This is a genomic window from Bradyrhizobium erythrophlei (genome assembly GCF_900129505.1).
GTDB lineage: Bacteria > Pseudomonadota > Alphaproteobacteria > Rhizobiales > Xanthobacteraceae > Bradyrhizobium > Bradyrhizobium erythrophlei_D.
Genome location: NZ_LT670818.1, coordinates 7,540,181 through 7,595,301 on the forward strand (window position 1 = coordinate 7,540,181; position 55,121 = coordinate 7,595,301).

Below are 55,121 nucleotides of genomic sequence, written 5' to 3' on the forward strand. Positions count from 1 at the left end.
GAACTTGATCCCGTCAATCGAACTGCCAGGCGCGGTGACCGATCATTTGATCTCCGGCGGTGCGAATCCCGCCTGCTCGAAGAGGTGCGGACAAGTTTTGACGCGCGCAAAACTCTTGGAAGATGTGTGGCATTACAAATTCGTTCCTGAGGAATCGAACCTCGTCGATGTTCATATGGGCAAACTGCGCCGCAAGGTCGATGGACCAAATGACGCCCCGATGATTTGCAGCGTTCGCGGCGCCGGGTTCATTCTCAATGCGACCGACCTCGACCCGGCCGGATCGACGGTGCAGCCGTGAGCAGCATCATCGACTTTCCGCTTCCCAACCGCCCCATCACCGAACGCCGAAGCGTTTCGCGATCTTGAGGGCAGGATTTCCGATTGCGTGCACATGGCGAGTATTGCTGTGCAGATGGCCGAGAGCGCGATTGTCGGCAGGGACGATAAGCACGAAAGGGCAATGTTCGCGGTGTTTCAAGTCGCGATTATGTTGAAGAAGCTCAACGCGGACTATCAAGCCGCTAGGCACGGCGAGCGGGACATCGAACCATGAAGCGCCGGCGCCAATGGTACCGAAAGCGGAACCGCCGGCGGCTAGCGTCTCACAGTAGGCGGCTGAAGCGGTAACAAGAATGCGGCGCGGGCTCAGGTCCGCGCTCACGGGGCAAAGAATACCGGCTGTATTTTGGAACGAATGCCGTCGGGGTAACTTGGCTATGCACTGCCGGATGCCGGGGCCGCACCTTGGCATCCGATGAAAAGACGGCCCCAGCTCGCCCCCCCCCCCGCGCTGGGGCTGTTTCTTTGCCACTCGCGGAATACATTCTTCCTTACGTTGGCGATTGCAGCTGTCCCTGCAGCCAACCGCGCGTTTCGACTGATTTTATCGGATCGACTAGCACCCTTTGGACGTGCTCACACTTCGGACACTCGAAGATCCGCAGATCGGAATGGGCGGGGCCGGGTTCGATCCGGGCCAGCATCATGCGGCCCGGACACTTGGGACAGCGAGGCCGATCAATAGGAAGTAGCGATGGGTCGGAGCGATGGTACGCTAGAGGCATGTGATGCTGCCGCAGATCAGGCGGGGAGCGCAACACTCTCAGTCACCGGTAAACGCCTAGGTGGGGCGGTGACAGAAGAAATCGTGGAACCCGCGCTTGTCCCGCGCTGCGCAATTTTGCTCACTTTCGAGAAATTAATGAATTGGGATACCCCACACGGAAGTACCGGCTCGGTACGTCGTCCTCTAGTCGGGCCCGTTTAATCCGGCGCGCGATCAAACCGCGCTCGCCAGCCGAGCGTTGGCGCCGATCGGACTATTTGAAAGACTCCGTGGTCACCCGGAAAAGGTGGCAGGTTGTGCCAGACTCATCCACGACTTCTAGCCGCCATTCCGGGCTGTCTCTAAGCCTCGCGACGGTATCGCGGATCATGTCAGAGCACGCCGCCGCGGCCTCGTCCCAAGCCGCGTTATCGTCCGGCAAATCGACGCGGGGGGTACTTGAATGAGATCCTTGGCGGATTCGGAATGTATAACGTGCCATGGCGGTGAACTATATAATCTCCACGCGCATATGTCGGTCCGGCGCCCGACACTCGCTTCGGATCGCCCCTCCGAGCGCCCGGGCCGAGGGCCCCTACGCTGGCGCCGGTCGGTCGGTACAATGACAGCCCGCGAGCCGGACCGGCACCAGCGACTCTCTCCGGCCCAGCGATCGGGCCTTCTAGGATTCTGGTAGTGGGTCGGTTTGATTATGGCAGGATAGCTGGCTTGAACCGGCTCGCCATGGGCTCATATCAATTGAATGCGTAAGAACGAATTTCCGTTGGTCATGAGCTATCTAACCGCTGCCGTTGGGCTGGTTTGGATTTTGCACATCATCGGCACTTACTACGTGTGACCGACAAATACCCCAAACGCCCTGGGGACCCCAACCAGCTCGCCAAGTCTTGAGCCTGAGCAGCAGTCTACAGTGCCCTGATAACGAAAGGCGCGGGCTCAAGGTTCGAGCCTCTCAAACCGGTGCGGCGAAAAAGCCGATGGCGAGGGCGAACAGCATAAAGCCACCGAATGCATAGATCGCTACGTTCAAAGGACTGGTCATTGGAAAATAACTCTCCTGGCAATCTTGGGTTCCGGTGACACCGATGTCAGCCGGGCCGTCCGGCGTCAGGCCCAGCGGTGCCACCGCAGGGCGGTCAGATATTGCCTGCAAGCTTGGCGGTAAATCGCGTTGAGCAAGGTTACCATCATCGAACCGCGTTGTTTGATCACGGGAGATGCTAGGCCGCCTCTGTTTCCGGAATGCTTCGCGGTCGGCCCAAAATGGTTTCACGCAAGGTGGGGTCCGCCTGTGCGCTGGCGCCGATCGGCTGGACAACATGAGGCCAGCAGAAGCCGGACTCACCAGCGGGCTTCCTAGAGTCAGGGAGGGGCTATCTGCTGATTGTGGCAGGATAGCTGGCTTGAACCGTGTCGGCGCGGGCGCATATTCGCCGGATGCTCGAGCAGCGACCAACTTTCTTGGCGCGGAAAAATCCCGGATCTGGCTGGGAGGTCGATATTCTATGGCCCGATGGCGAAACGGGAGTAATCAAGGGCTTCATTGCGGAATATGACGCGGTTAAGTGGATTGCTGAGCATGAGCACTCTAAGGCGAGGTCGGGAAATGCGAATGATAAGTCGCCCCAAACGCACTAGGGACTCCAACCGGCCCGCAAAGATTTGCTGACGGGGCCCCGCCCGAAATCCCCTTACCTGCACCAGCGGCCTTCCTGGAGTCATAGCGAGGCTATCGCCGTTAGCCGCCAGGCAATTCATCGTCGAAGGGATCCGGTTGGCCGGGCGGCAGCCCGCGCGCTACCTCGTCCACGATCCCAACGATCTCCCGAACAATGTCACCACGGTCGCTGCCGGCTGCACCTTCGAGCAAATAGCGGACTGCCGCGCGGATCACTGCCTTGGCGTCGTCTGGACCGCTAAAATCCCAATCGAACTCATCTGGCATGACAGCACCTGCTAACGCACCGCCAAAAGGCGATCGGACCCGACTTAGAGCCTTCCTAGGCTCGTGCAAGGGCCATTTGGAAAACGTGACGTTTAGTGCCTTGCGAGGGTGCGAGCCACGCCGATAGTGCGATCATGAAAACCGCCACGCCCGACAAAATGCCCGACAAGCGCTGGCTTGCCACGCTCGACAATCCCCCATCGCCGGCCGATGTCGGCCCACCCAAGGCGCATCTCCAGGAAAATCCCCTCTCCGTGTGTGAATTACGACACATAGCCCCGCCACGATTCGACTTACCGTGCCGAACACTTCCTCCCTAGACTGGGACCCGTCGCCAACGACGGGTCCTTTTTTGAGAAGCGCCGTCGGCGGCCCGCGCTGGCAAACCCTGTGCTGGCGCCGATCGATGAGAGGAATCGGCGGCGGCTGGCGAGCCACGCCCGACGGTTGAGAGAACGGGCACGGGGTTGAGAGGCCCCGCGTCGTTGGGCTAGCTATGGTCATAATTGGCGCGCAATGCTGGCGGCATCGAATGATTGTCCCCTGAGTACATGTTGGGCGTTGATGTCGAAGGATGGAAAGGTCACAGCGCTTGCTGCGGTAGCGCTGCTACTGTCGAGTCTTTCGCTTGGCGGATGCGCGACTTCAACTGCCGGCTCATCACTGATGGACGCGCGGGCTGAGACACCGGCGCCTCCGAAAACAAGCGTTTATCTCCCGGTGGAAGATCTGCCGCCGAAGCGCGAGAAGCCTGCCATGACGGCCGACGAGCGGTCGAAGCTCCAGAAAGAACTGATCGCGGCGCGCGATCGCCAGGCGTCTGGTGGTAAAGCCAAAGGGGGCGCAGCGCCCCCTCAATCCATAAAGCCCTAGAAAGCGAAACCTCCTTGCCGGGCCGGCGCTTCAAAGACGGGCTGGCCAGGACCGCCCGCGCGCTGGCGCCGATCGGCCGGCACATGACAGTGCGCCAGAGCCGGACGGCAGTGAGTCTCCCAGGCCCGGGAACGGCATCGCGCGGTCGGCAACCGAACATATGCGGCACGTTCGCACTGCCCTTTTTTGCTCACTGGCAAGCCGCAACGGCTATTTAATACTTTTGGCTACAATGCCCCAGCGCTGTTCTCAGCCGCGCGCGCGACCCAAAGAGAGGAACCCCGCTGGCCTGCCTCCGGCGGGGTTTTTTTCATTGCTCGTCCCTCTAGGCTTTGCCAGCGCGCTTCGCCCGGGCCTCCTCATGGACCTTCTTCATTAACGTCTGCAGCGGACTCCAGCAGATTTCGCAAAGGTCTCGATCGTCGTCGGGCATCAATTGCTTGCCGCCGCTGGCGCCGTTTACATGGACGTGAGCCCATCCCAAATTGCTGTCGGCCTCGCGGAAACAGCAATCGCAAACAAAGGTCGTTTTCGTTCCCATGCGTGAGATTAGAGCGGTGAACATGCGCGGGGCAAGAGGCTAAGATCCCTAGTTGATTGAGCCCCGAACACGCCCCGGTCGTGGCGAGCTTTAGTAGTGTCCCTCATTGACGCTTGGTACACAAAATAACAGCTTCCGGCGCGTCCGCTTGGCCGGACTGTGCGTCGCAGGTTGCTCCGTTATCGCCAATCGTTTTGGCCGCTTCGTCCACAGAACCAACCTTTGACATGCAAGTGGCGCTGACCATCACCTCGTCGACCGCACACATGGCGGCTTTTGCCATCCCGTTATCGGAGGTAGATCGCACGACGCGAAATTGAGCTAGCGGCGACACGCCGTCCTTGCCTGCAGGTCCCTGCGGTCCCTGAGGACCGGGAGTGCCAGCCGATCCAGCCGGGCCACTTTCGCCCCGATCGCCCTAGTCGCCCTTATCGCCCTTCGGACCTGAGCAGCCCGCGACGACCAGCGCGAGGGCTAGGCTAAACACGACAATGATGGATTTCTGCATCTGGGAGCCCGAGGCTTGCGGGCGCTCAACGTTTGCGTACGCTGAGTTGTTCCCCTTCAGAAAACGGCTCCTGAAGCCAGTGAGCAACTGGGGCCGTCTGCGGGGTGTCGAAACTGGGGTCGCGACACGCCGATCTAACCGACGGCGATATGACTCGTTCCAGCAGACTACTAATCAGACCCGAATACTGGGCCGGCCGAATCCGCCCGTGCACTGGCGCCGATCGGCGGACAACATGGAGCCCGCGAATCCCGGACTCAGCAGCGGCCTTCCTAGAGTCATGCAGGGGCAAAACCAAGGGGCGGGAGCCGGAGAGGGTTGCCCGGATCGAGCCGGAACTAAGTGCCCGGGTTTGACATAGCGATTTAACTTCTCGCTATCGGCGCGCATTAGGCGCGTAGTCGGATTGGAGGCTGGAGACGGATTGGAGGCCGCAGATGGTTTCGACCGATCACTTCCGACAAGAGCTGCTCGCCCAGTTGGGCCGCGCAGCAACACGGGGGCGCATAGATATTCTCGTCAATTCGGGAGAACTCTGTCGCTCCACCACTAGGGACGGTTCCGGCCCCGGTTCTTGCTGTGACGCAATGCAAGAAGAGTTCAAGCTGGGAGATACGCTGCTTCTTGACCGGACCAATGGTGCAGGGATGACGATCCGGTACTTATTGCCACGCGCCAACTGAGGCGGCCTTACTTCACTTCCGTTTTTCTTCTTTCAATAAATCGAACCGAAAATCCGCCAGCGCTTGCTTGCCCGCAAATCTCGCGGCCCGGCCTCGCGCCGGGCTTTTTTTTGCTCGACGAGCTGCTGGCGGCTTGACGGGCTACTTATAGTGAGCACGAGTAACCTCTATGAAATCTCCGTTCCATCCCACACTCCATCTTTTCCCTTTAAGATAAAGTGTTGCGTCGACCGGTTGAGACCGCCCCCCGACAACGGACATTCGGTGCCTAAACCGCGATGACCGTTTCGGTAGAGTCGAGGATGGGCGCGGTAGCTTGGGCCATTCGGCAACGCTCCGTTTCCCATCCCCGCTCATCGAACCGGACGTGCCCGATTAAGGCATCCGGCTCTCCGACTGATTTCACCGTGAGGCACACAGCGGGGCCGTTAGGGGTAGGCGTTCGAGACGCAGCAGACCGTGTTGTCCATAGACAACGTCGAGAGAGAACCGGTGTGTGCCACGTCCTGCCACTTTGTGCCGTCTGGCGAGGAAGTCGCGTACGCGCTCATAAACGTATCGGTCAATGCCGCGGAATGCCGATCGGCGCGTTCCATGGCAGAAGTAGTTCGACCAGCCAAGCAGAGAGCTGTTCAGCGTGTCGCGCACTTCGGGCCATGGATCGTTGTTGCCAGGCACCAGCAGATTGCCAACCTTCGTTTTGAGCCGTTGCACGCTCTTCTTGGACGGGCTCGCGCTCAGATACCAATGACCGTTCGCTTTGTAACGGTGAGGTCCGAACGAGTAGCCGAGGAAGTCGAAGCGTTCTTGCCGAGCATTCTTCAACGAGGTCTTGGCCTCGTTGAGTGTCAGCCCGAGCCGCGTCATCACCGCCTTCGTCCACGCCAGGGCCTCGGCCGCACATCCGCGACTGAGGATAACGAAGTCGTCGGCATACGCGATGACGTGTGCCCGGAACGCCTCCCCGCGCCCGGTCAGCCGCCAATACTTCAGGAACCGATTCATGTAGATGTTGGCCAGCAGTGGGCTCACGACGCCGCCCTGTGGCGTGCCGCGCGCGTTGCTCTTGCCACCACCGATGCGCCGGGTCCCGTCGCCATCATCCCGTTCCTCGATCGGCGCTTTCAGCCACAGCTTGATCAGCCGGAGCACGTGCCGGTCCACGATGCGACGAGCTACTGATTTCAGAAGCTCGCCGTGCGGAATCGAATCGAAGTAGCGGGATAAGTCGGCGTCGACCACGTCGGTATGGCCCCGGCAGATCAGCCGGTGCACTTCCTTGACCGCGTCCACCGCTCCGCGAACGGGGCGGTAGCCGTAGGCATTGTCCTCGAAGTCCGCCTCGAAGATCGGTTCCAGCACGAGCTTGGCGGCGGTCTGCACCACCCGATCCCGGATCGTCGGAATGCCGAGCGGTCGCTCGCCTCCGTCCGGCTTCGGTATGGACACCCGCCGCACCGGATCGGGCCGGTACGCCTTCGAAACCAGTTCCTCGCGCAGGCCCGCCAGCCACCTCTCCAGGCCCGACGCCTCAACCGCCGCAAAGGTCATTCCGTCCGTACCCGGCGCACCCGCATTTGCTCGGGCCAGCGCATAGGCATGACGCAGGATGTCCGCTCGGTAAATCTTGTCGTAGAGCAGGTAGAAGCGGAAGGCAGGCTCCGCCTTCGCCTTGCGGTATAGCTTTCTCTGAAGGGTCCGGATCGTTGTCGGTGTTGCCAGGCTCATCGCCAATCACCTTCACCTCACCATCTTCGAAAGCGCACCAGAAGTCAGGGCCCTTTCCTCAGCCAGCATTACCCGGCTTCGACGGTCATACGACCCCGTCCGACTCCCGCCATGGCCGCCGCCTTCGCGACGTTGAGGCCGCTACCCTCGCCCTTGACGGGTCTCCCCCGATTACCCGAACCACCTTTCCGACGTGCCGTGCCCACTACCCCGGCGGATCAAGCGGGTGCGCGTGTCGATTGCTTCCCCGCTCATACAGCCTTCCCCAAATGGCAGGAGGGTCGGCATCCGCATTGTCACTTTCGAGGCCTGCTCAGGCTTCACTCACGTTACGGCCCGCCGGATTGCTCAACCGCCTAAAGCGGCCTTTGTCACGAGGCTCCAGCCCTGCCGGTTACCCGGCCGAACCGCTCGTCAGCTACCAGATCAATCGACAACTCTCTGGGTGGAATCTTCCTCCACTAGTGATCCGCGCCTTCGGGGCGCACTGCCAACAGGAGACTAATGTACCGCAGCAATGACCGGCGCTGTTCGATCACCTCGTCCGCAGCTACTTGCCGAGGCGGTGGGACCGTAAGTCCAAGTGCTTTGGCGGTCAGTGATTGCTGTCTTGGCAAGCACTCTATCGAGGTCTAGCATTTGAGCAGCGTGTGGAGACTTCGATGGCTTCAAGCTTCAATGTCCATGATGCGGCCGGCTATGAGCGGCTCATGGGCCGGTGGAGCCAAAAACTCGCGCCCCTGTTCATCGAGTTCGCGGGTCTTGCCAACGGCGAAAAGATTCTTGACGTCGGCTGCGGCACTGGCAGCCTGACATTCGCGCTAACCAAGGCCGCCGATCTCGGCGAGATCAGTGCCATCGACTATTCATCCGTCTTCGTAGAGGCGGCGAATCGACGCAATACCGATCCACGCATCAAGATCCGCCAGGCGGACGCCTGCGCCTTGCCCTTCAAGGACGCTATGTTCGACCGGGCATTTGCGCTGCTCGTGCTCCACTTTGTGCCGGAAGCCGGCAAGGCCGTGGCCGAAATGCGCCGCGTCGTACGGCCGGGCGGCGCCGTCGCAGCCGTCGTGTGGGACCACCTTGGCGGCATGGCCGGCATGCGCATGATGATCGACACGGTCGCGGCGCTGGGCGAAAGCGGGCGGCAGTTACGAAGCCGCTATTGCTTCCAGCCGATGATGCAGCCGGGCGAAATGAAGCGGACTTTTATCCACCAGGGGCTTGCGGATGTCACGGAAACCGATCTGATGATCCGCATGGACTATCAGAACTTCGACGACTATTGGGCACCGATTGCCGCGGGCGAAGGTCCGCTTGGGAAATATATGACCACGCTCGACGCAGCGGAGCGGCGGCGCACCGATGCCGCCGTGCGCGATGCCTACGAGGCCGGCCAGCCCGATGGCCCGAGGTCATTCGCGAATGTCGCTCGGGCCTGCCGCGGCATCGTTCCCTGACCCAATTACAGCCCTCAGCATGAAATGCTGGTCGATGTCTCATACCAACGGCCCTAATTATTGACTGTTGCCCATGTTCGTGTGGTGATTGAGGCGATGCGCTTTGGATCGTGTTCAAAGAAGTTCCATGCGTCGCAGGTTTTATCAACGATGTCGTCGTAGTCGTCGAAGACGGTGATCGCGAGTTTGTTGCCGCGCAGATATTCCCAGACGTTTTCGATCGGATTGAGTTCAGGCGCGTAGGGTGGCAGACGCACCAGGGTGACGTTTTCGGGGATCGTGAGCGCGGCAGCAATGTGATAGCCGGCGCCATCGAGGACAAGAGCGGCGTGGCTACCTGCCGCCACCTTGCGGCAGATCGCTGTGAGATGCAGCGACATGGCCTCGGCGTTCGCCGCCGGCATGACCAGACCTGCTGCGACGCGACGCTGCGGACAGGCCGCGCCGAACAGGTAGGCCCAGTCGTAGCGCTGGTCGTGCGGTGCGCGGGGCCTCGTTCCACGCTTGGCCCAGACGCGGGTCAGCGTGCCCTGCTGGCCGATCCGGGCCTCATCTTGGAACCAGATTTCGATCGGCTTGTCTTTGGCGTGCTCGGGAATTTGCGCCCTGACGGTCGCGGCGAAGTTTTTTTAAACGTCTGCTGGGCTTCTTCGTCAGCCTGCGGGTGGCGGGGCCTTACCGACAGTTTGCGGTAGCCGAGCTTGGCTAGAACCTTCCCGACCGAACGCTCGTGGAGCGTGACACCGAAGCGCCGCTGCAATTCGTCGCGCAGATCGACCCGCCGCCAACGCACTACCCCGTGCACCGCGGGGTCGGGGCCGGCCTCGACAAGCTCGGCCAATTCGGCCTGCTGCCGCACCGTGAGTTTTGATCCGGGACCTGGCGATTTGAGATTGCGAAGCCCGGCCAGTCCCGCGGCGTTGTAACGGTGCACCCAGTCCCGCAAGGTCTGACGGTCCATGCCGCAGGTTTCGGCCGCCGTTTTGCGGTCCGAGCCATCGAGCACCAGCGCAAGCGCGAGTATCCGACGCGCCGCGGCGCTATCCTTCTCTCCGCTCGCCGCCTTGCGAAGCGCCGAAGCCGTCAGATCAAGTCGGGTGATCGATACCGCCGCTCCCATCGATGCCGCTCCTCTCAAAGGCTAGCATCGAGTCAGAGTTTCCCTGATTTGGGAATCCCTAATGAGTCACAGTTTCGGGCCGTTGGTATCAGATGGGTCAAAGGCCGACCTCAAGCCGAGAATGCTCAAGGTCCGCTCTTCCATCAACAGCGGACATTCGCCGAAGCAGCCAAGTGGGCTTTTCCTTTTAAAAGAACTGAAGATCTTGCCTGTGAACCAGGCCCACCGGTCCGCATCCTCATCGCGCCAGAGAATTGACCACCCCCCACCCCGAAGGTCGGATGACGCGCCTAGTTCCGGTTGAAGTAGACCTCAAGCAGCAAATCTTTGATGTCTGCTCTACCTCAACAACGGACATTCACCAAAGAGGGCGGTTACGTCAGCTTTGGTAGAGTCGAGGATATCCGCCTGATGTCCGGTTTGAGTGCCATAAACGGCAGTGGCGAGATTTATTCAGTCACCTCATCGGCGCGGGCGAGCAATGTTGGTGGGATCGCAAGGCCGAGGCTCTTGGCTGTCTTGAGGTTGACGGCCAGTTCGAACTTGGTCGGAAGCTGTGCGTGGCGACGAGGTTTATTAGTTCAGTAGAGTTGGCGACGCCGGTGCCGTGGGCCCACCGGCTCTTCCGCGTTCGCGAAATATGGATTGGGTACACACTGTGCCGCCCGGCTCGACGCGGTGCCGGCGCACGCGACCATCCTCAGGTAGCTGCATTCGTAATAGGTGGGGTCGCCAAAGACTTACATGCAAACCGGAAAATGCGGATCGTAGGTCTGAGCCCGCCCCGGCCCGGTCGCCCAGACCGCCCGGATCGCAAAATTCGCCAGAGCCAAAATGCGCATCAGAACCTCCTTCGGGACATGATCCGATGAGGTAGCAGTTCGGCTTTGGCGTTGAAATAGGGATTGGCCGCGCACGAGGCGTCCCGGCCCGAAGCGGCCGCCAGGCACTGCTGATAGCTCGTAAAGCTGCAGTCGCCCAAGCCACCGCCGAAGTCGCAACCCTTGATGCAATATGGCAAATTCTGCGCCGCGGCTGGCATCGCGCCTGACGCCGAAGCGGCATAGCATACCATCATCGCCCAAAATGCTTTTCGCATGGTGTCCTCCGTGTTGACATCAAGCGGCATTGCCGGTTCGCAACCAGACAGCTCTCAACGATCCCGGTCAATTCACGTTCGCGCGTTGGGCGGCGTGCGAGAAATCGCAGCGCGTTCAGTAAGCAGGATAGGCGAGACGTACCCGATGGTGGTCGCGATAGCCGCGCGGATCGCCGCCGGCGGGACGGGGTAGACCGAAATAGGGTCCGGTGCAGTCGGAGAGGCTCATTTTCTTACAGGACCACGCGACGTGACCCGCGCGCCAATTCAAAGCAGAGCCGAACGATAACTAGCTATTACAAGCTGGATTATCTGGAGAGTTGGGCTTTCGGGGCGCGTGTGCTGGCTTGCGGGCACGCTCCGATGAAGATTGAAGACCGCGTTCGGGGCGGCTTTGTTTGGGCGCATCGGAGGACCGGAACTTAGCCGAAGAACGGTCGCACCCTTTTAGAGGGGGTAGGATGCGGCTTGTCATTTCGCCTTTTCAAAAGTGATGCAGGGCGTAGGACCACAGCGGCAATGTCAGAAAAGAAAGGGATATGCCGAGGCCCACCATCAACGATACCAGAGGCGGGTTGAGACCATGCTGAACGGCGACGATCGCTCCGCCGATTTGCGGACCCATCGCAGCCTCGAACAGGGTCACCCGTGTGGTTTCTTCCGTGGTGCCCAGAATGCCAAAGTACAACAATGCGAGCACGGCGGGCGCGAGAAACAACTTGAACCCGAGGCCTGTCGCCAGCGCGGTCTTAAGCCCACTGGTTTGATCAAACCTAAGTTGCAGGCCGACCGAAACCAGGGCCAGCGGAGCGAGCGTGTCGCCCAGCCGCTTTAATGCGTCGGCAACCCAAGTGGGAAACTCAAAGGGCATCAGAGCGAAAGCGGCTACCAGCGCAATCAACGGCGGGAAAACGATAATTCGTTTGAAGATGGCGGCTTTCGATTCCGTGCCCGCAGAATAGATGGTTGCAACGGTGATGCCCAACGTGCTGAGGACAAGATAGGTACCAAGCTGATCTATCAGAATACCGGTTGCCATGCTGGGGGCGCCAAAAAACGCTTCAATCATGGGCAGGCCCACGAAAGATGTGTTGGCCAGTCCGCCAGCCAGCATCAGCGCGCCGGTGGTTTCCCGCGAAAATTTCAAACGTGCAGAAAGCGCCCAAAAAAACCAAACCCCGAGGGCGAACATCAGCCACGGCATCGCGATGCTGAACAGCAATGAAGTGTGCAGTTTGACATTGTGAATCTGCAGGATAATCAGCGCCGGGAGCGATATGTGAATGATAAAGGCATTAAGCGCGAGATGCGCGTTCTCAGGAGCTTTTTTCGCGGCGCGGAGACCCATCCCAAGGAGAAGGCAAACAAAGAGCAGCACGATATTGTTCATTGCATCATCTCCGAACGTCTGCCGGTGTCTGAAGTCGCAGTCGGAAATGAATCGCTTGAGCTCAACGGCACCGGCTGCGCGCCTGAGAACTTTTTAAACGCTGAAGCTTTGAGAAGATCGAGGTCGCGTTCTCCCTGCTGGACCAGAGCCAGAATATAGCCGGCGACCTGACAGGCGGACATTGATTGACGAACAAAGAACCGATGGTCGGTGGACACGTCGTCCAGTGCGAGCCGCAAGATGGAGATCGCCGAGGTGTCGTTTGAAGGGCTAACCATTCTCATGAATCAGCCTGACCGCAACTGCGAAATCCCGCGAGATCGATCCAGATCATTCGGCGTTCCGCTGGATAACAATTAACGCATCGACCGCGCGTGAACCGCTTCACATCCGCTTGCACTTATGAGTTCATCCACGGCTCAACACAAAAGTAGTTCGAAAGACGACAACCGTCTCTCAATCAGCTTCAAATACCATGTGGTGTCGCTATCTTCATTCGAAGGTAGCTCGAAGGTCATTCGCCCTACGGAAAAACAGCCATCGATGCCAAATCGCCAGGCGCTATTCCAGACGACATCGAACCGAAATAGATCGCGATCAGAAGCACAAGCGCGAAAATTGAGTAGCCAAGTAAGATCGTCGCATCGCGATGTCGGACTTCGCCTTTGACGGTTTTAAACCTGCGCTGTTCCGCAATTGCCATTGTCTCATCTCCAATGTATACGCGCTAGCTCGTGTCAGATTGACAATACATTTCGACGCTGCCAGCGATGTGATTTCGTTCACATTGCCCAATTAAAAAGCGATTGAGTTACAACGGAACAATTACTCGGAACACATGACCGCAGATTTTCAATTTTCCGACGCAGGCGTGATCGATCTCTATAGTTTGCGCAATAAACAATGCCCGTGTCTGAGCGGCGCCTTCCTCCGAGGGAGGCGGCTAGATTATGGTGACCCACGACCCAGCGCCCGACCACGTAAATCCTTGATAGCTTGAGATTGTTACAAACGGATTTGGATCGGCAGCGAAGCCAAACACGCTTGCGCGCCCCTCGCATGGAAGCAAAAGCAAAGAGAGAGGCGCGATAACCGCTGACCAAAAACCAAGCTTTTTCAAAATAGTGTCCTCAAAATTAGGTTGAGCTCGGATGGCTCAGGTTGACAGTAGATGGGAGGACGACAGGCGTCATTGCCTATCAGCGTCAATAATGGTCGTGAGGGTTTTGACGGTGACTTGCACACTGACCCCGTGAGTCGGCGAGTTTGGCAGATTTGCACTCTGCGCTCATCCTGACTCATGACCGAAGCGATCCAGACCCAATGTCTGAGTTGGGTCAAAAACGGTTGTGACGCGCTTAAAATGCGATGTCTGCTTTTCTCCCGAAAACAGACGTGTATCGGACGTTGTCCCAAGGTGGGCTTTTCGGATTGGCAGCCGGAAATTTTGCGTATGAAGCAGGCCCACCGGTCCGCACCCGCATCACGCCAGAGATTTGACCACCCCCATCCCATCCGCAAAAGACGACGCTCACGATAAGACTATGACGGCAAGCATCCGAGCAGAAGCCAGCGTCCCGTCTGGCGTTCTGAAGCCAAACTTGCAAACCACACAAGAAAATGACTTTGTCCGCTGTTTCGAACGAAGGTATCGCGAATAACAGGCCCTCCATCGACCCTTCACGTTGTCGATCAAGCTTGTCTTTCGGCAATCTGTGCAAATTATCGCGGCCATGCGTTACGGATACATGGAGTGCTCGATTCGCACCGCGGGTATCTTTAACAAAGGCTGAGGCACATAGACGAGTCCGAAAAGCGCCACTTTCGGACTGACTGCAGCAAAAGGCGCCCACTCGATCACCTCGTCGCACGTGGGGAAATGCTGCGCATTGGTCGTCTCGACGACGTTGGAACTCGTGCAACCGCGGCACGCCATACGGTGTTACCCATACGCATTTTGCAATGGCTTCCCGTAGCGCACTTGGTCTACGTTTCAACGACGCGCTGATTGTTGAGAGCGAAAGGCGTTTTTAAGTGAATTGGATATCGGTGCGGGTAGAGAAAGAAAGCAGATTTAAACAAATGTTAAGGTCGCGCGCGCCGCTCGGAATGGAGAAGGCGGCGGATGCGTCATAGCGGGTCCGGCGGAATTGGTAACCGCCTTTTGGCAGCACTGCCGCCAGCGGACTTCGAACTGCTGGTGCCCGAGCTAGAGACGGTCGCGCTCGATCAGGACGCGGTCCTCTCGCGAGAGGGTGACCAGATCGAGCATGTCTTCTTCCCTCATAGCGGCGCCATTTCGCTAATGATCGACATGGCGGACGGGCAGACGGTAGCCACCGCCGCAGTTGGGCGCGACGGGGCAGTAGGCATTCTTTCCGTGCTAGGCCCGTCACCTTCGGCCAGCACCGCCATCATTCGCGCGGCCGGGAGAGCCTCGCGGATCCCCGCCTCGCGATTTCACGCCGCTTTCAACCGAAGCCCCGCGATCCGCCACGCGGTCCAGATTCACATCAGGGCGATGCTGATACAGTTTCAGCTCGGCGCGGCCTGCAATGCCCTGCATCCGGCCGAAGCCCGCATGGCACGCTGGCTGCTCCATCTTCGCGACTGCGTTGACCACGACGTCCTCCCGCTCACCCAGGACGCGCTGTCGCAAATACTCGGTGTACAACGAACGACAGTGACGGTCCTGATGCGCAATCTGCGCGCGTCCGGAGCGATCAGATCTGATCGACGAGGCCAGATCGAGATCGACCGATCGCGGCTCGCGGCGGCGGCCTGCGAATGCCACCGCAACTTGCGTCTCGAAGTCGAGGAGATCTTCTCGATGAATACGGCCCGATCTCGCGTTTTGGTTGTGGCGAATGATGCCGCAAATGAATCGGGCGATGCTATGTGAGCCGATTTCGCGCGGCCGCCTATCTGGAAAAAGCATCGGACGCCGCGCGTTCCGTTAAGTCAAAACAATATTCATCCCGGCTGCCACAAATGCTTTGGTGCACTGGTTGCCCGTTCACGGAAGGACTCCGTGACGGGGCGCCCGACCAGCGGCGCCATCGCCTTCATGGTCGATATGCCCGAAGACGGTGCTGAAATCAAAGCCGCTTCGCCGGAGAGGAAATAGCGGATCCTTTCGCCCCGATCAGGTTCTCTCCGGCGGAGAGGCCCTCGACCTTCGCAATCTCGCGCAGGATCTTCGCCACCTGGCGCAGGTCGTTGCGCGCTGCGCCCGGCTTCAGCCGTCGTGCTTCGACAAGAAAGTCCTTGGCTTGCAGTAGCCAGGTAGAGGACGTTTCAGGGGAGATTTGCATGTGCGCCATCGTGTCCCTCCATCGCTATCATCGATGACCTGTGTGAACGATCAGGCCAGAGAGCCCGCGCTGCGACGACGCGCCCAGGCGTTCGGTTCGTCGACCCAGGCTTCCTGTGCGAACCAAGCATGATCGACGTGGCAGATCGGGCAATGGGTGCGGCCGAAAAACACGGGGCGGCGCCGAAAACTCTCGCGATCGGACTTGATGCCGGTGGGGATCGCACGTCCAGTTTGCGGGCATTTGACCATGACCATACTCATGTGAGCCTCTCTCGGATTTGGTTTTGTTGCTTTTTGAAGCAAGAAGCCGGCCGGTTGGATTGAGCCTTTTGTCGGTGCGGTTACTTGGGGGCATCGCGCACCTGCCCTTTGTTCGATCGAGCATGGGGTCGCATGCTCATGGCTGGCTTGTTCCAACCGGCCGGGTCGCCCTCTTGAACGAACCCTGGACGTGAATTAATGCCACTTTCTATTTGGCTTGGCGGAGAACCTTGGCGACGTGCTTTCTGATCGGCTCGCCCGTTTCCGTCGCAAGCTTCTGAGCAAGCTCCCACAATTCCTTGTTCTGGGCGGATGCGGTGTCGAAAGCCTTGTGCGCTTGCGCCACGGACAAAGTGAAGACATCCGTCACCGACTTGCCGCCCAAGAGATGGGCGAAGAAATCGATCGCGGAGGCGGTATTGGCGTTTGAGGTCTCGATGACCTTGAGCCCGTAGTCGGTCGCGCTCCTGGCATTGCTCGAATAGCTCTCACGCAGCGCTTCCGCCATCTCCTCCGACGCGACCTTTACCTTTTCGCATCCTTCCTGTGCGCGGGCGACCCCCTGCTTGGCAAGCTCGTCGAACACGCCGGGCAACGCGATCCTCGGGAATTCAAACAACGGCATCCTGAAACCATTCGCTCCGTTCAGTCCGGCATTCACTTCACTCTCACTCACGGCACATCACCTTTCTCAAGCGAAATCATTCCCCGAGACGCCGGCTTGCGTCACGAGATCTCGTGGAGGCGGAGAGTTGTCCCCGCTTCCGTGTTCGACCAGCTTTCGGATGAGCTTCAACCCAGCCCCGATGCCACCATGTCCGAGGAAAGGGGTGCCGTCCGTGCGATTCCCGACTCTCGCTTGGAATTTTTTCGGGGATGTCAATACACGCAATCGTCATATACAGGAATGGTGCTGTGCATAACGGGGACATCGCGAGAGGCGGTAAGGGGCTGCCGCTTTTTTCAGCGTCATCGGAAGCTCAGCGCTCCCGCCAGAGAGCGCCATGATCAAGGGATCCTGCCTCAGAAAACGTCGCTTGCGAACGAGATGTCCAGACGTCTCCGCTAGATGTCCTGCCACTTTGGGCCCTTTTACAAGGTGGGCTTTTCTTTTTAAAAAAATCGAAGATTTTGGGTATGAACCAGTCCCACCGGTCCGCGGGCGATTTAACCGAGGGATTCGAACACCCCCACCCCCTCACAGGTATTTGCCGCCGATGTACCCGTCGTACACTTCGAGAAATTCCTCCAGCGTCACGACCTGCAAGCTCGGCGGCAGCACCACGGCCAACTCCGCCCGCTTCCGCAGGATGCGGGCAACCGAGATACCCAAGCGAACTGTCCAACGATCGCCATGAACGCCGGCGAGTTTGGGCGGGCGAACCAATCGGACCACCATGTCCTCTAGCTCCAACACCAGTATCGCCAAGAAAGCTCGCACGAAGGCCGAGGCGGATTTTGCCACTTGGCTCATGATGGCCAAGCTCGGTGGTTTCGATGACCTTCCGTCAAACGCACAGAGCTTTCTGACTAACTATCGAACCCGACTCGAGACGATGAGCGAGGCCGAGTCCACGGCCCTGGCCGTTCGCGAGGTCTACAGCGCTTATTACAGCGAGCTGGGAGGCGTGGGCGCGGCGCCGGAACCAAAGGCTCGCACACCAACGACAGAGGGCAAAGCCGTGCGGTTCCAGAGACGACCTAAACCTCAGCCCGGTCTATCGGCTGCGCGCCATTCGACGAGGCCAATGATCCGAAAATCCCTCCCGGCACTGCTGATTTTCGCGAGCATGGTGGCTCTGATTGTCGCATATAGATTTCTGACGCAGTAACACCGCCCGCGGATTGTGTGCGGGGACGAAGTGCTGCTCACAACAACCGCGCGGAACCTGGGGCGGCTCGCCAAGCTTCTCTGCCGTGCCCCGCCACCTCTGGCAGCGGCCCGCCTCGTATGACCTCCGTATCTACAAAAACGCGATGTCCGCGACGTCCGCTTTTCCCCTGATAGCGACCAAATAGCGGACATCGCTGCCCTTCGCATTTGTGCCAGAAGCGGCCATTGAACCGGATTTGAGGCTCGCGCTCGCCAAGCCGCGCTTTCGCTGGTTACGATCCACGTAATCCAGCACGCCGCTGCAGTTCTGAGCGTTACCTCAACGCGCGTTGAAGGTGAGGCCGGCGCGCTCCTTCAGACGCTTGCGCAACGCCGGCCCCATCAGCGCGCCCGGCGTCCAGGTGCCGCCCTCGCCCTGCACGTCGCGCACGAGGCAGAGAGCGCTTTCGGCGATCATCTTGCTGGTCGAGCCGTAGCCCGGATCGCGGTCGCCCGTGACTACCGCCTCGACCCGTCCGCCATCCGGCAGCTCGCCCAGGAAGAGGATGTCGTAGAAGCCCTTTTCGCGCTCTTCCCGAGTCGGGCCTGCACCGGGTTTGAGACCCCCGGTCCCGAACAAGGAAACCATCGTGGCGAACGTCTCCGTCGTCACGCGAGCGATTTCCCCAAATCCCGGCGCGACCATCATCTCGTCGTAGACGAAGCCCGTGCCGTAGGGATGACCCAACAGGAAATTCGTGCGGTGCACGTTCTTGGTGTTGATCGGCGCCATTGGGAACGGCACGAGCCACACGTTCATGCTCGGGTCGTATTCGGGGATGAGGCCCGACGGCTGAGACGGCCCGGTGAACCCCGGCGTCAACGCGAAGGGATCGGTCAGCAGCCGGATCAGGGCCGGGTCGCGCGCGGCGGCGGCCAACGTCGCCCGAGCGCTCGCCGCGGTGCCGCCAGACATGCCGCCTTTCACCTTGCGCAGGCGGGCTTTGACCCGCCGCGCCGGGCGTCCGAATTTCTCGCGCGCCTTCTCCTGCAATGTGAGCACGCCGAGATCGAACGGGATGGAATCGAAGCCGCAGGAGAAGACGATGCGCGCGCCGGTCCGTTTCGCCTCTTCGTGATGGGCGTCGATCATGCGCCGCATCCAAGCCGGTTCGCCGCACAGATCAACATAGGCCGTGCCCGTGGCCGCGCAGGCCGCCACGAGCTCGGGACCGTGGAGCTGATAAGGCCCGACCGTCGTGATAATCACGGCCGCACGCTCGCACATCGAACGTAGGCTGGCCGACTCGGCGGCGTCCGCCTTCACCAAAGGCAGATCGTCCGGCGCGCCGATCTCGGCACGCACCTTCTGGAGCTTGTCGGTCGAGCGTCCCGCGATCGCCCAGGACGGAGCATCGTCGCCGCGATAGGACGTCGCCAGATATTCGGCGATGAGACGGCCGGTGTAACCCGTCGCGCCATAGACGATGAGGTCGAAGTCCCGCTTCACGACGTTGGTCCTCCTCGAGACCCGGGAGAGCTATCTTCAGATCCGTGTGCAATCGCTCTGAGGCGCCGATCGACGATGTGCATAGCCACCCTTGCATTTGCCTCAGCCGGCTTGCTTCACCCGCATGTACCATTCGACGAGGCGGCGAACCTGACGCTCGGTATAGCCGCGTCCCACCATGCGCGCGACAAACTCGCCGTGCTTCTTTTCGGTATCGCTGTCCTTTTTCGAGCCAAACGAGATAACCGGAAGAAGGTCTTCGACCTGCGAAAATATCCGTTTCTCGATTACTTCTCGAATCTTTTCATAGCTGGTCCAGGACGGGTTTTTGCCGCTGTTCTGTGCCCTCGACCGCAGCGAGAACTTGACGACCTCGTTGCGGAAGTCCTTCGGGCTGGCGATGCCCGCAGGCTTCTCGATCTTGGTCAGTTCCTGGTTGAGAAGGTTGCGATTGAGCATCTGGCCGGTATCAGGGTCCTTGAAGTCCTGATCTTCGATCCACGCATCGGCGTAATCCACGTAGCGGTCGAACAGGTTTTGTCCGTAATCCCCGTAGGATTCGAGATAGGCCTTCTGGATCTCGTGGCCGATGAATTCCGCGTAGCGTGGAACGAGTTCGGCCTTGATGAATTCGAGGTAGCGCTTTTCGACTTCATCGGGCAGCTGCTCGCGGCGGATCGCATGCTCGAGCGTATACATCAGATGGACGGGATCGGCACCGAGTTCCGTTGTGTCGTGATTGTAGGTTGCGGCGAGAATCTTGAACGCGAAGCGCGTCGAGACGCCGTCCATGCCTTCGTCGACGCCGGCGGCGTCCTTGTATTCCTGAACGCTGCGGGCTTTCGGGTCGGATTCCTTGAGGCTTTCGCCGTCATAGACCCGCATTTTTGCAAACACGGTCGAGTTCTCGTGCTTGCGCAAGCGTGACATCACCGAGAAGCGCGCAAGCGTCTCCAGGGTTGCCGGTGCACATGGCGCGGAGGCGAGTTCGGATCCTTGAATAAGCTTCTCGTAGATCTTCTGCTCTTCGGTCACGCGCAGGCAGTAGGGCACCTTGATGACGCAGATGCGATCGATGAAGGCTTCGTTGTTCTTGTTGGCCTTGAAGTTTTGCCATTCGGATTCGTTCGAATGCGCAAGGACGACGCCGGTAAAGGGAACCGCGCCGATATTCTCGGTGCCGATATAGTTGCCCTCCTGCGTCGCCGTCAGCAGCGGATGCAGCATCTTTATGGGTGCTTTGAACATCTCGACGAATTCGAGGATGCCCTGGTTGGCCCGGTTCAAGCCGCCCGAATAGCTGTAGGCATCGGGGTCGTTCTGGGCAAAAGTCTCCAGTTTGCGAATGTCGACCTTGCCAACGAGTGACGAGATGTCCTGATTGTTCTCGTCGCCAGGCTCCGTCTTGGCAATCGCGATCTGCCGCAGGCGCGAGGGCTGGATCCTGGCGACGCGGAATTGCGAAATATCCCCGCCGAAAGCTTCGAGCCGCTTGTAGCACCAGGGACTCATCAGTCCACTCAAGCGGCGGCGCGGAATGCCGTACTTTTCCTCAATCATCGGCCCCAGCGTTTCCGGATTGAACAGGCTGAGAGGGCTCTCGAAGACCGGACTGAGCTGGTCGCCGGCCTTCAACACATAGATCGGATGGACCTCCATCAACGACTTCAGCCGTTCGGCAAGCGATGACTTTCCGCCGCCTACCGGTCCGAGCAGATAGAGAATCTGCTTGCGCTCCTCCAGGCCTTGCGCTGCGTGCCGGAAGAACCCGACGATGCGCTCGATGGTTTCTTCCATGCCGTAGAACCCGGTGAAAGCCGGATAGGCTCGCATCGTCCTGTTCAAAAAAATACGGCCAAGGCGGGGGTCCTTGGCCGTGTCGATCATTTGAGGTTCGCCGATCGCGGCCAAAAGCCGCTCAGCGGCATTGGCATATCGCATCGGATCGCCTCGACACGATTCCAGATATTCCGCCATCGACATTTCAGCTTCGCTTCGAACCTCAAAGGACCGAGCGAAAGCATTGAACAGAGAATCGTTGTACATGATCCCTCTCCTCATGAGGTAAACTGCTGGAACGCGCGGCAAAGTCCGACGGCCGACCGAACAGATCGTCCGACTGCCGGAACAGTTAGGATCGCGCGGCATCAACTAGTCAGCGACTTGCTGCTTGGCCGTGGACGCACGAAAATCCCGCGGTGGTTATCTTATGGCCCGAGCAAATCTAATCGACGTAGGCCGCCCTAGCCGCGATCATTTTTGGCCTTCGGGCGCTTCGACCCGTTCCCCGCGCTGGGCTGCGTGTTGCGGACGGCCTCGGTCAGCATCTGGCGCAGCTCAACCTTCGTCTTCGGCGGCTCCCGCGTAAAGCTAGATTTTTGCCATTGGGTCACGGTCACTATGTGGGGATGCCCGAGGGAGAAGTAAATGCCACTGGGGCCGCAAAATCAGGGGCAGCCGACATCAACTATTTTGAGGATAATCCACGTCCGCTCCGGAGCGCTTAACGGACTCAACTGAGACATCGCGCTAGGTCCGAAATTGCCAATACGCGACATCGACTATGCAGTGAATTTACTATCGGCTGACCGATGAGGCGCACGTAGGGAACTTCAGCGGCGGCGGCTCACTCAGCTCGCTCCCTTCATCCGAAGTTGTTTCATCGGAAGAATTTCATACGTCGCACCGACATCATCTAGAATTATCGGATCGGCGGCTGTCAGACGCTCTACCTCCGTTTGGTCCTTTGCAGAAAAGATCGACAGCCCCCACCCCCCTTTGGGATCATCTACAGGGCCGTGACACACGATCGAACCAACTTCGGCCAGGCTCTGAAGGTAGTCGCCGTGAGCCTTCATGATATTTCTTTCGCTGTCGGTCATCGTTTGGATGAAGTCCGAGCGCGGCAGGATCATTTTGCACAAGAAGTAGGTCATTTGTTGCCTCTCTAGAGCTGAGGTTCAACAGAGCACGTCTGCGGCTTGGGCGGTAGAACATTGTGGCCAAGGGCCGGCCGATGTCTGGTCCGGGTCAAAAAGCTGAATAGCTCAAGTCGAAGCGCGTCTTGTAGCTTTCGACCACAGAAGTGGGTCTTTTGTTTTTTAAAAACCGGAATTCTGGCGTGTGAATGAGGCCCACCGGTCCGCATCCTCTTCGCGCCAGAGAATTGACCACCCCCCACCCCGAAGGTCTGACGACGCGCCTAGTTCCGGTTGAAGTTCACCTCAAGCAGCAAATCTTTGATGTCTGCTCTTCCCTCAACAACGGACGTTCACCAAAGGGGCGGTTACGTCAGCTTTGTGCCAATAACGGAAGTCGCGACCTGGCTTCATATTCCGGAGCTGTTCCTTTCCGCACGCGCGACTGCCGTCAGCCGCAGACTTGAACCGGCCTAATGCGCCATCCGTACCGAGTATGCACACGGCGTTGCACGACATAGCAGCCGCCATTGTCATAGTAGGAATCGTCGTAGGCATAGTCCGGGTAATCCCAATAATCATCGTAGTAGCCGGGTCCCCAGCCGCCGGCGAAGAAGCCTCGATGGAAGCCTCGGCCATGGTGGAAGCCGCCGCGGCCGAAGCCGTGACCGAAATTGCCACCGGCAAAACGACCGAAATTGCCACCGGCAAAACGGTTGCCTTGAACCGCCCCGACACCGCCTCGCGGCGCTGTGTGCGCGAAGCTGTTGCCGAAGCCTCCAGCGCCAACGCCTCGCGCGCCGAAGCCTCGCCCGCCAAAGCCGCCACCACCGAAGCCGCCGGCATGTCCACCGAAACCACCGCCGCCGAAGCCGCCGGCATGTCCACCGAAACCACCGCCGCCGAAGCCACCGGCGTGTCCACCACCGCCACCGCCGCCGAAGCCACCGTGTCCACCACCGCCACCGCCGCCGAAGCCACCGTGTCCACCACCGCCACCGCCGAAACCGCCACCGCCGCCGTGGCCACCGCCGCCGCCACCACCGCCGCCACCACCGCCGCGCGCCAACGCCATGTCAGGCGCCAGCATGCCGATGGATGCTATCGCGCAAAGCGTGATCATGGTTTTACGCAACATCTCCTGTTCTCCTTCCGCAGAGGCGCACCCCACCCGTAAGCGACTACGCTTTCCAAAATGGCGTTGCGGTTATACTCAATAAACGAGACCTGTGCCGGGCGGCTTTTCGAGCGCGTCCGCCAAAGACCGATACTCCGCGCAGTCGGTTCCGCAGATCGCAGCGATCCGGCTCAGATGATACTCCGCCTGCTCGCGGTTGCCCTGCTCGATCTGCCACAGACCGTAATAATTCCAGGTCAGCACATGGTTCCGATCCGCTTTCAGTGCCCGCTCGTACCAGACTTGCGAGAGCTTGTAGTCGCCGAGTTTACGATAGGAGTAGCCGATCAGGTTGGCCACGTTCGGGTGATCGTCGTGGCCGAGCGCCTGAAGCTGCTCGATCGCGGCAGCGTAAACGTGGTCATCATAGATCGTCGAATAGGCCGCGCGATACCCCTGAGCAAAAGCGGGATCGTCGAAAAGAGACTGGTTGCTGGGCTTCTTTTTGACTTTGTGGGTGGTGTGTGTGGCCTTGGCAGCTGGCGACGGTGTCGTCGAAGTGTAAGGAGAAGCATAAGGATCATAACCACCACCACCACCGCCACCGCCGCCACCACCTCCAGCCGCACCGGCCGGTGTTAGCGAGTACGCAGTAATCAGCGCCATCAGAAATGTTGCTACCGTCCCAAGCTTGATCACTAGTTTGATCATTCGAGCCTCCTGCTCAAGCAGGCGGGTGACACCTCTAGCTGCGCATGTTAACTCCGCTTTGCTTGAAATATTCCCCTCGAAAAGATTTTTTTCCGAGTGAGATTTGGAAATAAACGCTAGCTTGGGTGTGACAGTCACGCTGTCCTTTTCGACAGCTCGGGTCACTGCAACGTCGATTTTGGCGTCGCGACCGAAACGAATGTCTCAATTGGGTCAAAGGCTGACCTCGAGCCGCTAATGCTCAAGGTCTGCTCTTCCATCCACAGCGGACATTCACCGAAGCCGCAAGTGGGCTTTTCCTTGTAAAAAAATCGAAGATTTTGGATATGAACCAGGCCGGTCCGCATCCTCTTCGCGCCAGAGAATTGACCACCCCCCACCCGAGGGTCTGACGACGCGCCTAGTTCCGGTTGAAGTAGACCTCAATCAGCAAATCTTTGATGTCTGCTCTTCCCTCAGAAAGGGACATTCACCAAAAGGGCGGTTACGTCATCCGAACAATAAATAGTCCAGAAGCGCATAGTACAAGCCGCCAAAAGCGGGCAGCGCAATGGCGGCTAAAACAACGATCCGCACCCAGTTGACCGGTTGCTCGTGACTGTTCGTCACGGCCTCGTTTACCGAGGTGTTCGACATGGGAAGCTCTCCTAAGCTAGAACGTCGAGAGTGAACCCAGTGTAAAATCGCAATCCGTCGAAACACCATTAAATTGAGTTTTAGAAAGCATCCATGCATCAGGCGGGGGCCGCCCGCCCTTTTCTCGCCGCCATTAGGGAGCCAACAGGGCGCGCCCTACGGCGGGCAGTGTTCCTGAAGGTTCCGTGTGATCGTCCGACGTTTGCTGCAACACAAGACTATTGCATCCCGCCGCGCGGTCCTGGGCGGGCTTGCGTCCGCAACCAGCGTGCTCGCGCTCGGGGGATGCGCCCGCTTAGGCGCGACGGGCGCGTCCTTCGACGCTTCGCCGCTCTCAGTTGACCCTACATTGCTCGTCACAACCACACGCAAGCGGGTGAACGGCGGGCGCGCGAAGCCATGGTTCGGGCCGGAGCGCGCTTCTACGATGACCGTCGCACGGGCGAAGCTGGTGCCGCCAGACGACGGCCGTCTCTCTCTCGCCGCAGTCGGACTTGGCGATTGGCGTATTGAAGAGGTCGAGCCGGTGTCGGGGGAGGTCGGCGATCTTCTTGCGCAGGCCGGCGGCGGACCAGACGTCCTGATCTACGTGCACGGCTTCAAACAGACGTTCGAGACAGCGGCGCTCGATGCCGCGCACCTCTCCGATGCAATCAAGTTCCGCGGCCGGACAATGGTATTCTCCTGGCCCTCCAAGGCGGGATTTTTCGACTACGCCTATGACCGTGAAAGCGCGATGTGGTCCCGCGACGACTTCGAACGCGTGCTCTCTTCCATCGTGTCGGCTCCGGGCGGCGGCCGCGTCCACATCGTCGCGCACAGCATGGGAACCATGCTGACGCTCGAAAGCTTGCGTCAGCTCTATGCGCGATACGGTGACACCGTTGCGGGAAGGATCGGCGCGGTAGTGTTTGCCGCACCGGACATCGATATGGACGTGTTCTCGTCGGCAATCAACCGCATCGGTCCGCTCGCCGGCAAGATCACCGTCATCGCCGCGACGAACGATCGCGCGTTGGCGCTGTCGGGACGAATCGCTGGCGGGATGACACGAGTCGGCGCCGCCGAGAAGGCCGCCATCGAGCAGCTCGGGGTGCGTGTGATCGATGCTTCCCAGGCAGGCTGGGGTATCATCAACCACGATTTGTTCCTGTCGAATGCGGAGGTGCAGCAGGTGATACGCCGCTCGATTGATACCGCGGCTGCGTGAACTCGGCTTGGCAAAAACGACCACGCAGGAGTGCTTGCCGGGCGCTTGTAGCGCTCTCGCGTAGAGTGGCGCGCCACGGGCGATGATGATGGGCACTATTTGTTTCGCCGTGGCGCAATGATGCCGGCGTCCGCCACACACCCAAATCGGCAAAGCGGCGACGGGCTGCGATATTGCGCTACGCCTCACCGACAGCTCTCTTCCGGATGTCGCGGGGCGGTCCGGTTATTCGTCCTTCCATTTGATAGAGCAGCCAATAGACGCCTTTTGGTCAGCCGGCGCCAGACCGGTGTTCGCAATCGCGCGCATGGCCTCGACGAGCTCTCGAGGCGCCCTCGCGCGAGGCGGAGTTGCGCGGCCTTCGTCGAGCCGGCCGCGATACTTGAGCTTGCGGTCGGCATTGTAACCGAAGAAGTCCGGCGTACAGACCGCCCCATACGCGCGGGCGACTGTCTGGGTCTCGTCGTGGAGATATGGAAACGGGAAATCATGAGCCTTCGCGAAACGCTTCATATTCTCAAATGAGTCTTCGGGATAGCTCGCCGCATCGTTCGAACAAATCGCCGCAAAGCCTATGCTCTCCGACATCAGCACGCGGGCGTCCGAAACCATGCGGTCGATCACCGCTTTGACATAGGGACAATGGTTGCAGATGAAGACGACGACCGTGCCTTTTTCGCCCGCAACGTCGTCCAGTGCGTAAGTCTTGCCGTCGGTGGCCGGAAGCCGGAACTCCGCGGCCGGCGCATCAAGAACGACTTGGGTAGCTGTTGTCGCCATATCGCACCTCCTTGTGCCCAAATATCCGCTGACGACGGCCTGCCGGGGCACAGTTTCAAAAGCCTGCTCGCCAGTCGCGTCGTTTCCGGTCGTACCTTAACAGCCGACATTTGGACGAGCGCGGGATTTCGTCGGTGTGGGCCAGGAGCCAACCAAATGCGGGACCTACAGATAAGGGCTGCATCGGCAGCCGCTGCATCATCGAGCGGGTTCCCCCCGGGGCCCTAGTGAGATCAAGATTTCTCCGCTTTTGGACCTCGATATCAGTGCATGGTCGGCAAGAACTGCAAGCGGAGGTTCAGCCAATGCCGATAAGAGACGGCTTTGATCCGAACCACCCTTTGCCTTTCTTTCTCTCCGGTCATGCTGATGAGCACGAGGAACGCGGCTCGTTGCTGCTCCTCAATGCGAGTATTTTGGTTCTAGTGGCGTCACTGGTCGGTATGGCGATTCTCCTATCGTTCGGAAATCCGGCGAAGGTCTTTGCGGACATCAAAACTTCGCTGACCGACATTTCGGCTCTTCAGCCTGCCACCGTTCAAACGACGCCGACTGCATGGGGCGCGCCAGCCCGCGATGAAATTGCTACCACTTTTGATACCGCCCATCAGAGCCAGGCAGAAATCAGGGCGGCACCACCTGGAGCCCCGTTGAAACAATTTCAAGATTGGGCGGCCAAGGAAGATGCACGCGCACAAATCGAGACTGTGCGGCCCGCGCAAGATGCACGAGCACAGATTTTGCAAAATGCTCAAGCACGCGTCCTTCCCATCCAAAGGCACTGAAGGGTCCGCCCGTCCAAGATGCACGAGCAGAGATCCAGAATCTGCAGAATCCTCGAGCGAGGGTCCGGCGGGATCAAGATGCGCGGGTGGCGGAGCAGCATAGCAAACTATCGAATTCCCGCCGACCACCGGCGGGTACCAAGGTCCCTGCCGGGACGCTGGCGTTGGTGCGATCGCCCCTGGCTTTGCGATGCTCAAAAAAGCAAGCGCGCTTCACACATTGATCCACCAGCGTCATCCTACGCCATCATGCGGAGGGCATGCCCCTACCGCGGAGAGAACCATGAACCCGGCAAGGATGTTTTTGGAGAGTCTTGACCGCAGGCCCGGAATTAGAGAACAGCCAGGGTCATCTGCGGACCTCAGGAAGCAAATGCTCAAGGTCTGCTATTTCCTCAACAGCGGACATTCGCAACACTACGGTCTACCGACCAGGTCGCCTCGAGAGGGTGGGTTTTTCCTTTTAAAAAAACTGAAAATTCTGCATACGAACCAGGCCCACCGGTCCGCATCCTCTTTGCGCCAGAGAATTGACCACCCCCCACCCCGAAGGTCTGACGACGCGCCTAGTTCCGGTTGAAGTAGACCTCAAGCAGCAAATCTTTGATGTCTGCTCACCTCAACAACGGACATTCACCAAAGGGGCGGTTACGTCAGCTTTGTGCCAGGAGGAGACTCTCGCGCTGCAGCAAACGCAACACTATCTTCATTCGGCCCGGTTTCGACGCGGCGCGCCATGCAATCCTGATTGGAGAGGAACCTCGAATGCAAACGATCCTGCAAGACAGAATGGATATCGCTGACCTGATGACGGGCTGGATTCACCGCGATCTCGCTCAGTGGGACGACCTGCGCACACTGTTCCATCCGGACGGCGAGATCGAGATCACGTGGTTTGAAGGTAAGGCGAGCGACTTTGTCGATGCCTCGATGCGCATGGGCGCATCGGATCTGCGGACGAAACACCTCATCACGTCGCCGGTGGTGGCGTTCAATGGCTACAAGGCAGTGGCCGAAACCAACGTGGTGATAATTGGCGAGAACCTGAAGCTTGGTCTCGGCTGCGCGGGACACAGCCGCTTCTACGATCTCGTCGAAAAGCGCGGCGGCGTCTGGAAAATAGTCAAGCGTCAATGCATTTACGACATGGGATCGTTCACATTTCCGATCGGGATTGTCGACATCGACAAGGCAATCGTTGCCCGTTATCCCAGCGCTTATGCACCGCTTGCCTATCTGCTGGAAAAAAGCGGATTTCCGGTGCGCCGCGTCTTTGCGACGAAGGGTAGCGACCTCGAAGTACAGATGAAGAAGGGCGGGCAGGCCTGGCTCGCGCAATGATCGCGTACGACGCGATCAGAGAGCGACAGTGTGGGCACGTTTGAGCATTGGCGTGCAGTTTCATGGCTAGTTCCTTTTGCAGCGCCCCCGACTGGCAGCGGGACCACCAAACTAGCATGTCTCAGTTGGGTCATAAGCCGTCGATGACGGCCAAGCGGGGCGACTTCCGCTTCACCCTCGGAAGCTGACGTTTATGAGTACGCGCCCGAGTATGTGGTGGTTGGTACAGGTTGGTACAGGCGGACACTATGGTCGACCTTTAGCACTTGGCTTTTGTGTGCATAGGCGGACCCCAAGTTGGGGTGTACCAAGCTGTACCAATCTTGGTTTGGGCACCTAATCATCGGTTTGGTTCAGGTTTAGCCTGCGCAGGATACGGCCTTTGAGAAGGAAACAAAAATTGTTCTTGATAAGAGGGGCAAAGAGTTCTTGATTGGACGTTGACGTTCTAGTGAGCCCAAACAATACTAGGTCGACCGGAATAATCCTCGTCAAGGAGCGTCCCGATGCCTGACGTAAGGGAAAAGCAACGCGAAGCCCGCCGGAAGATCATTCGCCAATGGGCGAAGCTTCCGAAGGATAAACGGCAGTCTATGGAGGGGATTTCTGAATTCGCCAGGACCGCCGCTCAGCAGAACGAGAACGCATTCGTCCGCAGTCGTCGCGATCCGTATCAGAAGATCATGGGATGGCTATTGCCGCGTGCTCATCTCTGAACGACTGAGCCCTCTGCACATCCTTCGAAGGCGACACCGGGTTCTTCAGCTTGACCCCATGTGGCGAACGGCCCGCGCGATTTAGGGAGCAAATCACGCACCTTGTCGCAAGAAAAATTTGTTACCCTACCGGTCACTTCATGTCCGCTTCGCCCCAAAAGCGACCCGATGAATACGCACACGCGAGATGACGCGAAGGGTCAAAAACGGAAGTTGGGTCACGTCTGAGCTTGGTCCGTTCATCCCTCAACAGCGGACATGCGGCGACTGCATTGGCATGTCATTTCGGTAGAGTCGAGGATGAGCGCGGTAGCTTGGGCCATTCGGCAACGCTCCGTTTCCCATCCCACCGGGTCGCCGGAGGCGGTCGCCCGCCCCCGGCTCCCACAGAACGTGGCGTGCGGATTTCCCGCACCACGCTCTTCGGCAGTTGGTTCACAGCTTTCACTGCTATCTGTTCAAGTTTCGTTTCCATGGTCAGCTGATCTTCTCACTGAGTAGAAGGCCGTAACTCCCGTTGAATGGAGCCCATGTCGCCCAAGAACAATTCAACTACCGCTGACCGCTTCCCCATGTGGCCGGCTCTCCCGTCCTCGGAGTACTACCAGTCAGTCTGACTTCCACTCGGTCATCAGGCCTCCCTCACCTTGTCGGCTTGTCGGGCCCTACAAACTTGCGTTTGAACCGAATGGATCTCCCTTGTTCACGTTGCTTCCTTTGGTTGCATGCTGGCGGTACCGAACCCCGGGAGCACCTCAGACCGCTCGCGTTGACGCGGTCTGCGATTCCGCCTTCCCCTTTGAGCGACGGGGTCGGCTACTCCGATCACGTTCGATTTCGGGGCTATATTCCCGTTCACTTCATTCCGGCCTACAACCTCCCTGTCTACGCTTCGCAACGGCCGTTACCGGACGTCACGCAAGACTCGGTTCGCGGCTGCTCGCTAGGCTTTGCCGCGGCCGTCATTGCAGACTGCAGACTTCAACGCGCTTGCAAGGCGCAACGCTCATCGAACCGGACGTGCCCGATTAAGGCATCCGGCTCTCCGACTGGCTTCACCGTGAGGCACACGGAGAGCAAACTAACCGCACGCGGCTTCCGCGCAGTGAGTAACTCTCCTTCGCCCCTCGACACAGCAATCTCCGGCGGCGCCTGTCGATAATGGTGTTTGCAGGCTCATCGCCAATCACCACGACCTCGCCATCTTCGAAAGCGCACCAGAAGTCGGGGCCCTTTCCTCAGCCAGCATTACCCGGCTTCAACGGTCATACGACCCCGTCCGACTCCCGCCATGGCCGCCGCCTTTCGCGACGTTGAGGCCGCTACCCTCACCCTTGACGGGTCTCCCCCGATTACCCGAACCACCTTTCCGACGTGCCGTGCCCACTACCCCGGCGGATCGAGCGGGTGCGCGTGTCGATTGCTTCCCCGCTCATACAGCCTTCCCCAAATGGCAGGAGGGTCGGCATCCGCATTGTCACTTTCGAGGCCTGCTCAGGCTTCACACACGTTACGGCCCGCCGGATTGCTCAACCGCCTAAAGCGGCCTTTGTCACGAGGCTCCAGCCCTGCCAGTTACCCGGCCGAACCGCTCGTCAGCTACCAGATCAATCGACAACTCTCTGGGTGGAATCTTCCTCCACTAGTGATTCGCGCCTTCGGGGCGCACTGCCAACTGCGGACGTGCCGTCTCACACAACCGAGGCAGCTGTGGGCCTAGGCCGTGTGAAAAGCCGAAGACGCTCGACTGCGTTAGAATAAGTAGTTCATTCAAGACCGCGGGGATTTTGATCCCCGCTATTGTCTCAGACATAGTGCAACCCTCGACGTCGTTGAAGGCTCCGATCACCGTCCGGATCACGCTGCCGGCGCGCCTGAACTCACAGGCTGCGAATACCACACGACCTACAACTGCTGCATGAACTCAACCAGATTGTGCTTTTCCTCGGGAGTGAGTTTGAGTTCCAGGACCAGGTTGAAGAACTCCACCGTGTCTTCCAGTGTCAAAGCCCGGCCGTCATGGAGATACGGTGGGCTGTCCTTGATACCCCGCAGCGTGAACGCCTTAATCGGTCCATCGCCGGCTTCGTTCTTCAGGAATCGCTCGACGTGGAGGTCGTGCATCTGGTTATCGAGATAGACCGGCGCCGGATGGCAGGTGGAGCATTGCGCTTTGCCAAAGAACAATGTCTGCCCCGCGAGTTCACCGGCCGTGGCCTTCGCCGGGTCGAGCATGCCGGTGACCGTCAGTTTCGGTGCCGGCGGGAAGTCGAACATATTCTGCATCTGGGCCATGTTCGTCACCTGGATTCGGTCCAGAATGTTCATGCCTTTCTTGAGCGCGTGAATCATATCGCCATTGAAGTAAGCGGTGCGCTGCTCAAATTCGGTGAAGTCCTCGACCGAACGTAGGCTCCGCTTCGAGCCGTGAATCTGTTGATTGAACAAGCCGCGGAGACTGACGGTGTCCAGTCGAATGCGCCGCTGCTCGGGCCTGATGTCTGGAGTGATGTGGAACTGACCGCTGGTGTGACCATTCGTGTGACAATCCAGGCACGTCACTCCCAGGCTGGGCTGAGCAGTCCTTCGATCGCCGGTTGGGTTGAACTCTTCTTGAGGGAATGGCGTCACCAGCAAACGCAGGCCATCGAGCTGCACGGCTGTCAATACGTCTGCGAACAAGCGGTAATAGTTGTTGATCGAGACCACTTCGCCGCGGGAGACATCGCCCAGCTCGGGCCGGTTTTGCAGAAACATCCCCGGCGGAAACTCGGGCAAGAATGCCTCTGGAAGGTCGAACTCGACGTCGTACCGCTCCAGCCGCGGAAACATTTTGATCTGCATCTGGGGGAAGACCTGACCGCCTAGCCCGCCGCCTTGGGCGGCGTGAGGCAGTGCCTTGTAGGGGAAGATGTCTCGCTCACGAATCTCGGCCGGGCTCAACGCGGCCAGTGCTTCCCAGGTCATCCCCGCCGGCAATCTTGCTGTCGGCCCCATCGCAAGGGGTTTGCCGCGCGACATGGTGACGACCGGGGCAAGCCTCGGTTCAAGGTTGTACCGGCCTTCGAGGAGCCTGCGCTGGGTCGCCGTGACCGCCGCCTTATTGGCGACGCCAGCCCTGTAAAAGTCGTCAAACGTCATCCCAGGTCGCGTCGCGCCAAGCGGGTCGCGGTAGAAATCGAAACCGTTCATCTGTCCGCGATCTGTTTGATTAGTCAAAGCCCCCGACGATGGCACCGCATTGCTCGGGCTGAAGACGTCGGAGAGGTCGTGGGCGGTTTTCTTCTGTTCCGGCCGCTCCACTGGAGCTTCCTTGGGGGTCTGCGCCTGTGCGATAGCGTCTGGAGGCGCCTCGTTAGTGGGCGGTTGCGATCTCGCGCCCTCGGGCACGGTAAGGCTGAAAATACCCAGGATCAGACCAGCAACAGGAAGGGCTATTTTTAGGTAACGTGGCATAGCAAACCTCCTTCTCGGATGGCTTGTTGCGGTATGCCAGGTAGCATGTAAGGAATTGACAGAGCCGGAACGCTTTAAACTCGATTCTGTTCCAGTGTGCTGAAAAACATTATGGCCAGGTGAACTTCAAGACCTGCTGAGCGGCTTCATCCGTGTTGGGCAGAGCTTAGGCCAGGTCCGGTTGGGGTCAAACTCGGAAGTCGCGGGGCTCGCGGGGCACGTCCGTTCTACCCTCAACAGCAGACATCGTCCGGCCGGCCCGGCATGTCCGAAAAGTGCCATGCGCGGACATCAGCGAGTGCGATGCGTTCGCTCATTTCACGAGTTCGAAATCCGCCAGTTGCCACGTCTTGTTGAAGAACGGCTCAAGCGGACCATTCGTGAATTTGGGCATCCCAACAGCGGCGACATGCTCTAACGTACCAGCGAGTCTGCCTCGCGCTTTTGCGCGCCTATTGTCTCTCCCAGTTTCAGCAGGTCTTATTTGCAGGATCGCGCTTGTTAGGAGACTTAACAGCGCAAACGGGCGAGCGGCGACGTCCGCCGTTTCAGTTCGCGCGTTGGCTGCGCAGCGGGTTCGATTAACGACTTCGCGGAGCCAGTGGAATTACTTAGCTGCGCCGGTAGTTGTACCTGGGGCGGTATTTGTACCTGTGCGCCGCACCTCACGTCGCTCGTGCCGTCCTGCGCGTCGCTCCTGACGCCGCTCCATGCCAACGGTCTGAGCCTCAGCATCAGATACTGTCAGTACCGTAGGGGCCGCCGCGAGGCCGAACGCTGCCGCCAATCCCATCAGTGAAAGGGCCTTTCGGCGAGAGATCATTTCCGACTTGATGATTGCACTCATGTCGAACCTCCCTTGGCTAGATGAACCCTCTGCCAATGCACCCAATGCCAGAGTGCCTACATTGTTCCACATTAACAGGGGCGGTCCGGCTACCATAAGCTGCGCTGAAGGCGTTAGACATTCCAGCCCTGCCTGGCAGCGTGGAGCACCCCCGTCCTTCCATGCGTCCATGGTCGCATTTGGGTCCAAAGCTGACCTGGGCGTGTAGCGATGGATCGTCTGTTTTCTCCCCAACAACGGACATTGAAACCGCATCGGATAGCAGGGCCGAGACGGATGATGAAAGACAAGTGGCCTCGCGCGAAAGCTCTTAGGCGACTTAAAACCGTAGGGGTGACGTAACTCACAAGTGGGCTTTTCGGATTGATACCGAATTTTTTGCGTACGAAGGAGGACCACCGGTCCGCACCCTCATCGCGCTAGAGATTTGACCACCCCCCACTCGCGAAAGACGACGCTTACGGTAGGACGATTGGCGACAAGCGTCCGAACAGAAGCGAGCGTCATGCCTGGCGGGGGCCCGAACATCCAAGCGCGGGCACCCGTTTCGCCGGAGTGCCCGGCCGTGCGCCAGCGGCGATGGCACCGCCATCACCCCAGCGCGCACCGCGCGTGTCAACCATATCAACCTTGCTTTTCTGCAGCTTCGGCTACCGGGATCCCGCGGTGCGGCCCCTCCCGGACGATCCTCATCCGACGTAATCACCAGATGGCGGCAGCGGCGATATCCCGGCGGTTGGCGGGCTCACCTTTTGCCGTGCGATAATTCTAATCCGAGCGGTTCCGGGGACCTTTGGGCAAAAGCACTCCTCCATCTTGGAGCCGTATTCGCTTTCGACCCTGCTGCGAACGAACTTGTTGGGTGCTGAAAATACCAGGCAGCCATCGATGCTCTCCTCGAACTCAATGTCCCGGAACCAAGCAACATACTCGCCTGGTTTGACGCGATATTGCAATTGGACGGCGCCGGCCTTGATTGCAGCGCGCGTCAAACGGTCCGAGGCACAGACAGAAGAGGGCCGAAATGCTCGTTGAGCAGCATCGCCGCTCGCCGTCAGATCATTAGGCGTGCGACCGTCGCAGCCAGCCTCCCTTGAATGCCCCTTAGTGGATACATCACCAACATCGTGACTTTTCAGGATGGGCTGGCTCGTGGAGGTTACAGGAAACTTGTTTAAGGGAAAGGTTTGGGTGCCGTTACCGTCACCTTCAGTGTGACACGGCCGTCCCTCCGAAAGTGTCACATCTGGCACGGACTTTTGATAGCGCGATTGCTTGCGGTGCGTGACCCAGTTTTCTTCGTCCAATTGGAATCGCGACCAAATCGGCTCGTAGCTATTCCGATGAAAATACCCTCCATGCGTCTTCTTCCTAAGATACCCTTTCAAGACCAGCGCATTGATCGCACGAATTACAGTGCGGCGGCTAAGCCGCAGCAGCTTGGCGACCGTGTTTAGCGCAGGATCGCATTGGTGAGTTTTGAAATTGAAACAGTCAACGAGCACCGCAGCGACACGCTTCTCCGAGGCAGTAAGATCCCCAGCGAGATTTATGGCTTTGTGGGCAATTAATGAAGCAGACGGCTTCTTGGACATTGATCTCTCTCCTGTAGCACTCGCACGTCGAGGCAATTACAGAAAGCGGCCGATTAGAAATCTGACGCAACGGCAATTGATGTCGTCGCGGAGCCAGGCGTACACAAAGCGGCATGCTGCGGCGTTGAGATATCGAACGAGCAGTTCTGACGTCCGACAGATTGCGATCCGGGACGCGAATCATCGATGGCAGCGCTTGGAGTTCATCCAGTTCACTAGGTCGCTCTGACAATAGCGTATAACTCGGCCCATTTTTATAAACAGCGGCCCTGTTCCAGATACGCGCCAGGCTTGGAGTGTTCTTTGCGATACCGACAGGAAGCGGGCCGCGAGTTTTTCAGACAGCAGTGGAGTGAGATCGATCTGTGTCAACGTATTCATTGGAGCTCCGTGCGCTCGAGCAGTGTGACGGACAGCATGTCGGTCGAGCGCACTGAGAAGTAACAGGGCTGGAAATTCCGCTAAATAGAATCAATTTCTCGATTGGCCAGTCTGGAATTAGGTATCCCTCCGGATTGGCCAGTTTGGAAAAACTTTCGCATCCCGGCCCGCCCGAATATCATCGCCGATGGTCTTAATGCTTCGATCCGCTTTGGAGGCTAACCCGGCTATCACCAAATCCGCATTCACGAGCCTTGCTATTTCTGAGGCCGTGCCCTCGACGAGGCCAATGTATCTCGGGGATGATTGCCAGCATTCTTCGGCTCGGCGCCAAACGATCCGTCTAATCGACTCGCGCTTTTTGCTTTTCGCCAATGGACCCGCTGCTCTGCCGGAAACTGCGGCGGCGCCTGCGGTTGCGAGTGAGTTGATCTGGCTCACTCGAAACTCGCCATAGCGAAACATCGCGGTTCCAAAGTGTAGAATGTAATCGTCTATGCCTTCAAGCTTTCCGAGCTCGATGAGCGCCATCAGCAGGTCGCCTGCCAGCCGAGCTTCGGACAATCGTTCAGTAGAATGAACCACGTCGTAATACCAAAGCACCTCGTCGTCGCAGAGCCGCTTTTCAAAGACGTCCAATTCCTCCGGCATAAGGCGGGTTTTGTCCGTTGGAAGATCGTTCTGCTCCAAGATCTCCCTGAGCTCTTGGCAAACATCATTATAAATTCCCCAAGGGTCTGGGAAGTGAGGTTGGCGGTTGGCGTCGTCTGCCATCGATATGAAAGTCATTCGAGATAGAACGCCTCGCGTTTCCGTGACCAGATATTCGCGCGTGCCGGGCGTTACCTTATTGAGGGGCTCATATGAGCGAACGAGCTTCACCTCAGAAGAAGGCTTGCTCTTTTTGGGAGGTTTCATGGCGTCGTCCGGTTTGCCCGCGTGCGTCCAATTGATGCGGGTGATTCGCGCCATTGTGGGCCCGAAGCCCTAGAGTGCATGGCCGCAACGACGATTTGCCACAGAAATCGACTCCGTTCGTCTCCTACTGAGTTCGCTCATCGCTGTTTGAGAGCGGTCAAACTTTATGGAGGCTAGATCGGTGGTGAATGACACGTCACCTTCCGACCGATGGACGACTTTTTGAACAGAAATTCGGACGGGCTCGGTGAAATCGCCGGCATCCTTGCGCTCGGCCTTCTGCGTCTTAACGTCCGGAAGTCCAGTCTCATTTCGCCGGAAAATCGAGATAATCCGCTCGACTTAGAGCCCGGGTCGCACGGTCATGTCAGCGGGAACACGAGGATGTCCGGCACGTGAATGACACCGTTTTAAGCCAATTGGCCGCCCTAAAAGGCGCATCTGCCTTGGTTCTGAAGGCAAAGTGGCGGGAGCTGTTTGAGAGCGAGCCGCCGCAATATAACCGGCGGTTTCTGGAAAGCCGGCTGGCCTACCGGATCCAGGAGCTGGCCTATGGCGGGCTCGGCCGCGAGACCCTCGACCGGCTCCGCGCCATGGCCAAGCAATACGACGCCAAGAGCGCCGCGGAACGGAAGGCCCGGCCGGTTCACCGACCGATCGCCGGCACACAACTGATCAGGGATTGGCAGGGCGTCTCGCACTGTGTGACCGTCCGGATCGACGACTTCGAATATCTGGGTCGACCATACAAGTCGCTGTCGTCCGTCGCCCAGGAGATCACCGGCACCAAATGGAACGGCTGGGTGTTCTTTGGCCTAAAAAGCAATCAGGGCAAATCATGAGAACCGAGCGAGGGCGATCGCACGACCGCCATTCCGACCTCGACGGCTTTAGCCAGGAGTCGATGCAATCGTCATCATCACGCGGCTCTTCTGCTCAGCCCGTCCCAAAACTCCGGTGTGCGGTATACACCCGCAAATCGAGCGAAGAAGGCCTCGAGATGCAGTTCAACTCCCTCGATGCCCAGCGCGATGCCGGCGAGGCCTATATCGTCAGCCAGAGGGCGAAGGGCTGGACGCTTGTGCCGGACCGCTACGACGATGGCGGCATCTCCGGAGGAACAAATGACCGCCCGGCATTAAAGCGGCTGATGGCCGATATTGAGGCAGGTAAGCTGGACATTGTGGTGGTCTACAAGATGGACCGGCTGTCGCGCTCGATGCTGGGCTTCCTGCAGATGGTCGAAACGTTCGGCCAGCGCAACGCCACGGTCGTCTCCATCACAGAATCGTTCGACACCCGGACTTCAATGGGCCGCATGACCCTGAACATGCTGCTGACCTTCGCCCAATATGAGCGAGAGCAGACGGGGGACCGCATCCGCGACAAGGTAGCCGCCTCCCGCAAGAAAGGTATGTGGATGGGCGGGTGGACACCGCTCGGGTACGAGGTCCAGGATCGCAAGCTCATTATTCGCAAGGCGGATGCCGATCAGGTTCGGGCGATCTTCAAGCGTTTCCTGGTGTTGAAATCAGCAACATTCGCGGGAACTAGTCGCCAAACGGGCCACCAACCGATATGGCCACCTCCTGGACAAAGGCGTGCTGTACAAGCTCCTGAAAAACCGGGTGTACATCGGCGAAGCCGTCCACAAAGGCACGTCCTATCCGGGCGAACACCAGCCCATTATCGACCGGAAACTTTGGGACCAGGTCCATGCCATCATCAAGGCCAGCCCTCGCAAGCGGGCGGCCAGCGCCAGGGCGCAAACCCCGGCAATCCTGAAGGGGCTGCTGTTCGGTCCCGACGGTGCTGCAATGTCGCCGACCCACACCCGGAAAAGCGGCCGGCTCTATCGCTATTACATCAGCCAGAGCGTCATCAAACGGGGGACAGACGCCTGCCCGGTTCGACAGGTCCCGGCGGCCGAGATCGAGCGGATCGTCATTGAGCAGATTCGATCGTTGCTGCAGACGCCCGAGATCATCATCCAGATGTGGCGCGCGGCTCAGAAGACCAACAAGGGCGTCAGCGAGAATGACGTCCGCAGCGCCCTTGTCGAATTCGAGCCGCTCTGGGCGGAGCTATTCCCCGCCGAGCAGGCCCGCATTATTGAGCTGCTGGTCGACCGGGTCGATCTCAGCCCCACCGGAATTGACCTTCGCTTGCGGATCGAGGGACTGACCTCCCTTTGCAACGATCTTCGGAGCGCCACCACCTCGCAGAATGAGGCCGCATGACCACCCAACCGAGCCTCATCGTCGGCCGATTGGGCCGCCCCACCCTCAGCAGGGACGGGCGGACGATTTCGGTCCACATCCCCATCTCGATACGCCACCAGGGTGGCCGGAAGCAGGTCGTGACGCCGGCCGACGCAACACCTTGGACCTCGCGGGCCTCCCGTATTGACAGCACTCTGGTCAAGGCAGTCGTCCGTGCCCATCGCTGGCGGGACATGCTGGAGTCCGGCCACTACGCCACCGTTCGAGAACTGGCCAAAGCGGAAAGCATCAATGAGTCCTACCTCAGCCGCGTGCTGCGCCTGACATTGCTCGCGCCCGACATCATCCAAGGCATTCTCGAAGGGCAGCAATCAGTTGATCTCGAACTCGATGACCTACTTGAGCCTATACCCCCTGATTGGGCTCAGCAGCGCGCTCAGCTAGTCAGGAATCAGCCCTAGGCTGCAGTCGACTGCCCGTCGATAGAACCGAGCAAATGACCGTCAAACTCGGCGCTTTCGCGCGTGCGGGAGCCTACGATATTTTGAACAGGCCTTGCCGACCTTGAGAGCGATCATTGGTGAAGGTCTCGATGTGTGCCAACGAACCTGCGTTGGCAGGGGGGTCCGCGTTGTCGAACACGATAAACTGACCGTCGCTGCCCAAAGATGAGAGATGCTGGAAGAAACGCTCCTTTAAGTCCGATCGGCTAATCGTTTGCTCGTCGGGCGAGAGAGCGCCCAAGGGAGACCTGATTGGATCCCGGTATGTGATCAATGGCGTGTCGAGGATGACAAACCCTGGGTGGGGCGATTGACGCGCCTGACAATAAGTTAACAAAGCCACCTTGAACGCGGCATGGGTGATCGCGCGCACACCTTTGCCGTTATGTGTCATCGACATGATCACATTCGCCCCGCAGTGCGGTGCTTTGCCGGCAGATAAGGCGCTAACGACCAGTGTATACCATTCCTAAATGTCGCAAATGTCCGCGCCAATATTTGCAAGCCGTTTACTAAAGGTTTTGACTCAATCGGGTTGTTGCCCTTCCTTGTCCGATGGGGATTCGAACCGTTTCTAGGGCTGCGGCTGCAGATACCTTAAGTGCCGGCCTTTCAGAACCGTACCAAATTGCCGAAGTACGAAGCTTTGGAGAAAAACGGCGTCTCCAAACGTCAATCTAAGAAACCGATGCATCTCTAGTACGGCGCCACCTTAGAAGAAGGCCCGTTTTATTGGGTTTTATGGGGCTTTGGTTGCCGACGAGACAGGCACTCGAACCGACAGTGGCGGACCGAGAGGGATTCGAACGCTCAATACGGCTTGGACCTCCCTTAAGGGTGGGCTTCCTGAGATTCTCGGCTCGCGGCGACTCGGTGGCGATTCCCGAAAACCAAAAGGCCGCCCTTGCGGACGGCCTCTTAGTTTTAAGCCAATATATCAGTCACTTATTTGGTTGCGGGGATAGGATTTGAACCTATGACCTTCAGGTTATGAGCCTGACGAGCTTGACCGGGGTTTGCAAATGCTGGCTGTGCCGGCGGCCCGTTCGCAGGATTTCGGCAAAACTCGCAAGCTTCTGCGGGTTTGTTTATCGTCTGGTGATTATTCTGTTTTGCCGACTAGGTTCGCGGAATGAATGCATCTTCCCCAGAAGCAATTGCACACAGCCTGACGCCGGAGCAGCGCACTATTGTCCTGGTCGGGCCACAAAACTTCGAAGAAGCAGACGCCATACCAGAGGGCTTGTTTGATTTCGATGTTTGTTGGGACGTTGAAAACGCTAGTGAGACCTCCTTTTGGACACCCACCGAACTCGGCCGTTTGGTTCGGGACAAGCTTGAGCAACTACCGTGAGATGCGAGCGCGTAAAGCGATGAACTCGCAAGGGCGGACTGCACCAGTTTCGCATCGGAAACGACATCGCTAAGGCGCGACAAAGGCGATCGCACTCGAATGAAACCCTAAGAATCTCAACGAAGCCGACTTGTAGCCTCCCGCTCATAACGGTCTGGTTGCAGGTTCGAGTCCTGCCGGGCTCACCAGCGAAATCAATGGCTGGTCAGATTGCGGTCGCGGTGGACTCTCGCCCTAAGTATCGGGAAGTGCGTTCATCGTCAGAGCGGGCTGCGTGCATCACCCCTAACGCCGAAAATTTCGACAATCAGCTTCTTTCCTTTTTTGTTCGCCGTGGCACCCAATCGTACGATGAGTTTATAGCCGCCGTTCCATTTCGGCCTCGCCTGAGCATGATACTCGGGATGATCAACACGACATTTTCTCGATTGGCGAAAACGCAAGTGCGTGTACCTCATCGGGTCGCAGGGTGACCTGAGCGCGAGCGCTGGGGACAACTCGGACTATGATCGACGAAGACGAAGGTGAACAACACGCGGCTGCTGGAGAGATTCGGCCAATGCTGAGCATAAAGCAGGTGCTCGCCTTGATCCCATTCTCGCGGGCGACGCTTTACCGCGAAATGGAAGCCGGCCGTTTTCCCGCCGCTCACGAGATCGCACCTCGCAGAATTGCGTGGTTCAAGGATGACGTTGCCGCGTGGCAACTCGGCACCAAAAAGGGCGCTTGAGATTTCCTTCCCCCAGCCTTCCCCCAGACGATTTCAAATATAGGGCCTCTCCGCTAAGCTATTGTTTTTATTGGTCGGAGCGAGAGGATTTGAACCTCCGACCCCTAGTCTCCCAGACTAGTGCGCTAACCGGGCTGCGCCACGCTCCGATGCCGTTCCATTAGCTGCGATCAGGCCCGCGCGCAAGGCAGGCGATGGCACCGGTCGCGGGATGGCGGACGGGCGGTAACGGCGGGTTCCAGGGGAAAATCTAGCCCTTCAGGGCCTGATCCAGCAACTGCCGGCAGGCGATCAGGTCCTGCAGCACGCTTTCCAGGCGTGCGACTTCGAGCGGACGCACCTCGCCGGCGATCCCGGGAATGGGGCCGTCGTCATACGCCGCCGGCATGCCTTCCTCGTCGGTTTCGAGCAGGCGAAAATCGATGCCGTCGGTGCCGCCTTCGTAATCGTCGTCATCCAGATCGACGCCGGGCACGACATCCTCGTCCTGCTCCGCGATGCTTTGGCCGACCGCCTCTTCGATCGCGCCAAACGAGGCCACCGCCGAGCTGTCGGCCAGACGCTGGACCGAGGCGATGCCGTGCTCCTTGAGAATGCGCTGCACGCCGCGGATGGTGTAGCCCTCGCCATACAGCAGGCGGCGGATGCCCTTGAGCAGGTCGACGTCGTCGGGGCGGTAATAGCGGCGGCCGCCGCTCCGCTTCATCGGCTTGATCTGCGCGAACCTTGTCTCCCAGAACCGCAGGACGTGCTGGGGAATGTCGAGGTCATTGGCGACCTCGCTGATGGTCCGGAACGCATCCGGCGCTTTGTCCAAATGCCCGCTCCTCTTTCGATCGCCCGGCCGGACGGCCAGTCTCTTCCGGCTTGCCTTGCTATTCGGGCTTGCTTTGCCCGTTACCGGGGTTCTGGCCGTTGATCCGCTGCTTCAGAATCGCCGAGGGCTTGAACACCATCACGCGACGCGGCGAAATCGGCACCTCGGTGCCGGTCTTCGGGTTACGGCCGATACGCTGGCCCTTCTTGCGCACCATGAACGAGCCGAACGACGATAATTTCACCGTCTCGCCCTTCTCCAGGCAGTCGGTGATCTCCTTCAGCACCAGCTCGACGAAGGCGGATGACTCCGTGCGTGACAGTCCTACCTTCTGGTAGACGGCCTCGCACAAATCGACGCGTGTAACGGTCTTCCCGGTTCCAGTCATCGCCTGCCCCGCACTCACGGCGAAAATTTATCGTCTGAAATTATGAGGTTAACGTACAATGGTCAACAGTGCTCATCAATGCAATAGCATGAAAGAACACAACAAAGTACACAGACTTTTTAAGGTTGCGCTTACCAGCGTAAAAGCGCCGAGCCCCAGGTGAAACCGCCACCCATGGCCTCCAGCAGTACCAGGTCACCCTTCTTGATGCGTCCATCGGCGACCGCGACCGACAGCGCCAGGGGAATCGACGCCGCCGAGGTATTGCCATGCAGGTCGACGGTCAGCACTACCTTTTGCGGTGCAATATGAAGCTTGTGCGCCGAAGCATCGATGATTCGCTTGTTGGCCTGGTGCGGAACGAACCAGTCGATCTCCGCGGCCGAGGTGCCGGTGGCCTTGAAGGCGTCCACGATCACGTCGGTGATCATGCCCACCGCATGCTTGAACACTTCGCGGCCTTCCATCCGCAGATACCCCACAGTCCGGGTCGAGGACGGGCCGCCATCGACATATAATTTCGACTTGTGCCGGCCGTCGGAGCGCAGATGCGTGGTCAGGATGCCGCGGTCGGAGGGTTTGCCCGGCTCGAGCTGCGCGTCCAGCACCACGGCGCCGGCGCCATCGCCGAACAGCACGCAGGTGCCGCGGTCGTTCCAGTCCAGGATCCGCGAAAACGTCTCGGCGCCGATCACCAGCGCACGCTTGAACGAGCCTGTGCGCAGGAAATTGTCCGCGGTCGCGAGCGCGAACACGAAGCCGGAGCATACTGCCTGCAGATCGAACGCTGCGCCGTGGTGGATGCCGAGTTCGTTCTGCACGGCGACCGCGGTCGCCGGAAAGGTATTGTCCGGCGTCGAGGTCGCCAGCACGATCAGGTCGATCGACTGGGCATCGACCCCGGCATTGGCCAGGGCCGCGCGCGCGGCATGCACGGCCAGATGCGAGGTGAACTCGCCTTCGGCGGCGATATGGCGCTGCCTGATGCCGGTACGCTGTACGATCCACTCGTCGGAGGTGTCGATCCGCGCCGCCAGTTCGGCATTGGTCAGGATCTGCTGCGGCAAATAGGAACCGCAGCCGAGCACAACCGAACGTAATGCAGTCACGAGACAGCCTCCTGCGCGGTCGGCGCAGATCCGGGCGCGCTGCCGTCGGGGTTGAGCATTTGGTTGATCTTGTTGAGGAGATCGTAGCGGACCATCTCATAGCCAACATCGACGGCATAGGCAAAGCCTTCGGCGTCGGTTCCGCCGTGGCTTTTGACGACGATGCCGTTTAGTCCAAGCACCACGCTGCCGTTGGATTTGCTCGGGTCGAGCTTGTCGCGCAGCGCCTTGAACGCATTCTTTGCAAAGAGATAGCCGATCCGCGAGCGCCAGGTGCGCGACATGGCGCCGCGCAGGAAGTCCGTGATCTGCCGCGCGGTGCCCTCGGCGGCCTTCAACGCGATATTGCCGCTGAAACCCTCGGCGACGATGACGTCGGCAGCCCCCTTGCCGATGCCGTCGCCCTCGACGAAGCCGATATATTCCAGCTGGGGAAGGTTCATCGCGCGCAGCAGCTCCGCCGCTTCACGAATTTCCTCGCGGCCCTTGATCTCCTCGACGCCGATATTGAGCAGGCCGACCGTGGGCCGTTCGAGATCGAACAGCACGCTCGCCATGGCGCTGCCCATCACCGCCAGCGCCACCAGGTGATGCGCATCTCCGCCGATGGTGGCGCCGAGGTCGAGCACGACCGAATCGCCGCGGGCGGTGGGCCATATCGCCGCGAGCGCCGGCCGGTCGATCCCCCGCTGCATGCGCAGGCAAAACCGCGCCATCGCCGCCAGCGCGCCGGTATTGCCGGCGGATACCGCGACGTCGGCCTCGCCCTTCTTGACCGCTTCAATGGCGAGCCACATCGACGACGATTTGCGGCCGCGGCGCAACGCCTGGCTCGGCTTTTCGTGCATGCTGACGGCGACGTCGGTATGAATGACGCGGGAGACCGCCTTCATCGCCGGATATTTGTCGAGCTGCGGGTCGATCAGCGCGCGATCGCCGAACAGCAGAAATTCGCTGTCGGGATGCCGGGTCAATGAAATCGCGGCGCCGGGAATGACCACCGATGCGCCGACATCGCCCCCCATGGCGTCAAGCGCGATTCGAACCTTCTGAGGCATGAACGTCCCGGAAACCTGATCTCTTGCGGACAAGAAGCGCTTCGGCCGCGACTACTGAAATCGCCATGGATGGCAGCGATCGGCGAAGCGCAACGCTGCACCCGGCCGGGCCGCGACAATAGCGTTTCCGCACCCCGACACAACCTCTTGACCGCGCTCTTTTGAAAAGGAGCCGAACCGGTGCGGAATCGGCACATCGGAATAAAACAAGCTAATTCAACAAATTATGCCATTTTTTGGACCCATGCCGGTATCTAGCTGTGCTGGAATGCAAGCTCCACCGCCGTGCCGGCGCGGTTCAAGGCTTTTTCGGCTTCTTCGCGCCCGATGGCTCGTCTTCGGCCTTGAGCGCTTTGAGCGCTGCAAACGGATGCGAGTCGGGATCGGCGGCCTCGACGGGGGGCTCGAATACGGCGTCCGGCCGGCGCGGATAGGGATCGACACCGAGATACAGCGCATCGGTCGCGAGCCGGCCGAGGTCGATGATGCCGTTTTCGATCGGCTCCGGCGGATCGGGAATTTCGACGTCGCCCTCAGTGGCGTCATCGACGAGAGTGGAAAGCTCGGGGATCTGCTCCGGCGGCGCGAAGATCAGGTCGATCTCCTCGTCGATGTCGTTCTCGATCGGATCCAGCGTCACCACGCAGGTTTGCCCGATCCGCGCCCGCACACGGCCGCCGATTTGGAATCGGCCGCCGCTCATGGGCGTGACATCGAGCGAGGCATTCGCCGACAGGACCTCGCGCAAGTCCCCGACCTCAGCCATTGCCACGCGTTCTGCGGGGCTCGCTTCGATATCAAGATGCAATCCGGTCTCGGGGATCTGCGCCACCGCGACGGGAACGCGCCAAGGGTCGGATTTGGACTTGTCGGGCTTGTCAATCATGCTGCTCGGTCGGTTCATTGCTGTACGCCCACGCGCGCCGGCGACGGAAACCGCCACGATGCACGCTGCACCTTCACATCGTCCAGCCCCGCCAAAGCGGACGTGGCCGCCTCGGCATAGTAAGCCAGCCGCCGCGCGTTTTCGATCTGGCCGCCGTCCAGGATATTCTTGCACAACGCCTGCGCCAGCGCCTCCCGGCTGTCGGCAATGGCCAGATCATAGGCCGCACTACGGCCGTAGAACGCCTCCCCGAAGGCCTGCATGCGTTTGGGCACGGTAAGGTCGCCGACCCCCATTTCGCGCAGATTGGCGTCCATATCCTCGCAGAAGCGGTCGAACAGCGCCTGGCACAGCGCAGCACCTCCCTCGACCGGCCGAAGCCGCCTCAACACCATCCATAAATGCAGCACCAACAGATCGAATCGGCCGTCAACCGTGTCCGGCACACCCAAGTCCCGGTAAAATAACGGTTCTCGCGCCTGCGTCACGATCATGCCATAGATGGCCTCAATGGTGCCCGGCAGGGGTATCTGGGGTTTCCTGAAGTGATTGAACGGCCAAAGCATCGTGGGTTCCGCAAACGAGCCCTTACGGCCCGCATTTGTTGCAATCCTGCTCGCTGCCCGGTACGTCAACGCCTCGCGCGATGCAAGGGGACGGGATCAGTTCCGTAAATGACCGAAACGAGCCAAAGACAGTTACGCGCGAGATTTCCGCGCGGTCCGGCCGCGCGCTGGCGCGGCCTGCGCAGCGTCGCCGCGGTCGCGCTGGTCTGCGCGGCGCTCGGCGCCTGCACCGGCGAGCAGTTCCAGAAGGGCTACATCATGCCCCCCGGCGCGCTCGAGCAAATCCCGATCGGGGCGAGCCAGGACCAGGTGCTGATCGTGATGGGAACGCCGTCCACCGTCGCCACCCTCAACGGCGAGGTGTTCTATTATATCTCGCAGCGCTCCAGTCGTCCGGTCGCCTTCATGAACCAGAGGGTGGTCGACCAGCGGGTGATCGCGATCTATTTCGACAACAATCGCCAGGTGAAGCGGCTCGCCAATTACGGGCTGCAGGACGGCAAGATCTTCGACTTCGTCAGCCGCACCACCGCGACATCGGGCCAGGAACTCAGCTACCTGACGCCGCTGTTCAAGTTGCTGAGTTTCAACTAGGTCGTTTCCAAATGCAGCGTGTATCGTTCGCATCTCTTACTTAGAGTCAGGAACGAAAGTATCTGCTACGTAGTTTCTATCGACCGAACCAAACCGAATAATAGTGTGCGTATAAATCCAGCCACCCGGCACCCTGAAACGAAATATGGTTTCATCATACTGGCCGGTGACATGATCTTTAAATACTTCTTCGTGGGTGTGGAGCTTTTGCTCGGGCATGAACGTCTTTCGAGTACCGCTGCAATAGCCACCAAAATCAACTGACTTGCGACGTTTCAAAGACAAAGCCGCGAGGCGATTGACTCGCTCACCGTTCGACTGACGGCGGTTGTCCTCTCTCCAAGAGCTATGCTCAGCATACCGCAAAAGGGACGCACCGGCAATGCAGTGATGGATGCCAATCTCCGCGCGGCACACACGCGGGAAAGACTCCTCCAATTGGTGCAAGCGTTGTCTTTTGGTGCAAGCGTTGTCTTTCGAATAGGTTTCTTGGTGGTTGATGCGGTCAACCTCAAATCGTTCCTGTGGTTGTCGCGGATGTTTCTAATCCAGTCGATTGATAAGGCGGAGGTCAGCCTGCGCGTCGCGCAGTCGGCTTTGTTCTGACCGGTAGAGAAGTGTCGACCACAAACGGCGCAGGGAAATAAAACAGGAATTCTGTCCATGATCGAGGGGATCAGCGCTGTCACACTAGGCACCCACCAAATGCCACGAGCGGTCCGATTCTACCGTGCGCTGGGTTTTGAGGTCCTGCATGGCGGCGAAGAGTCGTCCTTCACCAGCTTTCGAGCAGGGGCGAGCTATCTTAACCTCATCGCCCAGCCTGCCGAGCGGCGCTGGTTCTGGTGGGGACGCGTCATTTTCTACGTCACCGATGTTGACGCACTTTACAACCGAGCGCTCGCAGCGGGATACCAGCCAGCTACCGTGCCCCGCGATGCCGAATGGGGTGAGCGCTTTTTTCACCTGGTTGACCCCGACGGCCACGAACTCAGTTTCGCTCGGCCTTTGCTCCCGGTTTCCGTCCAATAGCATCTCGAAGCGGCCAGCCATTCCAAGGGGTGCCGGGAGAGCGTATGGTGCTCCGATTATCCGCTGAACCTGGGAGGCATTCATGCAGTTCAGGACAACCGGACTATGGTTGCTCGGCGTGATGGAGCTTCCCGCCCCCGCGACCGCACAAACCACCCCTGCTCCACCGGCAATTACCCGAACAGTGGTCGCCGCGACCAAACTGCCGACCGTCACGGACGTGCCGCTCCATTTCAAAGCGGTGAGCATCACTCTTCAGCCGGACGAGAGGAGCAGTGTCTCGGCGGCCAACGGCATCCTCTACCAGATGTCAGGATCGACTGAGGTCGCACTCAATGGCGAGGCCAAAACGCTCAAGGCCGGAGATGGGCTGTTCATCGCCGGCGGAAAGACCGCGGCGCTAACGGCGGGCAGCAGAGGGCCATCAACTTTCCTCCACTTCTTCCTTGTCCCCGCTGTGGACTTGGGTCGGCCTGTCGAAACGGCGCCTGCCGCCGCGAGAGAATTATATCGCACGGCAGATCCGATCCCCGACCTGAAGCCAGGCGGTTATGATCTCAACCTCACACGAGTCACATTTCCGGCGCAGATGCCTTCCAACCTGCCGCATCATCGGTCAGGAGCGGCTTTGTATTATATTGTCTCCGGCACCGGAGCCAACACGATCGACGGTAAGACAGAAGCAAGGGGACCAGGTTCCTTGATCTATGAACCATACGCCCTCGTGCACCAATGGGGAAACCCGGGCAACGAGCCGTTGATATTCCTGGCCTTCAACATCAATCCGGAAGGTGTTGCAGCCGTGCTTCCGGGCGCACCAGCAAACAAGCAATAGCTAACGGCGGACGGCCCACCGCATCCGGAGCGCCGTTCGAGATGAATTGGCCAATTTGAGTCATGGTGGCAACGAACGGTCGCACCGTCACCGTATTCGGCGGAACCGGATTTCTCGGACGCCGTATCGTTCGGAATCTGCGCTCTCGCGGATTTCCCGTTCGGATCGCGACAAGGCATCCGGATCGGGGGCACAGACTGTTTGGTCCTGATGATCCGCAACTTCAATCGGTAGGGGCCGATATTGGCGACGAGCGGTCAGTCGCGGATGCGCTTGCCGGCGCCTACGGCGTTGTAAATGCAGTTAGTCTTTACGTCGAGCACGGACGCGAGACATTTTATTCCGTTCACGTCGAGTCTGCCCAACGGGTAGCGGCTCGAGCACACCGTGCCGGAGTCGAACGGCTTGTTCACGTTTCGGGAATTGGCGCAGATGCCGCCTCCCAATCGCGCTACATCCGGAAGCGCGGGGAAGGCGAACTGGCGGTTCGAGCAGCGTTCCCCAATGCAATTTTCATCCGACCGGCGGTGATGTTTGGACCGGACGACGCGTTTCTTACTACTATCCTCAGGCTCCTCCGTGAGCTTCCAGTCTATCCGATGTTCGGCCGCGGCCTGACCAGACTGCAGCCGGCCTATGTAGAGGACGTTGCCGAGGCGATTGGCCGGGTCATGCAGCGAGCCGCGACGCCGTCAATGATCTTCGAGTTAGGCGGCCCGCGCGTCTACTCCTACGAGGAGTTTCTCAGAGCCGTTGCGCTCCAAGCCGGACTTGCGCCCCGACTGATTCCAATCCCATTTGCCGTTTGGAATGCATTCGCTTGGGCCTCCGAGATGTTCCCAAGTCCGCTCCTCACGCGCAATCAGGTGGAACTGATGCAAATCGACACCGTGTCATCGCCGAAGATGCCTGGATTTGCTGAGTTCGGGATCGCGCCGCACTCGGTCGAGGCAATACTGCAGAAGATGCTGTCGAATTGTGGATGAAAAAGCCTCCCCGGGTTAGTCGCTGGGAACCAGGGTATGAGCCATGGCCAACTCCCTGCATTTCTTCGCCACCGAACATTCACGTTCAGTACCCACCTGATCGAACAATAAGGCAGAACCGGTCCCAAAGGTCGGGTCTTTCAACACCGCCGCACGCGATCCATTGCGGCGCAATAGTGGGGATCCAGATTTTTTAATCGCGCCGACATACACATCGGAGCGTGATCGCCCTCTCGTGTTCATTGAAGGAACGTTGCAGCCCCCGTCAGCTTTGATGCGGTCCCCGCATCATCTTCATAGCGTCTTCGATGTGGCGCCACTCTCTGGCTTCTTCGCTGTCGCCTGTGTTCTCGCAAGCTTGGGCATTCTGGGCCGCCTGGGCGATAGCCTCGAGGCCGTGCTTCTCGAACATCTGCCGCGCGATCACGTGAACCTGTATCTCAGATATCATGTCGCTCTCCTCATATTCCACCATGCCCCCAACCGCAGAGACCGATGCCTGTCTGCGGGCCGATCCAGGTGCCGCTGAACCGGAAGTCTCGATCCTTCTGGCTCACGCAATCTTACGCCTCTCCATCAAAAAAGAGGAGAGCGGTTTGCGAGATTTTCCTCGGTGAGTGGCGGAACGCCTTGGCTGCCCGGCTAGGGGAGTTCATGAGTTGCTAATTTTTGCGGACTGACGGGCCAACCTCACAACTTGTGGCCGCTAATGGGACGGTCATGCCGTGCTCCAGTCCCACCAGCAAGCGATGCTTGTGCGGGGCACCAAAGACAACATCACGCAATGCAGTCGGCATGTCCAGGAACAGCTATGTCGCAACGCTTGTGGAGCGTCATTCGCGCTACGTGATGCTGGTCAAGGTCGCGAACAAGGATACTGAAAGTGTCGTCTCGGCGCTGATCAAACAATCACAGAGATTGCCCAGTGAACTTTACCGGTCGCTGACCTGGGACAGAGGCAAAGAGCTCGCCGATCATCAGCGCCTGACATTGGCCACCGAGGTCGCGGTCTATTTTTGTGACCCTCGGTCTCCCTGGCAGCGTGGCTCAAACGAAAACACCAACCGATTGCTGCGCCAATATCTTCCGCACGGCACCGATCTGTCCCTACATAGCCAAGCCAAACTCAGCGCAATAGCAAGGCAGCTCAATGAAAGGCCCCGAAAGACCTTGCTATATCAAACCCCAGCTGAGAAGTTTGCAGAATGTGTTGCCGCGATCAGTTGAACCCGCCGCGCAAAGCGGACATTCGCTAATCTGTCGATGACGGCTAAATGCCAACAGCGGACATGACGCACAATACGTGCATATTGCAAGCGGCGTGACCACGTCGGTTGGCTTCACTAAGTCTCGCGTCGCGGCCTGCGCACTCGCGCCGACGGCAGCATCGAAACGGACCGACAATGCGTAGCTGCCTTGCCTCCGTGAGTGCTATCGCGTCAATTCCAACAGCCGACGACAGTCCGCCGGCAGCCGCCGTTCGTTGAGGTTGGTAACGCAGAGCAATAATCCCTGCTGCCGGGGAGGTTGCATGTACCACGCCGACATCGGACGCGGGGCGAGGCCGAACTCTAGCGCGCGTGAAGCGATGTCCACGTCTGACGCGGACTTGGAAAGCAGGATCACCACTGCAAGACCGGCGGTCGCCTGCACCTTTATCGAGTTTGGCGCCATTTCTCCCAGGCAACGAAGCAGGGTCTCCCGTCGGGCGGCGTAAAGCCGCTTCATGCGGCGCAGATGGCGAAGATAGTGACCGTCTCGCAGGAATGCCGCCACAGCGCGCTGCATGCCTGCAGCCGGCGCCGGCGCCAGGGAAGCAGCGAGCTCAGCGAACCGGCGACTCAGTTCCGGCGGCACGACCATAAAACCCAGGCGCAGCGCCGGGCTGATCGTTTTGCTGAAACTGCCGATGTGCAGAACCCGGCCGCCATGATCGAGAGATGCAAGAGCCGGAGCCGCCCGTCCTTTCAGTTGCAGTTCGCTCAGGTAATCGTCCTCGATGATCCAGGTGTCGTTGCGTCGAGCCCAGGCGAGCAATGCAAGCCGCCGCGGCGGCGACATCGTCATCCCGAGCGGCGCCTGCTGGCCTGGTGTCACAACTGCCAATTTCGCTCCGGCGGCGGTCTGGACACCAGCGGCAACATCCAGTCCTTCCGCATCGACCGGGACAGCTGTCAAAGCCAAGCCAGCCAGGCCGAGTGCGGTGCGCGTGAGCGGAAAGCCTGGATCCTCGATCCACGCTCCCATCCTTCCAAGCTGAAGCCCTCGGATTGCCAGACCGAGCGCACCGGAGAATCCACCTGTTATGAGCACCTGAGAGGGATTGCACCGAAGGCCGCGGGCCAGCCCTAAGTAAGCCGCGATCTCCTTCCGCAACTCCGGATCGCCACGCGGATCCGGATACGTCACCGGCGCCGCCGCAGCCCGCCGGGTCTCACGAGTCAGGATGCGTGACCACAGCTTGAACGGGAAGGCGTCTTGAGCGGGCACGCCCATCTGAAATGGCAGCGGCGCGTGTCCGAACTCGTAGAAGAGGTCCGGCAGAAGCGGAGCTTCCGGCGAACAATCAGGTATTGAGGATCGGGATTGCCGTTCGGCTACACGAGTTCCTGCCGGGCCAAGACCAATCGCGAATTGCTCCGCGATGAGACGCTCGTAAGCCACACGCACGGTGCCGCGGGAGACGCCGAGTTGAGCGGCGAGATCCTGCCAGGAGGGTAACCGCGCGCCCGAGGCGAGCCGTCCGTTCTCAATGCCCTCTCGGATCGCCGAATAAATCTGGGCAGCCAGCGGAGTCCTTCTGGCACGATCGAGTTGGATGCGGAGGGCAGCCATCGCGCGATGGTACAGCCAAAATCGCCGATCTTGGTACTGTTTTATGATCAGGCGCAACGCATCTGTTCGCCAACACCAGCGACCGGAGCGATCCCGTTCCATCGGGCTTAATGGGAACCCGGTCAATGCAGACAGCGCAGATCGCAGAAACGGAGACAGGAGTTCGACAATGGCTGGCATTTTGTGAATAGCCGGCGCGCCCACGCTCCCTGCAACACTTCCACCAAAGAGACAAATGACCGAGGAGATCATTCCCATGAAGGCGATCGTTGTAACGGAACAGGCTGCGGGGACGGCCGGGATGAAACTGGTGGAGCGGCCGGAGCCGCAGGCAGCGATAAACGACGTCGTCGTTGAGGTTCATGCGTCGGGATTCGTTCCGACTGAGCTGGTGTGGCCCTCGACCTGGACCGATCGCCTCGACCGCGATCGAACACCGTCGATCCCTGGGCACGAGCTGGCCGGAGTAGTCACCGCTCTCGGCTACGGCACGACAGGGCTGTCGGTGGGACAGCGAGTGTTCGGCCTCGCCGACTGGTATCGTGACGGCACCCTGGCGGAGTATGTAGCCATGGAGGCACGCAACCTCGCGCCGCTCCCGGGCGACGTCGACTTCACGGTGGGCGCGAGTCTGCCAATCTCGGGCCTCACCGCTTGGCAAGGACTGTTCCAACACGGCCGCCTTCAGGCGGGGCAGAGCGTCCTCGTGCACGGTGCGGCCGGCGCCGTCGGTTCGGTGGTGACGCAGCTCGCACGAGAGTTCGGCGCCCATGTCATCGGCACCGGACGCGCCGCCGACCGTCAGACGGTGCTCGACTTCGGCGCGAAGGAGTTCGTCGACCTCGACAACGAGGCCCTGGAAGACGTCGGCGGTGTCGATCTGGTGCTCGATGGCATCGGCGGCGACATCGGGAAGCGGTCCGCAGGCCTGATTCGAGCCGGAGGAACGCTGGTGTCCATCGTCGGGCCGGCCGAGGCACGGCCCGCCGACGGCCACGCGGTCGACTTCGTGGTCGAGTCCGATCGTGCCCAACTGACTGAGATCGTGCAGCGGGTGCGGGACGGACGACTGCGGACGAACATCGGCATCGTCTCGACGCTCGACGATGCCGTCGCCGCCTTAAACCCGACCGAGCGACGCAGGGGAAAGACGATCATCCGCATTCGTCCCTGAGCGACGCACAAGCGCCTGGTGGCCGGACTGCCCGAGGAAGACCCGCGCCGCCGTCGCCGACCGCATTGCGCACGCTCAAGCGCGAGAGAGAAATACCGGGAGTGTCGCAAGGACCCGCTCGACCAATCAAACACGTAGGAGTCACCGATGTCGTTTCGCTTCATCACCAAGTCTATCCACGCCTACCTAATCGATTATCCCGTCGCGATCGTCTTGATCGCAGCGCCGTTCGCGCTGAAGCTCGGCCAGAGCGGACCGGTCGCAATGTGGCTTTCGGTTGCTGTCGGTGTCGCGGCGCTACTTTTGGCTGCCCTGACCGACCATCCCACCGGGCTCGTCCGCATCATTCCCTACTGGCTGCACCTGTGGGTCGATCGCGCCGTCGGGGTAGTGTTTGTCATCGCCCCATTTGCCCTCAAATTCTTCGGGCTCGACGCCTGGTACTACTGGGTCCTCGCTGCCGCTGTCCTGCTCACGACGTCAGTCTTTAACGCGCCTGAGCAACCAGTCGCGATGCGTTTGGGATTGGACAGGCGCACAGCGGGCTGAAGGCGGCGACGGCCTCGTCGAGGGTCGTTCATCGAGTAACGCCGAGAGCAACCATTTCAACCAACACGAACAGGAGCCCCCTAATGTCCGACAGCTTTCCACTCCCAACTAAACCGGAAGGCGTTATCCCGTCTCTGCTCAAGCGATTTAACTCCGGAAAGATCGAGGCAATGATGGCCTTGTACGCCCCGGAGGCGGTATTCGTCGCGAACGACGGGCGAACCATCACTGATCGCGCCGAGTTCACGGCCATACTCGAGCACGATATCAAGCTCGGCCTGCCGCTGAAGGCAAATGTGCGCCATGTGTTCGTCGGCGGCGACACCGCCCAGATTGTGGTGGACTGGTCAATTGACGGAACAGGTCCTGACGGCAAGGTCGTGCACATGCACGGCACAGCGAGCGACGTCATGCGGCGCGGCGCGGATGGGTTCTGGCGGTACATTATCGACAATAATCAAGGCACGGCGGTGCGACATCCCGGCTCCTGAGGGGTTAGGTCGTGAGCAGCGCGTCCCTGATCCTCATTGACGGCGGCCTGGCGCTCTCCGAGCCTAAGGCCGTCGGAGCGCGGGGCAGCACCAAGGTGCTCGCCGCGTCGAGCCTGGGCAGCTGCCTCGTGTTCGTCAGCAGCGCCGTCGTCACGGTCGCGCTCGCAGCGATTGGCCGAGACATGCGCCTGTCGCCGCTCGACCTGCAGTGGGTGATGAACGCCGAGCTCCTGCCGCTCGCGGCCCTGACCTTGGTCGCCGG

Annotated in this window: 61 protein-coding genes, 1 tRNA gene and 3 pseudogenes (1 of these 65 cut by a window edge); 29 read left to right on the forward strand and 36 right to left on the reverse strand. The window is 59.5% G+C overall.

The window, feature by feature from the left end; translation table 11 throughout:
- The first annotated feature begins 4 nt into the window (after positions 1-4).
- Positions 5-301 (forward strand): winged helix-turn-helix domain-containing protein, encoded by a 297-nt coding sequence (locus B5525_RS35315; protein WP_338075244.1) that lies wholly within the window; start codon positions 5-7, stop codon positions 299-301.
- A gap of 93 nt (positions 302-394) precedes the next feature.
- Positions 395-556 carry a hypothetical protein gene (locus B5525_RS44875; protein ID WP_154073639.1) on the forward strand — a complete coding sequence of 54 codons (162 nt, stop codon included), beginning with the start codon at positions 395-397 and terminating at the stop codon, positions 554-556.
- A gap of 766 nt (positions 557-1,322) precedes the next feature.
- Here B5525_RS44875 and B5525_RS48050 read toward each other — a convergent pair.
- From B5525_RS48050 to B5525_RS35325, 3 genes are all read right to left on the reverse strand, one after another.
- Positions 1,323-1,550 carry a DUF6894 family protein gene (locus tag B5525_RS48050; RefSeq protein ID WP_425305231.1) on the reverse strand — a complete coding sequence of 76 codons (228 nt, stop codon included), beginning with the start codon at positions 1,548-1,550 and terminating at the stop codon, positions 1,323-1,325.
- Between the two features lie 471 nt (positions 1,551-2,021).
- On the reverse strand, positions 2,022-2,342 hold the full coding sequence (locus B5525_RS44880; RefSeq protein WP_154073640.1) for a hypothetical protein: 321 nt from the start codon (positions 2,340-2,342) through the stop codon (positions 2,022-2,024).
- Positions 2,343-2,807: 465 nt separating this feature from the next.
- Positions 2,808-3,014, reverse strand: a complete 207-nt coding sequence (locus B5525_RS35325; protein ID WP_079570506.1) for a hypothetical protein — start codon at positions 3,012-3,014, stop codon at positions 2,808-2,810.
- 564 nt (positions 3,015-3,578) lie between these two features.
- Between B5525_RS35325 and B5525_RS35330 the strand changes: the two genes are divergently transcribed.
- Positions 3,579-3,887 carry a hypothetical protein gene (locus B5525_RS35330; RefSeq protein ID WP_154073641.1) on the forward strand — a complete coding sequence of 103 codons (309 nt, stop codon included), beginning with the start codon at positions 3,579-3,581 and terminating at the stop codon, positions 3,885-3,887.
- Between the two features lie 644 nt (positions 3,888-4,531).
- On the opposite strand, the gene B5525_RS35340 is transcribed toward B5525_RS35330, so the two are convergent.
- Positions 4,532-4,711, reverse strand: coding sequence for a hypothetical protein (locus B5525_RS35340; RefSeq protein ID WP_079570511.1), 180 nt, complete (start codon positions 4,709-4,711; stop codon positions 4,532-4,534).
- Between the two features lie 662 nt (positions 4,712-5,373).
- Between B5525_RS35340 and B5525_RS44885 the strand changes: the two genes are divergently transcribed.
- A complete protein-coding gene (locus tag B5525_RS44885) occupies positions 5,374-5,619 on the forward strand; it encodes a hypothetical protein (RefSeq protein ID WP_154073642.1) in 246 nt (81 codons plus the stop codon).
- Between the two features lie 402 nt (positions 5,620-6,021).
- Here the strand turns inward: B5525_RS44885 and ltrA are convergent, their stop codons facing one another.
- Positions 6,022-7,347 (reverse strand): group II intron reverse transcriptase/maturase, encoded by a 1,326-nt coding sequence (gene ltrA / locus B5525_RS35345; protein WP_172899993.1) that lies wholly within the window; start codon positions 7,345-7,347, stop codon positions 6,022-6,024.
- Between the two features lie 662 nt (positions 7,348-8,009).
- Between ltrA and B5525_RS35350 the strand changes: the two genes are divergently transcribed.
- Complete coding sequence (locus B5525_RS35350; RefSeq protein ID WP_079570513.1) at positions 8,010-8,810, forward strand: class I SAM-dependent methyltransferase; 801 nt, start codon at positions 8,010-8,012, stop codon at positions 8,808-8,810.
- A 53-nt stretch (positions 8,811-8,863) separates the two neighbouring features.
- Here B5525_RS35350 and B5525_RS35355 read toward each other — a convergent pair.
- The 6 genes from B5525_RS35355 to B5525_RS35375 all read right to left on the reverse strand — a co-directional run bounded on the left by B5525_RS35355 (position 8,864) and on the right by B5525_RS35375 (position 13,122).
- Positions 8,864-9,930, reverse strand: a protein-coding gene (locus B5525_RS35355; protein WP_197687878.1) for an IS630 family transposase whose coding sequence is annotated in 2 segments (ribosomal slippage) — positions 8,864-9,441 and positions 9,441-9,930 — 1,068 coding nt in all. Because the reading frame shifts where the segments join, the coding sequence is not laid out codon by codon here.
- A gap of 581 nt (positions 9,931-10,511) precedes the next feature.
- Entirely contained in the window at positions 10,512-10,628 is a 117-nt protein-coding gene (locus tag B5525_RS47370; protein WP_425305232.1) for a hypothetical protein, read from the reverse strand.
- Between the two features lie 143 nt (positions 10,629-10,771).
- The gene (locus B5525_RS35360; protein ID WP_079574229.1) at positions 10,772-11,029 is read right to left on the reverse strand and encodes a DUF3551 domain-containing protein; all 258 of its coding nucleotides are present in this window, start codon (positions 11,027-11,029) and stop codon (positions 10,772-10,774) included.
- Positions 11,030-11,513: 484 nt separating this feature from the next.
- On the reverse strand, positions 11,514-12,419 hold the full coding sequence (locus B5525_RS35365) for an AEC family transporter (protein WP_079570514.1): 906 nt from the start codon (positions 12,417-12,419) through the stop codon (positions 11,514-11,516).
- Positions 12,416-12,697, reverse strand: a complete 282-nt coding sequence (locus tag B5525_RS35370; protein WP_079570516.1) for a hypothetical protein — start codon at positions 12,695-12,697, stop codon at positions 12,416-12,418. Before B5525_RS35370 ends, B5525_RS35365 begins: the two co-directional genes overlap by 4 nt.
- Positions 12,698-12,942: 245 nt before the next feature.
- On the reverse strand, positions 12,943-13,122 hold the full coding sequence (locus B5525_RS35375; protein WP_079570518.1) for a hypothetical protein: 180 nt from the start codon (positions 13,120-13,122) through the stop codon (positions 12,943-12,945).
- 1,422 nt (positions 13,123-14,544) lie between these two features.
- On the opposite strand from B5525_RS35375, the gene B5525_RS35385 reads away from it, so the two are divergent.
- Complete coding sequence (locus tag B5525_RS35385; RefSeq protein ID WP_079570523.1) at positions 14,545-15,321, forward strand: Crp/Fnr family transcriptional regulator; 777 nt, start codon at positions 14,545-14,547, stop codon at positions 15,319-15,321.
- Positions 15,322-15,517: 196 nt separating this feature from the next.
- Here B5525_RS35385 and B5525_RS35390 read toward each other — a convergent pair whose 3' ends face one another.
- From B5525_RS35390 to B5525_RS35405, 4 genes are all read right to left on the reverse strand, one after another.
- Complete coding sequence (locus B5525_RS35390) at positions 15,518-15,742, reverse strand: hypothetical protein (protein WP_079570525.1); 225 nt, start codon at positions 15,740-15,742, stop codon at positions 15,518-15,520.
- Positions 15,743-15,783: 41 nt separating this feature from the next.
- Entirely contained in the window at positions 15,784-15,996 is a 213-nt protein-coding gene (locus B5525_RS35395; RefSeq protein WP_079570526.1) for a hypothetical protein, read from the reverse strand.
- A gap of 208 nt (positions 15,997-16,204) precedes the next feature.
- A complete protein-coding gene (locus tag B5525_RS35400; protein WP_244567699.1) occupies positions 16,205-16,672 on the reverse strand; it encodes a phasin family protein in 468 nt (155 codons plus the stop codon).
- Positions 16,673-17,194: 522 nt separating this feature from the next.
- The gene (locus tag B5525_RS35405) at positions 17,195-17,479 is read right to left on the reverse strand and encodes a hypothetical protein (protein WP_154073643.1); all 285 of its coding nucleotides are present in this window, start codon (positions 17,477-17,479) and stop codon (positions 17,195-17,197) included.
- On the opposite strand from B5525_RS35405, the gene B5525_RS46855 reads away from it, so the two are divergent.
- Complete coding sequence (locus B5525_RS46855) at positions 17,394-17,828, forward strand: hypothetical protein (RefSeq protein ID WP_079570531.1); 435 nt, start codon at positions 17,394-17,396, stop codon at positions 17,826-17,828. The two genes, B5525_RS35405 and B5525_RS46855, sit on opposite strands and share 86 nt — an antisense overlap.
- Before the next feature lie 321 nt (positions 17,829-18,149).
- On the opposite strand, the gene B5525_RS35415 is transcribed toward B5525_RS46855, so the two are convergent.
- The 3 genes from B5525_RS35415 to B5525_RS35425 form a co-directional block, all read right to left on the reverse strand.
- The gene (locus tag B5525_RS35415) at positions 18,150-19,319 is read right to left on the reverse strand and encodes a saccharopine dehydrogenase family protein (protein ID WP_079570533.1); all 1,170 of its coding nucleotides are present in this window, start codon (positions 19,317-19,319) and stop codon (positions 18,150-18,152) included.
- 102 nt (positions 19,320-19,421) lie between these two features.
- A complete protein-coding gene (locus tag B5525_RS35420; protein WP_079570534.1) occupies positions 19,422-21,365 on the reverse strand; it encodes a PrkA family serine protein kinase in 1,944 nt (647 codons plus the stop codon).
- Positions 21,366-21,949: 584 nt separating this feature from the next.
- A complete protein-coding gene (locus B5525_RS35425) occupies positions 21,950-22,255 on the reverse strand; it encodes a YciI family protein (RefSeq protein WP_079570536.1) in 306 nt (101 codons plus the stop codon).
- A 604-nt stretch (positions 22,256-22,859) separates the two neighbouring features.
- Here B5525_RS35425 and B5525_RS47640 point away from each other — a divergent pair.
- Positions 22,860-23,414, forward strand: a complete 555-nt coding sequence (locus tag B5525_RS47640; protein WP_154073644.1) for a hypothetical protein — start codon at positions 22,860-22,862, stop codon at positions 23,412-23,414.
- Between the two features lie 36 nt (positions 23,415-23,450).
- Here the strand turns inward: B5525_RS47640 and B5525_RS35435 are convergent, their stop codons facing one another.
- Entirely contained in the window at positions 23,451-24,065 is a 615-nt protein-coding gene (locus B5525_RS35435) for a tetratricopeptide repeat protein (protein ID WP_079570537.1), read from the reverse strand.
- 489 nt (positions 24,066-24,554) lie between these two features.
- Positions 24,555-24,701, reverse strand: coding sequence for a hypothetical protein (locus tag B5525_RS44900; RefSeq protein WP_154073645.1), 147 nt, complete (start codon positions 24,699-24,701; stop codon positions 24,555-24,557).
- Positions 24,702-24,888: 187 nt separating this feature from the next.
- Here B5525_RS44900 and B5525_RS35440 point away from each other — a divergent pair, with 187 nt between their 5' ends.
- Positions 24,889-25,911: an alpha/beta hydrolase gene (locus B5525_RS35440; RefSeq protein WP_079570539.1), complete on the forward strand. Its 1,023-nt coding sequence runs from the start codon at positions 24,889-24,891 to the stop codon at positions 25,909-25,911.
- 225 nt (positions 25,912-26,136) lie between these two features.
- Here the strand turns inward: B5525_RS35440 and B5525_RS35445 are convergent, their stop codons facing one another.
- The gene (locus tag B5525_RS35445; protein WP_079570540.1) at positions 26,137-26,691 is read right to left on the reverse strand and encodes a thioredoxin family protein; all 555 of its coding nucleotides are present in this window, start codon (positions 26,689-26,691) and stop codon (positions 26,137-26,139) included.
- Positions 26,692-26,996: 305 nt separating this feature from the next.
- Here B5525_RS35445 and B5525_RS35450 point away from each other — a divergent pair, with 305 nt between their 5' ends.
- From B5525_RS35450 to B5525_RS35460, 3 genes are all read left to right on the forward strand, one after another.
- On the forward strand, positions 26,997-27,476 hold the full coding sequence (locus B5525_RS35450) for a hypothetical protein (RefSeq protein WP_079570542.1): 480 nt from the start codon (positions 26,997-26,999) through the stop codon (positions 27,474-27,476).
- A gap of 606 nt (positions 27,477-28,082) precedes the next feature.
- Positions 28,083-28,817 carry a nuclear transport factor 2 family protein gene (locus B5525_RS35455; protein WP_197687879.1) on the forward strand — a complete coding sequence of 245 codons (735 nt, stop codon included), beginning with the start codon at positions 28,083-28,085 and terminating at the stop codon, positions 28,815-28,817.
- Positions 28,818-29,323: 506 nt separating this feature from the next.
- A complete protein-coding gene (locus B5525_RS35460; protein ID WP_063707793.1) occupies positions 29,324-29,533 on the forward strand; it encodes a hypothetical protein in 210 nt (69 codons plus the stop codon).
- Between the two features lie 1,905 nt (positions 29,534-31,438).
- On the opposite strand, the gene B5525_RS35470 is transcribed toward B5525_RS35460, so the two are convergent.
- The 4 genes from B5525_RS35470 to B5525_RS35485 form a co-directional block, all read right to left on the reverse strand.
- Positions 31,439-32,989 carry a cytochrome B6 gene (locus B5525_RS35470; protein WP_079570547.1) on the reverse strand — a complete coding sequence of 517 codons (1,551 nt, stop codon included), beginning with the start codon at positions 32,987-32,989 and terminating at the stop codon, positions 31,439-31,441.
- 1,536 nt (positions 32,990-34,525) lie between these two features.
- Complete coding sequence (locus B5525_RS35475; protein ID WP_079570548.1) at positions 34,526-35,431, reverse strand: helix-turn-helix domain-containing protein; 906 nt, start codon at positions 35,429-35,431, stop codon at positions 34,526-34,528.
- 180 nt (positions 35,432-35,611) lie between these two features.
- The gene (locus B5525_RS48055; RefSeq protein ID WP_079570550.1) at positions 35,612-35,812 is read right to left on the reverse strand and encodes a helix-turn-helix domain-containing protein; all 201 of its coding nucleotides are present in this window, start codon (positions 35,810-35,812) and stop codon (positions 35,612-35,614) included.
- Between the two features lie 117 nt (positions 35,813-35,929).
- Positions 35,930-36,784, reverse strand: a complete 855-nt coding sequence (locus B5525_RS35485; protein ID WP_079570551.1) for a hypothetical protein — start codon at positions 36,782-36,784, stop codon at positions 35,930-35,932.
- 341 nt (positions 36,785-37,125) lie between these two features.
- Here B5525_RS35485 and B5525_RS35495 point away from each other — a divergent pair, with 341 nt between their 5' ends.
- From B5525_RS35495 to B5525_RS35505, 5 genes and pseudogenes are all read left to right on the forward strand, one after another.
- Entirely contained in the window at positions 37,126-37,572 is a 447-nt protein-coding gene (locus tag B5525_RS35495; protein ID WP_079570554.1) for a DUF2924 domain-containing protein, read from the forward strand.
- 158 nt (positions 37,573-37,730) lie between these two features.
- A pseudogene (locus tag B5525_RS47645) lies at positions 37,731-38,090 on the forward strand (recombinase family protein); the annotation flags it as partial.
- Between the two features lie 268 nt (positions 38,091-38,358).
- Positions 38,359-38,631: pseudogene (locus B5525_RS47650) on the forward strand (recombinase family protein); the annotation flags it as partial.
- Between the two features lie 63 nt (positions 38,632-38,694).
- Entirely contained in the window at positions 38,695-38,970 is a 276-nt protein-coding gene (locus B5525_RS47655) for a hypothetical protein (RefSeq protein ID WP_338075322.1), read from the forward strand.
- Positions 38,967-39,413: a hypothetical protein gene (locus B5525_RS35505; RefSeq protein ID WP_079570556.1), complete on the forward strand. Its 447-nt coding sequence runs from the start codon at positions 38,967-38,969 to the stop codon at positions 39,411-39,413. The genes B5525_RS47655 and B5525_RS35505 overlap by 4 nt, the downstream gene beginning before the upstream one ends.
- A gap of 73 nt (positions 39,414-39,486) precedes the next feature.
- Here B5525_RS35505 and B5525_RS35510 read toward each other — a convergent pair whose 3' ends face one another.
- A complete protein-coding gene (locus B5525_RS35510) occupies positions 39,487-39,855 on the reverse strand; it encodes a hypothetical protein (RefSeq protein ID WP_079570557.1) in 369 nt (122 codons plus the stop codon).
- Positions 39,856-40,587: 732 nt separating this feature from the next.
- On the opposite strand from B5525_RS35510, the gene B5525_RS44905 reads away from it, so the two are divergent.
- Entirely contained in the window at positions 40,588-40,809 is a 222-nt protein-coding gene (locus B5525_RS44905) for a hypothetical protein (protein ID WP_154073646.1), read from the forward strand.
- Between the two features lie 505 nt (positions 40,810-41,314).
- Complete coding sequence (locus B5525_RS35520; RefSeq protein ID WP_079570559.1) at positions 41,315-41,539, forward strand: helix-turn-helix transcriptional regulator; 225 nt, start codon at positions 41,315-41,317, stop codon at positions 41,537-41,539.
- A 71-nt stretch (positions 41,540-41,610) separates the two neighbouring features.
- Here B5525_RS35520 and B5525_RS35525 read toward each other — a convergent pair.
- The 7 genes from B5525_RS35525 to B5525_RS35555 form a co-directional block, all read right to left on the reverse strand.
- Positions 41,611-41,688: transfer RNA gene (locus B5525_RS35525), tRNA-Pro, on the reverse strand.
- Between the two features lie 101 nt (positions 41,689-41,789).
- Positions 41,790-42,356 carry a MerR family transcriptional regulator gene (locus tag B5525_RS35530; protein ID WP_079570560.1) on the reverse strand — a complete coding sequence of 189 codons (567 nt, stop codon included), beginning with the start codon at positions 42,354-42,356 and terminating at the stop codon, positions 41,790-41,792.
- Between the two features lie 58 nt (positions 42,357-42,414).
- Positions 42,415-42,744 (reverse strand): integration host factor subunit alpha, encoded by a 330-nt coding sequence (locus B5525_RS35535; protein WP_079570562.1) that lies wholly within the window; start codon positions 42,742-42,744, stop codon positions 42,415-42,417.
- A 131-nt stretch (positions 42,745-42,875) separates the two neighbouring features.
- Positions 42,876-43,853 carry a beta-ketoacyl-ACP synthase III gene (locus B5525_RS35540; protein WP_079570563.1) on the reverse strand — a complete coding sequence of 326 codons (978 nt, stop codon included), beginning with the start codon at positions 43,851-43,853 and terminating at the stop codon, positions 42,876-42,878.
- Positions 43,850-44,911 carry a phosphate acyltransferase PlsX gene (gene plsX / locus B5525_RS35545; protein ID WP_079570565.1) on the reverse strand — a complete coding sequence of 354 codons (1,062 nt, stop codon included), beginning with the start codon at positions 44,909-44,911 and terminating at the stop codon, positions 43,850-43,852. Before plsX ends, B5525_RS35540 begins: the two co-directional genes overlap by 4 nt.
- Before the next feature lie 298 nt (positions 44,912-45,209).
- Complete coding sequence (locus B5525_RS35550) at positions 45,210-45,797, reverse strand: YceD family protein (RefSeq protein ID WP_244567701.1); 588 nt, start codon at positions 45,795-45,797, stop codon at positions 45,210-45,212.
- Positions 45,798-45,811: 14 nt separating this feature from the next.
- Positions 45,812-46,363 carry a ubiquinol-cytochrome C chaperone family protein gene (locus B5525_RS35555; protein ID WP_079570568.1) on the reverse strand — a complete coding sequence of 184 codons (552 nt, stop codon included), beginning with the start codon at positions 46,361-46,363 and terminating at the stop codon, positions 45,812-45,814.
- Between the two features lie 108 nt (positions 46,364-46,471).
- Here B5525_RS35555 and B5525_RS35560 point away from each other — a divergent pair, with 108 nt between their 5' ends.
- On the forward strand, positions 46,472-46,957 hold the full coding sequence (locus tag B5525_RS35560) for an outer membrane protein assembly factor BamE (RefSeq protein WP_079570570.1): 486 nt from the start codon (positions 46,472-46,474) through the stop codon (positions 46,955-46,957).
- 36 nt (positions 46,958-46,993) lie between these two features.
- Here B5525_RS35560 and B5525_RS44910 read toward each other — a convergent pair whose 3' ends face one another.
- Positions 46,994-47,176, reverse strand: coding sequence for a hypothetical protein (locus B5525_RS44910; protein WP_154073648.1), 183 nt, complete (start codon positions 47,174-47,176; stop codon positions 46,994-46,996).
- A 171-nt stretch (positions 47,177-47,347) separates the two neighbouring features.
- On the opposite strand from B5525_RS44910, the gene B5525_RS48060 reads away from it, so the two are divergent.
- From B5525_RS48060 to B5525_RS35580, 4 genes are all read left to right on the forward strand, one after another.
- Positions 47,348-47,563, forward strand: a complete 216-nt coding sequence (locus B5525_RS48060; RefSeq protein WP_154073649.1) for a hypothetical protein — start codon at positions 47,348-47,350, stop codon at positions 47,561-47,563.
- Between the two features lie 57 nt (positions 47,564-47,620).
- Positions 47,621-47,989, forward strand: coding sequence for a VOC family protein (locus tag B5525_RS35570; RefSeq protein ID WP_079570573.1), 369 nt, complete (start codon positions 47,621-47,623; stop codon positions 47,987-47,989).
- Positions 47,990-48,071: 82 nt separating this feature from the next.
- Positions 48,072-48,824, forward strand: coding sequence for a cupin domain-containing protein (locus B5525_RS35575; protein WP_079570574.1), 753 nt, complete (start codon positions 48,072-48,074; stop codon positions 48,822-48,824).
- 62 nt (positions 48,825-48,886) lie between these two features.
- Positions 48,887-49,810, forward strand: coding sequence for a complex I NDUFA9 subunit family protein (locus B5525_RS35580; protein WP_079570576.1), 924 nt, complete (start codon positions 48,887-48,889; stop codon positions 49,808-49,810).
- 265 nt (positions 49,811-50,075) lie between these two features.
- Here the strand turns inward: B5525_RS35580 and B5525_RS35585 are convergent, their stop codons facing one another.
- On the reverse strand, positions 50,076-50,261 hold the full coding sequence (locus B5525_RS35585; RefSeq protein WP_154073650.1) for a hypothetical protein: 186 nt from the start codon (positions 50,259-50,261) through the stop codon (positions 50,076-50,078).
- 347 nt (positions 50,262-50,608) lie between these two features.
- On the opposite strand from B5525_RS35585, the pseudogene B5525_RS35590 reads away from it, so the two are divergent.
- Positions 50,609-51,037 (forward strand): annotated as a pseudogene (locus tag B5525_RS35590) (IS30 family transposase); the annotation flags it as partial.
- A 204-nt stretch (positions 51,038-51,241) separates the two neighbouring features.
- Here the strand turns inward: B5525_RS35590 and B5525_RS35595 are convergent.
- The gene (locus B5525_RS35595) at positions 51,242-52,645 is read right to left on the reverse strand and encodes a PLP-dependent aminotransferase family protein (RefSeq protein WP_079570577.1); all 1,404 of its coding nucleotides are present in this window, start codon (positions 52,643-52,645) and stop codon (positions 51,242-51,244) included.
- A 256-nt stretch (positions 52,646-52,901) separates the two neighbouring features.
- Here B5525_RS35595 and B5525_RS35600 point away from each other — a divergent pair, with 256 nt between their 5' ends.
- From B5525_RS35600 to B5525_RS35615, 4 genes are all read left to right on the forward strand, one after another.
- Positions 52,902-53,819 carry an NADP-dependent oxidoreductase gene (locus tag B5525_RS35600; protein WP_079574235.1) on the forward strand — a complete coding sequence of 306 codons (918 nt, stop codon included), beginning with the start codon at positions 52,902-52,904 and terminating at the stop codon, positions 53,817-53,819.
- Positions 53,820-53,966: 147 nt separating this feature from the next.
- Complete coding sequence (locus B5525_RS35605) at positions 53,967-54,368, forward strand: SPW repeat domain-containing protein (RefSeq protein WP_079570579.1); 402 nt, start codon at positions 53,967-53,969, stop codon at positions 54,366-54,368.
- 83 nt (positions 54,369-54,451) lie between these two features.
- Positions 54,452-54,859, forward strand: a complete 408-nt coding sequence (locus B5525_RS35610) for a YybH family protein (RefSeq protein ID WP_079570580.1) — start codon at positions 54,452-54,454, stop codon at positions 54,857-54,859.
- 11 nt (positions 54,860-54,870) lie between these two features.
- Positions 54,871-55,121, forward strand: the 5' portion of a protein-coding gene (locus B5525_RS35615; protein ID WP_079570582.1) for an MFS transporter. It continues 1,186 nt past the right edge of the window; 251 of the gene's 1,437 nt are visible here — the first part of the coding sequence; it begins with the start codon at positions 54,871-54,873; the stop codon falls past the right edge of the window.

Coding starts and splice junctions, on each gene's coding strand:
- B5525_RS44875 (WP_154073639.1), top strand. CDS start 395: ATGGCGAGTATTGCTGTGCAGATGGCCGAGAGCGCGATTGTCGGCAGG.
- B5525_RS48050 (WP_425305231.1), bottom strand. CDS start 1,550: ATGGCACGTTATACATTCCGAATCCGCCAAGGATCTCATTCAAGTACC.
- B5525_RS35325 (WP_079570506.1), bottom strand. CDS start 3,014: ATGCCAGATGAGTTCGATTGGGATTTTAGCGGTCCAGACGACGCCAAG.
- B5525_RS35330 (WP_154073641.1), top strand. CDS start 3,579: ATGTCGAAGGATGGAAAGGTCACAGCGCTTGCTGCGGTAGCGCTGCTA.
- B5525_RS35340 (WP_079570511.1), bottom strand. CDS start 4,711: ATGGCAAAAGCCGCCATGTGTGCGGTCGACGAGGTGATGGTCAGCGCC.
- B5525_RS44885 (WP_154073642.1), top strand. CDS start 5,374: ATGGTTTCGACCGATCACTTCCGACAAGAGCTGCTCGCCCAGTTGGGC.
- ltrA (WP_172899993.1), bottom strand. CDS start 7,347: ATGAGCCTGGCAACACCGACAACGATCCGGACCCTTCAGAGAAAGCTA.
- B5525_RS35350 (WP_079570513.1), top strand. CDS start 8,010: ATGGCTTCAAGCTTCAATGTCCATGATGCGGCCGGCTATGAGCGGCTC.
- B5525_RS47370 (WP_425305232.1), bottom strand. CDS start 10,628: ATGGTCGCGTGCGCCGGCACCGCGTCGAGCCGGGCGGCACAGTGTGTA.
- B5525_RS35360 (WP_079574229.1), bottom strand. CDS start 11,029: ATGCGAAAAGCATTTTGGGCGATGATGGTATGCTATGCCGCTTCGGCG.
- B5525_RS35365 (WP_079570514.1), bottom strand. CDS start 12,419: ATGAACAATATCGTGCTGCTCTTTGTTTGCCTTCTCCTTGGGATGGGT.
- B5525_RS35370 (WP_079570516.1), bottom strand. CDS start 12,697: ATGGTTAGCCCTTCAAACGACACCTCGGCGATCTCCATCTTGCGGCTC.
- B5525_RS35375 (WP_079570518.1), bottom strand. CDS start 13,122: ATGGCAATTGCGGAACAGCGCAGGTTTAAAACCGTCAAAGGCGAAGTC.
- B5525_RS35385 (WP_079570523.1), top strand. CDS start 14,545: ATGCGTCATAGCGGGTCCGGCGGAATTGGTAACCGCCTTTTGGCAGCA.
- B5525_RS35390 (WP_079570525.1), bottom strand. CDS start 15,742: ATGGCGCACATGCAAATCTCCCCTGAAACGTCCTCTACCTGGCTACTG.
- B5525_RS35395 (WP_079570526.1), bottom strand. CDS start 15,996: ATGAGTATGGTCATGGTCAAATGCCCGCAAACTGGACGTGCGATCCCC.
- B5525_RS46855 (WP_079570531.1), top strand. CDS start 17,394: ATGTCCTCTAGCTCCAACACCAGTATCGCCAAGAAAGCTCGCACGAAG.
- B5525_RS35420 (WP_079570534.1), bottom strand. CDS start 21,365: ATGTACAACGATTCTCTGTTCAATGCTTTCGCTCGGTCCTTTGAGGTT.
- B5525_RS35425 (WP_079570536.1), bottom strand. CDS start 22,255: ATGACCTACTTCTTGTGCAAAATGATCCTGCCGCGCTCGGACTTCATC.
- B5525_RS47640 (WP_154073644.1), top strand. CDS start 22,860: ATGGAAGCCTCGGCCATGGTGGAAGCCGCCGCGGCCGAAGCCGTGACC.
- B5525_RS35435 (WP_079570537.1), bottom strand. CDS start 24,065: ATGATCAAACTAGTGATCAAGCTTGGGACGGTAGCAACATTTCTGATG.
- B5525_RS44900 (WP_154073645.1), bottom strand. CDS start 24,701: ATGTCGAACACCTCGGTAAACGAGGCCGTGACGAACAGTCACGAGCAA.
- B5525_RS35445 (WP_079570540.1), bottom strand. CDS start 26,691: ATGGCGACAACAGCTACCCAAGTCGTTCTTGATGCGCCGGCCGCGGAG.
- B5525_RS35450 (WP_079570542.1), top strand. CDS start 26,997: ATGCCGATAAGAGACGGCTTTGATCCGAACCACCCTTTGCCTTTCTTT.
- B5525_RS35455 (WP_197687879.1), top strand. CDS start 28,083: ATGTCTGCTCACCTCAACAACGGACATTCACCAAAGGGGCGGTTACGT.
- B5525_RS35460 (WP_063707793.1), top strand. CDS start 29,324: ATGCCTGACGTAAGGGAAAAGCAACGCGAAGCCCGCCGGAAGATCATT.
- B5525_RS35470 (WP_079570547.1), bottom strand. CDS start 32,989: ATGCCACGTTACCTAAAAATAGCCCTTCCTGTTGCTGGTCTGATCCTG.
- B5525_RS35475 (WP_079570548.1), bottom strand. CDS start 35,431: ATGTCCAAGAAGCCGTCTGCTTCATTAATTGCCCACAAAGCCATAAAT.
- B5525_RS48055 (WP_079570550.1), bottom strand. CDS start 35,812: ATGAATACGTTGACACAGATCGATCTCACTCCACTGCTGTCTGAAAAA.
- B5525_RS35485 (WP_079570551.1), bottom strand. CDS start 36,784: ATGGCGCGAATCACCCGCATCAATTGGACGCACGCGGGCAAACCGGAC.
- B5525_RS35505 (WP_079570556.1), top strand. CDS start 38,967: ATGACCACCCAACCGAGCCTCATCGTCGGCCGATTGGGCCGCCCCACC.
- B5525_RS35510 (WP_079570557.1), bottom strand. CDS start 39,855: ATGTCGATGACACATAACGGCAAAGGTGTGCGCGCGATCACCCATGCC.
- B5525_RS44905 (WP_154073646.1), top strand. CDS start 40,588: ATGAATGCATCTTCCCCAGAAGCAATTGCACACAGCCTGACGCCGGAG.
- B5525_RS35520 (WP_079570559.1), top strand. CDS start 41,315: ATGATCGACGAAGACGAAGGTGAACAACACGCGGCTGCTGGAGAGATT.
- B5525_RS35535 (WP_079570562.1), bottom strand. CDS start 42,744: ATGACTGGAACCGGGAAGACCGTTACACGCGTCGATTTGTGCGAGGCC.
- plsX (WP_079570565.1), bottom strand. CDS start 44,911: ATGCCTCAGAAGGTTCGAATCGCGCTTGACGCCATGGGGGGCGATGTC.
- B5525_RS35550 (WP_244567701.1), bottom strand. CDS start 45,797: ATGATTGACAAGCCCGACAAGTCCAAATCCGACCCTTGGCGCGTTCCC.
- B5525_RS35555 (WP_079570568.1), bottom strand. CDS start 46,363: ATGCTTTGGCCGTTCAATCACTTCAGGAAACCCCAGATACCCCTGCCG.
- B5525_RS35560 (WP_079570570.1), top strand. CDS start 46,472: ATGACCGAAACGAGCCAAAGACAGTTACGCGCGAGATTTCCGCGCGGT.
- B5525_RS44910 (WP_154073648.1), bottom strand. CDS start 47,176: ATGCCCGAGCAAAAGCTCCACACCCACGAAGAAGTATTTAAAGATCAT.
- B5525_RS48060 (WP_154073649.1), top strand. CDS start 47,348: ATGGATGCCAATCTCCGCGCGGCACACACGCGGGAAAGACTCCTCCAA.
- B5525_RS35570 (WP_079570573.1), top strand. CDS start 47,621: ATGATCGAGGGGATCAGCGCTGTCACACTAGGCACCCACCAAATGCCA.
- B5525_RS35575 (WP_079570574.1), top strand. CDS start 48,072: ATGCAGTTCAGGACAACCGGACTATGGTTGCTCGGCGTGATGGAGCTT.
- B5525_RS35580 (WP_079570576.1), top strand. CDS start 48,887: ATGGTGGCAACGAACGGTCGCACCGTCACCGTATTCGGCGGAACCGGA.
- B5525_RS35585 (WP_154073650.1), bottom strand. CDS start 50,261: ATGATATCTGAGATACAGGTTCACGTGATCGCGCGGCAGATGTTCGAG.
- B5525_RS35595 (WP_079570577.1), bottom strand. CDS start 52,645: ATGGCTGCCCTCCGCATCCAACTCGATCGTGCCAGAAGGACTCCGCTG.
- B5525_RS35600 (WP_079574235.1), top strand. CDS start 52,902: ATGAAGGCGATCGTTGTAACGGAACAGGCTGCGGGGACGGCCGGGATG.
- B5525_RS35605 (WP_079570579.1), top strand. CDS start 53,967: ATGTCGTTTCGCTTCATCACCAAGTCTATCCACGCCTACCTAATCGAT.
- B5525_RS35610 (WP_079570580.1), top strand. CDS start 54,452: ATGTCCGACAGCTTTCCACTCCCAACTAAACCGGAAGGCGTTATCCCG.